This is a genomic window from Micromonospora vulcania, assembly GCF_042658605.1.
Lineage (GTDB): Bacteria > Actinomycetota > Actinomycetes > Mycobacteriales > Micromonosporaceae > Micromonospora > Micromonospora vulcania.
In genome coordinates this window covers 1-55,018 of the sequence record NZ_JBHSQS010000009.1, presented here as the reverse complement: position 1 = coordinate 55,018, position 55,018 = coordinate 1, and the positions used below count along the sequence as shown (strand labels likewise).

Genomic DNA, 55,018 nt, shown 5'->3' with positions numbered 1-55,018 from the left:
GGTCGGCGACGAGCGGGCCGTACTTCAGGTCGAAGGCCGGGCGCTCGGAGCGGATCCGGGGCATCCGGTCGAAGTTGCGCAGCGGTGGCGGGCAGCTGGTGGCCCATTCCAGCGAGTTGCCGAACCCCCACGGGTCGTCCACCGTCACCAGCGCCCCGTACCGCCAGGACTTCCAGGCGTTGTAGATGAAGAACAGGGTGGACAGGCCGAGGATGAAGGCGAAGATCGTCGAGACCGTGTTCAGCGTCGTGAAGCCGTCGCTCGGCAGATAGTCGGCGTACCGGCGGGGCATCCCCTCGTTGCCCAGCCAGTGGTGCACCAGAAAGGTGCCGTGGAAGCCGATGAACATGGTCCAGAAGTGCATCTTGCCGAGCCGCTCGTCGAGCAGCCGCCCGGTCATCTTCGGCCACCAGAAGTAGTAGCCGCCGAACAACGCGAAGACCACGGTGCCGAACACCACGTAGTGGAAGTGCGCCACCACGAAGTAGCTGTCGTGGGTGTGCCAGTCGACCGGCGGGCTGGCCAGCAACACTCCGGTCAGCCCGCCGAGCAGGAAGGTGACCAGGAAGCCGATGGCGAACAGCATGGGCGTCTCGAAGGTGAGTTGCCCCTTCCACATGGTGCCGATCCAGTTGAAGAACTTCACTCCGGTGGGCACCGCGATCAGGTAACTCAGGATGCTGAAGAACGGCAGCAGCACCTGGCCGGTGGCGAACATGTGGTGCGCCCAGACCGTCATGGACAGCACGGTGATCGCGATGGTGGCCAGCACGATCCCGGTGTAGCCGAAGAGCGGTTTGCGGGAGAAGACCGGGATGATCTCGGTGATGATGCCGAAGAACGGCAGCGCGATGATGTACACCTCGGGATGGCCGAAGAACCAGAACAGGTGCTGCCAGAGCATCGGGCCGCCGGTGGCCGCGTCGTACACGTGCGCGTTGAGCAGCCGGTCGGCCGAGAGCGCCAGCAGCGCGGCGGCCAGCAGCGGGAACACCAGGATCACCAGCACGCTGGTGAAGAGCATGTTCCAGGTGAAGATCGGCATCCGGAACATGGTCATCCCGGGCGCGCGCAGGGTGAGGATCGTGGTGATCAGGTTGACCGCGCCGAGGATGGTGCCCAGCCCGGAGACGACCAGGCCGACCACCCACATGTTCGCGCCCACCCCGGGGGAGTTCTCGACGCTGCTCAGCGGGTTGTACGCCGTCCAGCCGAAGTCCGCCGAGCCCCCCGGGGTGAGGAACCCGCCGACCACCATCAGCCCGCCGAACAGGTAGAGCCAGTAGGCGAGCGCGTTGAGCCGGGGGAATGACACGTCCGGCGCGCCGATCTGGATCGGCACGATGAAGTTGGCGAAGCCGAACGCCGCGGGCGTGGCGAACAACAGCAGCATCACCGCGCCGTGCGAGGTGAACAGCTGGTTGTACTGCTCCGAGGAGAGGAACTGCAGGCCCGGGCGGGCCAGCTCACCCCGCATCAGCATCGCCTGTAGCCCGGCCACCATGAAGAACCCGAAGGAGGTCAGCAGATACAGCAGGCCGATCTGCTTGTGGTCGGTCGTGGCGAGAAACTTGATCAACGAGTTGCCGGGGACCGGCGCGCGTACAGCTCCGGGGAAGCCCCCGAAGCGGGCCGGTGCCAGGATCGCCGGGCCCCGATCTCGACCGGGTTCCGTGGTTACCCGCTTGGGCATGGCTGCTCACCCCGTCGTGACGGCAGAAAGGACGGGCGTGCCTACCCGCACCTCTAACCATGAAACCAGGCGAGAGAGGTAATTTCGGTCAGATCGCCGGTACCGGTGCAACCGCCTCGAACGCTCAGGTCGCCGGCAGCATCGCCCAGACGGCCTTACCCCGGCCGGCCGGCACGCTGCCCCAGCGCTGCGCGAGCTCCCGGACCAGCAGCAGTCCGCGCCCACCCTCGGCGCTCGGATCCGGCCCGGCCACCCGGGCCGCCGCCCGACTGCCGTCCACCACGGCCAGGTGCAGGTACGGCCGGCGCAGGGTCACCGTCACCTGCATCGGGGTACCGGCATGCCGGACCACGTTGCCGACCAGTTCGCTGAGCACCACCGAGGCGGGGCCGGCAGCGTCCGGCAGGTTCCACCGCGCGCACGCGTCGACGACCAGTTCCCGGGCCCGCCGACACGCCTCCGCCACCGGCTCCAGCCGGGCCCGCAGGCGGGGCGCGGTGGCGGCACCGGCCAGCCGGGTCGCCTCGGCACAGTCCCGGGACACCGGGACCACCCGGTACGCGGACGCCTCGGCCAGCCAGCGCGCGGCGCCCGGCGGCGGGGCGCAGAGCAGCACCGGCACGGCCGGCCACTCCTCGGCCCGGCGGGCCGTCGCGGCGAAGACGGACAGCGCCAGCCGGTCCCGGACGGTGACGCCGCCGAGGTCGACCACCAGGGCCTCCGGCTCGTTGGCCAGCGCACCGTCCAGCGCGTGGTGCACCGATCGCATGGTGGCCAGGTCCAGCGGGCCGGTGAGCCGGACGACCGCCACCGGTGCCGCGTTGCGCACCTCGCAGGTGATCCGGCTGGACATGGGGCCCTCGATTCACTGGTCGGTCGGGATCTGCCAACTACCCGACGCCCATCCCGATCAAACCGGGGGTGTCGGGGGTTACCGGCGAGGTCGGGCGGTGAGCAGGCCCAGGGCGATCATGCCGACGCCGAGACCGAGGTGCAGCCAGCCGTCGGCGTCGTTGACCGGCAGCACGTTCGCCCCCGTGTCGTGGTCCACCGCCAGCCCGTAGAGCCAGAGGACCAGGTAGACGGCACCTCCGCCGACGAGGAACGTCCGAGCGCCGGTGACCGTCCGGGCCAGTGCCAGGCCGGCCACCCCGAACAGCAGGTGCACCAGGTTGTGCAGCACCGACACCTGGAACACGCCGAACAGGTACGCGTGGGACCCGTGGCCGGCGAACCGCAGGTCGGCCGCGCCGCTGGTGACCCCCGGTACGAAGCCCAGCACGCCGATCAGCAGAAACAGCACCGCCACGGTCCCGGCCGCGCGGCGGACCGGCGGCCGGCCGTCGGCCGGGTTGGCTCGGGCCCGGGAGTGCGCCATCGGTCCGACCATCACCGACTCCTCGCTGCGCGGCGGGCAGAAGCGCAGCGGGCTACCCCCTGCGGTCCTCGGCAAACCCGCCGGCGGTCGCCCGCAGGCGGCGGTCAGACCGGCTGCAGGCGCGGCTCGCCGGTCGGCTGGCATACCCGGTCGTACAGCTCGACGTAGCGTTGGGCCATCACCGCCGGGGTGAACCGCTGCGCGGCCACCGTCCGGCACTCGTCGGTGTCGAGCAGCTCGGCGGCCAGCACCAGATCGTCCAACTCCTCCTCGTCGTCGGTGAGCAGCCCGGTCCGGCCCTGCTCGATCAACTCCGGCAGGCAGCCCCGGGCGGTCGCCACCACCGGCGTACCCAGGGCGAGCGACTCGACCACCGCCGTGCCGCCCGGCTCCTCCCAGCGCAGCGGGAACAGCGACGCACGAGCGCTGGCGAGCAGGTCGTCGCGCTCCTGCCCGGCCACGGTGCCGACCCAGCGGACCAGCTCACCGTCGACGTGCGGCGCGACCTCGTCGAGGAAGAACCGCACGTCCGGGTTCTGCCGGGCCTCGTCGCCGGCCGCAACCAGGTCGGCCGGGCGATGGTACGGCCCGACCGGCCCGGCCAGCACCAGCGGAACACCGACCCGGTGGGCGAGCCGGACGCCCACGTCCTGCCCCTTACCCGGGTTGATCCGGCCGAGGATGAGCAGGTGCTCGCCCTTCTCCGGCCGTGCGCGACGGTCGGCGTCCACGGCGAGCGGAGTGGACAGGTGCACGTGCCCGACCGAGTGCTCCTGCAGCGCACGGGGGGCGCGGGCGAGCTGTGCCGCGGAGACGCCGTTGACCCGGACCCGGTCGCCGCCGTCCAGCGCCCCGTAGAGCGCCGGGTGCTTGGCCAGGTCCCAGTGCAGGGTGTGCAGGGTCGGCGGGCCGCTGGGACCCATCGCGGCGAGGGTGGCCAGCCCGACCGCCTCCACGTGGTCGTGCACGAGGTCGATGTCGTCGCGGGCGTGCAGCTCGCGGACCACCCCGGCCAGGTGCGCCTGCGCGATACCGCAGACCTGGTTGTACGGGCGCTGCAGCGCGGCGAACTGCCCGTCGGGGAAGACCGAGACCCGCTCGTCGGCCGCGAGGGTGCTGCTGCCCACCGAGGCGAGCACCACCCGTACGCCGAGTTGCCGCAGCTCCGGCACCAGCGTGGCGATCACGTTCTCGATGCCGCCGTAGCCGGGCGGCGGCACGGACAGCCACGGCCCGGCGTTCATCAGCACGGTGAGGTTCATCGGACCGGGCCCTCCCTCACGCTCATGCCGCGGTGACCCGTCGGCGGGGTACGCGGTGTCGCAGCTCGGCCAGCGGCGGACGCTCCTCGATGGACACGTCGCTGACCACGATCTCGCGGTCGAGGTTGGGCAGCGTGTCCGAGCCGCCACGGCGGAACTGGGTCAGCAGTTCGGCGGGCGCCATGCCGGGGGTCGCCCAGCCCCGCCGCTGCAACCGGGACCAGGCGGTCAACATGATCTGCGCGGACATCCGCCCGAGCGCCGCCGTGTCCTGGTGCCGGTGCTTGCGCTCACCGAGGTCGACCTGCGCCAAGGCGTCCAGGCCGACCAGGTCCAGCAGGTCGATCATCATGGCCGTCTCGACGCCGTACCCGGAGACGAACGGCACCTGGGCCAGCACCTCGCGCCGGCCGGCGTACTCACCGGCGAGCGGCTGCACGAAGCCGGCCAGTTCGGGCCAGAAGAGGTTGAGCAGCGGGCGGGCCATCAGCTCGGTCACCCGGCCGCCGCCGTCCTGCTCGACGCTGGCGGTGCCCACCAGGGGGCGGTGGTAGAAGCCCTTCACGAAGTCCACCGACGGGTCGGTCAGCAGCGGGCCGAGCAGCCCGCTCACGAAGTGCGGCCGGAACTCCCGCAGGTCGGCGTCGATGAACGCCACCACGTCGCCCTCGGCGGCGGCCAGGCCGGCCCACAGCGCGTCCCCCTTGCCGGTCAGCCGGGGCAGCCCCCGGGTCATCGCGTCCTGGCTGACCACCTCCGCGCCGGCGGCCCGAGCCACCTGGGCGGTGCGGTCGGTCGACCGTGAGTCGACGACGATGAGTTCGTCGACCAGGGCGACCCGATCCATCAGATGCTCGCGGATGGTCGACACGATCGCGCCTACGGTGGCTTCCTCGTTCCGGGCCGGCAGCACCACGCTGACCCGGCTCTGTCCCTTGGCGCGAAGCAGCCGGCGAGCCGGCCAGTCCGCCGCCGACGTGGTCCGGTACGTGGCCCACGCCTCCACCACCGGTGACACGCTCGATGTCGTCTCTCGCACGAGCACCCCTCCCGAATTGTGGGCGGAAAGAACCACGATTGGTTGTTCCCATTCCCCACTGCGCGCTAACCGCTTCCAGGGCAACAGCTTGATCACAGGGTGACGCCGACCTGTTCCCTGGGGATGAACGTTTGATTGCGCGTACGCCAGGGGACTGCTCCCATCAGAGCAGATAACGTCCACGAAGGGGCTGTCGAATGCATAGGTGCCGGGTGGGACTGGTGGGCGCCGGCGGGGTGGCACAGCGGCACGCCCAGGTGCTCGCCGGGTTCGATGACGTCGAGTTGCTCGGTGTGACCGACGTGCTGCCGGCAGCGGCGACGGCGCTGGCCACCCGGCACGGCGGGCACGCGTACGCCGACGTCGCCGAGCTGCTGGCCGCCGGCCCGGACGCGGTGTACGTCTGCGTGCCACCGTTCGCGCACGGCCCGGCCGAGGAGGCGGTGATCGACGCCGGGTTGCCGATGTTCGTGGAGAAGCCGGTCGCGGTCGACCTGGTCACCGCCGAGCGGATCGCCGGCCTGGTCGCCCAGCGTGGGCTGCGGACCGCCGTCGGGCACCACTGGCGCTACCTGAGCGTGCTCGACGAGGTCCGTGACCTGCTCGCCGACCGTCCGGTCCGGATGGTCAGCGGCGCCTGGCTGGACAAGGTGCCGCCGGTGCCCTGGTGGTCGCGGCGGGACCGCTCCGGGGGCCCGGTCGTCGAGCAGGCCGCACACGTGCTGGACCTGATCCGGGCGTTGGTCGGCGAGGTCACCGAGGTCACCGCGTACGGCAACGGCACACCGCCCCCGGTGGACGGTGCCGACATCGACTCGGTGACCACCGCCACGCTGCGTTTCGCCGACGGCGCGGTCGGCACCCTCAGCGCGGCCTGCGTGCTCGGCTGGAAGCACCGGGCCGGGCTGGAGATCCTCGCCGACGGGCTGGCCCTGTCGATCAGCGAGGACGGCCTGCTCGTCCGCGACGCCGACGGCGAACGGCACGTCTCGGTCGACTCGGAGGCCGCCCGGGTGGCGGTGGACCGGACCTTCGTCGACGCGGTACGCGGCATCGGCGACGACGTGCGCGTCCCGTACGCCGAGGCGCTGGGCACGCAGCGGCTGGCCCTCGCGGTGGCCGACTCGGCGCGCACCGGGCAGACCGTACGACTCGCCGCCCCGACCGTGTCGCCCGTCCTGACCAGCGGGGTGACCGTCGATGCGTGACCGGGTCGTGGTGGTCGCCGGCCCCGGCCGGGTGGAGCTGGTGCAGCAGCCCGCCGCGCCGCTGCGCCCCGGCACCTTCCGGGTCGAGACGCTGTTCAGCGGCGTCTCCGCCGGCACCGAGCTGAGCTACGTCAAGGGCACCAACCCCTACCTGAACGTGACCTGGAACGCCGACCTGGGGCTGTTCCAACCGGGCGAGGCGAGCACCCCGTACCCGGTGGACCGGTTGGGTTACATGCAGGTCGGCCGCGTGGTCGAGAGCGCCACCACGGCGGTCGCGGTGGGGCAGATCGGCGCGATGACCTACGGGCACCGCACCGGCTGGCTGGCCGACCCGGTCGCCGAGCGGTTCGTCCCGCTGCCCGACGACCTGGACCCGCTGCTCGGCATCTACGTCGCGCACATGGGCCCGATCTGCGCCAACGGCCTGCTGCACGCCGCCGCCGACCTGCACGGCCCGGACGTGCGTTCGCTCGGCGACGGGGTGCGCGGCCGCCGGGTCGCGGTGGTCGGCGCGGGAGTGGTGGCGCTGCTGACCGCCCTGTTCGCCCGGCGGCACGGCGCCGCCTCGGTGGTGGTGCTCGACCCCACCCCGCAGCGCCGCGAGGTCGCCGAGGCGCTCGGCCTGGAGACCCTCGACCCGGCCGGCGACGACCCGGCGGTGGTGCTCAAGACCCGCTGGGCACACACCGCCGGCGACCGGGGCGCCGACGTGGTCTTCCAGTGCCGGGGGCAGGCGTGGGCGTTGCAGCTCGCCCTGCGGCTGCTGCGACCCCAGGGCACGGTGATCGACCTCGCCTTCTATCAGGGCGGCGCGGACGCGGTCCGGTTCGGCGAGGAGTTCCACCACAACGGTCTGTCCCTGCGCTGCGCGCAGATCGGCCGGGTGCCGCGCGGGCTCGCACCCACCTGGGACCGGGAACGGCTCTCCGCGGAGACCGTCGACCTGCTGCGGGCGTACGGGGACGTGCTGCGCAAGCACGTGGTGTCGGCGGTGGTGCCGTTCGACGAGGCACCCGCGCTGCTCACCGACCTGGCCGAGCGTCGCCGCCAGGAACTCCAGGTGGTGCTGTCCGGCTGACCCGGGCAAGGGGGATGCCGCCGCCGGCTACCGTTCCCCGCATGAGCACCTCCGATCCCCGGCCGGTCGGCCTGGCCGCCCTGCTGCCCTACCTGCGTGAGCACCGCGGCACCCTGGCCGTGGTCGGGGTGCTGTCGCTGGCCGGGGCGGGGGCCTCGCTGGCCCAGCCGCTGCTCACCCGGTCGGTGCTGGACCGGGTCAGCGCCGCCGGCGAGGTGAGCGCTCTGGTGGCGGTGCTGGTGGTCCTGGTGGTGCTCGGCGCGGCGATCGGCGGCCTGCGCGACTACCTGCTGCAACGTACCGCCGAGGGCCTCGTCCTGGGCACCCGGCGACGGCTGGCCGGGCACCTGCTGCGGTTGCCGATCGCCGAGTACGACGCCCGGCGCACCGGTGACCTGCTCTCCCGGGTCGGCTCGGACACCACCCTGCTGCGGGCGGTGGTCACCTCCGGGCTCTTCGAGACGGTCACCGGCGCGGTGATGGTGCTCGGCGCGGGCACGGCGATGGTGCTGCTCGACCCGCTGCTGTTCGGCGTCACCCTGCTCGGGGTGGGGCTCGGGCTGGGCTTCGCGGCCACCTTCGCCCGGCGGGTCCGGGCGCTGGCCCGTGCCGCCCAGGAACGGATCGGCGAGATGACCTCGGCCGTCGAGCGGGCCATCTCGGCGGCCCGGACCATCCGGGCCAGCCGCGCCGAGACCCGCGAGGCGGACGCCGTCACCGGCAGCGCCCGCGAGGCGTACGCGGCGGGGCTGCGGGTCGCCCGGGTGCAGGCGGTGGTCGGACCGGTCGGCTCGGTCACCGTGCAGGGCGCCTTCCTGCTGGTGCTCGGCATCGGCGGGGCCCGGGTGGCCGCCGGCGCGATCACCGTCGGTGACCTGGTCGCCTTCGTCATGTACCTGTTCTTCCTGGCCCTGCCGCTGGCCCAGGTGCTGCGGGCGTACACCCAGTTGCAGACCGGCCTGGGCGCGCTGCAGCGGATCGAGGAGATCCTCACCGTGCCCGCGGAGGGCGCGACGGACCGGCCGGCGGCGACCTCCGCCACGGCGGCCCCGCGCCGCGGTGTTCCGATGATCGAGTTCGACCGGGTCGGGTTCGGCTACCCGGGCGGCTCGGCGGTGCTGCACGAGGTCAGCTTCGCGGTGCCGGCCGGTACCCGGACCGCCCTGGTCGGCCCCTCCGGCGCCGGCAAGTCGACGCTGCTGGCCCTGGTCGAGCGCTTCTACGAGGTGACCGCCGGCACGGTCCGGCTGGACGGCACCGACGTGCGGGACCTGCCCCGCGACGCGCTGCGGTCCCGGCTCGGCTACGTCGAGCAGGAGGCGCCGGTGCTGGCCGGCACCCTGCGGGAAAACTTGTTGATCACTACGCCGGACGCCACCGACGAGCGCCTGCACGGGGTGCTCGACCAGGTCAACCTGGGCCACCTGGCACACCGAACCCCGCAAGGGCTGGACGTCCAGGTGGGGGAGGGCGGGGTGCTGCTCTCCGGCGGTGAGCGCCAGCGGCTGGCCATCGCGCGGGCGCTGCTGGCCGGCCCGCCGGTGCTGCTGCTCGACGAGCCGACCAGCAACCTGGACGCGCGCAACGAGGCCGCGCTGCGCCGCGCGATCGACGCGGTGGCCGTCCGCCGGACGCTGTTGATCGTGGCGCACCGCCTCGCCACGGTGGTCGACGCCGACCAGATCGTCGTCCTCGACGGCGGCCGGGTGGTGGCCGTGGGCACCCACGCCGAGCTGACCGAGACCGACCCGCTCTACCGGGAGTTGGCCACCCACCAGCTGCTGGTTGGCTGACCCCGGGGCGTCCCGGTCGACATGCCGACCGACGCCCCGCCGGCCGGGCCGCAGAAGCCAGCCCGAATCGCGTACCGTTGCCGCTCATGGGTGTGTCGCAACGGTTCAAGAGCAAGTTCCGGCGGTTCCTCCAGCGTCCGGGCTCGACTGTCGATCTTGCTCCGCTGGAGAAGCTGCTGCCGGCGATCGAGGCGCGCGAGGATGGCCTCGCCGCGCTGGACGACGCCGAGTTGACCGAGGCCGCGGGTGCCGCCGCCGACTACGAGGCGATCTGCGCCGTCGGCCGGGAGGCCGCCCGCCGTGGCCTCGACCAGCGGCCGTACGACGTGCAGCTGCTCGGCGCGATGTCGCTGCTCTCCGGCAAGGTCGCCGAGATGGCCACCGGTGAGGGCAAGACCCTGACCGCGACGATCGCCGCGTACGGGCACGTTCGGCTCGGAAACGGGCCGGTGCACGTGCTCACCGTCAACGACTACCTGGCCCGGCGCGACGCCGAGTGGATGGAGCCGGTCTACACCCTGCTCGGCCTGACCGTCGGCTGGGTCAACGAGGCGTCCAGCCCGCAGGAGCGGCGCGACGCGTACGGCTGCGACGTCACCTACGTCTCGGTCAGCGAGGCGGGCTTCGACTACCTGCGCGACCAGTTGGTCACCGACGTGGACGACCGGGTGCAGCCGCCGCTGGCCACCGCCATCGTCGACGAGGCCGACTCGATCCTGATCGACGAGGCCCGGGTGCCGATGGTCCTCGCCGGCGCGGTGCCCGGCGAGCAGGACCCGGTGCACACCGCCGCCGCGCTGATGCGCGGGCTGCGCAAGGGGCGGCACTACACGGTCGCCGAGGAGGGCCGCAGCGTCGCGTTCACCGCCGCCGGCCTGGCCGCCGTCGAGGCCAAGCTCGGCATCGACCTGTACGACGAGGAGCACGTCGCCCAGCTCTCCGCGGTCAACGTGGCGCTGCACGCGCACGCCCTGCTGCACCGGGACGTGGACTACATCGTCCGGGACGGCTCGGTCGAGCTGATCGACGAGATGCGGGGCCGGGTGGCCCAGCGCCGCCGCTGGCCGGACGGCCTGCAGGCGGCGGTCGAGGCCAAGGAGGGCCTGGACGCCACCGCCGAGGGCGAGGTGCTGGGCACCATCGCCGTGCAGGCGTTCATCGCGCTCTACCCGAAGGTGTGCGGCATGACCGCGACCGCGGTGCTGGTGGGTGACCAGCTGCGGGAGTTCTTCGGTCTCGAGGTCGCGGTGATCCCGCCGAACACCCCGTGCGTCCGGGACGACGAGTCGGACCGCATCTACGCCACCCGGGCCGAGAAGGACGAGGCGCTGATCGACGAGATCCGGCGCTGCCACGAGGCGGGGCGGCCGGTGCTGGTCGGCACGCTGGACGTCAAGGAGTCCGAGGGGCTGGCCGCCGGGCTGAACGCCGCCGGGGTGCCCTGCGTGGTGCTGAACGCCAAGAACGACGACGAGGAAGCGGCGATCATCGCCGAGGCCGGCGCGTACGGCGCGGTCACCGTCTCCACCCAGATGGCCGGCCGGGGCGTCGACATCCGTCTCGGTGGCAGTGACCAGAGTGACCAGGAGCGGGTGGCCGAGCTGGGTGGTCTCTACGTGATCGGCAGTGGCCGGCACGACAGCCGCCGCGTCGACGACCAGCTGCGTGGTCGGGCCGGCCGGCAGGGCGACCCGGGCGGCTCGGTCTTCTTCGTCAGCCTGGAGGACGACCTGGTCGTCCGGCACGCCGCCGACTCGGTGCCGGCGTCGCCGCGGATGAACGCCGACGGCCTCGTCACCGACGAGCAGGTCGACTACGCGGTGGAGCACGCCCAGCGGGTCGCCGAGGGCGTCAACCACGAGATCCACCGCAACACCTGGCGCTACAGCGTCGTGATCGAGCAGCAGCGCAAGGCCCTCGCCGAGCGCCGCGAGCGGCTGTTGACCACCGACATCGCCGCGCTGATGCTGCTCGACCAGGTGCCCGAGAAGGCCGGCGAGATGGACGAGGACCTGCTCGCCCGCGCGGCCCGGTCGATCGCGCTGTTCCACCTGGACCGGCTCTGGGCGGAGCACCTGGCCGAGCTGTCCGAGGTCCGCGAGGGCGTGCACCTGCGCGCGCTGGGCCGCCTCGACCCGCTGGACGAGTTCCACCGGTCCGCCGTGCCAGCGTTCAACAACCTGGTTCCGGAGATCGAGGCCCGGACCATCGCCACCTTCACCGAGACCAAAATCGATGAGGACTGGGAGCCCGAGGACGGCACCCTGGTCCGGCCGACCGCCACCTGGACGTACCTGGTGCACGACAACCCGTTCGGCTCGGAACTCGACCGGCTCATCGCGTCGATCGGTCGGCGGCTCAGCGGCGCCGGTCGCTGACGCGCCGAACTACGGCCTCCGGGGCTCCTGTCGCACGTCCGCGTGTGGCAGGAGCCCCGATTTCGGCCGTTTCGACCCGGGTCCCCGAGGGTAGTAGGGCGGGTCCGTCAAATCGGGAGAGAGCAGACGATGGCAGAGGCGATGACGCCGGCGCGTACGGGGGCCGCGGACCAGTGAATCTTGATACGCGGGAGCCGGTGGTGCAGAGCCTCGGCGTGCTGGAGACTGCCGCGCTGTTGCGCGAGCTGACCGCCGGGCTGATCGCGCTGACCGATTTCGACGAGGCGCTGCTGGCGCTGGTCCGGGTCACCCGGGACGCCGTCGCCGGGGTGCGGTGGTGCGGTTTCACCGCCCTGCGCGCCGGTGAGCCGGCCGGGGTGGCCGCCTCCGACGAACGGATGGCCGGCCTGGACGACCTTCGGCACGGGCCGGACTCGCCGGCGATGAGCGCGATCCGGCGCCGGGAGATGGTCCTCGCCGCCGATCTGTCCGACGAACCGCGCTGGCCGGCCTGGACGGTACGGGCCCGCGACCTCGGCGTACGCGGGGTGATCTCGGCGCCGGTGGACATCGACGACCAGGTGATCGGGGCGATCAACCTGTACGCCGCCGCACCGGACCTGCTCGCCCCGCAGCACCAGCTCACCGCGATGCTGCTCGCCGAGCACGCCGGTCTGCTGCTGGCCGCCGTCCGGAACCGGGGGCGGCAGGTCGCGCTCAGCGGCGAGCGGGACGCCTCGCTGCTGCAGGACGGGGTGGTGGGCCAGGCCGTGGGCGTGATCATGACGCAGCGTGGGTGCACGCCGGCCGAGGCGCTCGACGTGCTGCGTACCGCCGCGTCCTCGCTGGCCATTCCGCTGCGCGAGGTGGCCGAGCGGCTGGTCCGGACGGTCTCCCGGCAACGCGACAACTGACCTGGCTCGGGGTGATCGACTCGATTCGCCGAGTCGATCACGCCGTGGCCGCCGTTTCTGTCGGTGGGTGGCGAGTCGGGCGGTGTCGTTTCGCCGCGACCGGGCTCGGGTAGCACTCTGGTCTTGCGACGTGTGCCGACCTGGGGGAGGACCGATGCAGAGCCGGCTGCGGGTGCAGGGGCACCCGATCCAACCGATGCTGGTGACGTTCCCCTTCGGGCTCTTCGTCAGCGCGACCGTCTTCGACCTCACCGACGTCGCCGGCGGGCCGGTCTTCCTGGGCGAGGTCGGCTACTGGACCGGTGTCGCGGCGCTGTTCGCCGCCGCGCTGACCGTGGTGGCCGGCATGGTCGACCTGTGGGACGTACCCGGTGACCGGACCCGCCGGACCGCGATCGCCTTCAACCTGGTGAACGCGGCGATGGCCGGCATGTTCCTGGTGGCCTGCCTGGTCCGGGCGCACTCCCCGGAGCGCGGCGCGACGGCCGCGATCCTGGTCACCGAGCTCGTCGCGCTGGCCGTGGGCGGAGTCGGCGTACGCCTGGGCGCCCGGCTGATGCGCCAGTTCGACTCCGGCCGGGCCGACGCCGGCAGCCTGGACGCGTTCGCCGCGTCCCCGGTCGACATCGTCCGCCCCCGTCCCTGAGCACGCCCCGGGCCACGGCCGCCCCCGACACAATTCGGTTGCCGGCCGCTGCGCCGGACGGCGAGGCTGGCCGCCATGAGCGCCGAGCGGAACGTGGCCGATCTGATCGCGGAAGGTTCTGCCGCGCCGGTGGACGGCTGGGGTTTCGGCTGGCTGGCCGGCCGGGCCACCGAGGAACGACCACCCTGGGGATACGCCCGGCTGGTCGCCGATCGGATGACGCGCGCCGACACGGCGCTGGACGTGGACACCGGCGGCGGCGAGGTGCTCGCCGAGGTGCCCCGGCCGCCCCGGCTGCTGACGGCGACCGAGGGCTGGCCGCCGAACGTCGAGGTCGCCCGCCGCACCCTGCGTCGGGTCGGCGCGACGGTGGTGGCGGTCGCCCCGGACGCGCCGCTGCCGTTCCGGGACGCCTCGTTCGACCTGGTGGTCAGCCGGCACCCGGTGCGTACCGACTGGGCGGAGACCGCGCGGGTGCTGCGCCCGGGTGGGACGTTCCTGTCCCAGCAGATCGGGCCGGGCACCATGCGCGAGCTGAGCGAGGCGATCCTCGGGCCGTTGCCGCCGCCGGCCCAGCGGCACCCGGAGCGGGCCGTCGCCGCCGCGCGGGCCGTCGGGCTGAACGTGATCGACCTACGCAGGGCCACGCTGCGGGCCGTCTTCACCGACGTCGGCGCGGTGGTGTGGTTCCTGCGCAAGGTGATCTGGACCGTGCCCGGCTTCACCGTGGACCGCTACCGCCCGCAGTTGCACGCCCTGCACCGCCGCATCACCACCGAAGGCCCCTTCGTGGCCCACGCCCAACGCTTCCTCATCGAAGCCACCCACCCCTGACCTCAGTGTTCGACGGGGGTCAGTGGGGGTGGGCGTGGTGGTGGGCGGCCAGGACGTCGGCGCCGAAGTCGCTGGCGGGGCGGCGCAGCACGGTGTGCGCGTGGTTGCCGTCCTCGGTGGTGTTGTCGTACTCGATCAGCAGGTCGTCGCCCTGCACCCGGTAGTAGTGCCGTTGGCCGGGGCGGGTCGGGCCGGCCCAGGCGAAGTGCAGGTGACCGCCGTCGAGCCGGCCCGCCTCGCGTACGGCCAGCTCCGGCGGCAGCCGGTCCAGGTAGAGGGCGACGATCTGGTCGAGCAGCGCGCGGCCGGTGGGACCCAGCCGGTCCGCCGGTACGCCGAGCGGCTCCAGCGGGCCGTCGACCCGCGCGCGGGTGGCGCTGATGATGTCCGCGGGCGCCTCGTCGGCGATGATCGCGGCGGCCCGTCCGGCCGGGCCCAGCGCGTCGAGCAGGGCGTGGGCCAGGTCCTCCTCGATGCCCAGTGGCCGCGAGACGGGGCGGCCGGCGTACCGGACCGTCGCCGGGTTGGCGCCGAAGAAGATCGGCGCGGGGGAGACCTGGTCGTCCACCACGGTCATGGTGACCGACAGGTGGTGCCCCTCCACCCGCCACGCCCAACGGTCGTCGCGCGCCGGGTCGCCGAACACGGCCACCCAGTAGTCACCGCTGTGCCGGCCCCGCCGCCAGCCCTCGGCCCGGTCCAGCACCTCCTCCAGCGCGACGATCGCCATCGCCTGCGCGTACGCCGAGGGGCTCAGCGCGGTGGCCAGCAGCCGGTGCGCGGCCTTGCGCCCGGCAATGTCCAGATCGGCGAGGCAGGCGCCGGGCCGTGGCCGGGGCCGGTACTCCAGCCAGCGGCGCGCGGGCTCGTCGTCGAACGGGTGGACGGCACGGTCGTGGGCGGCCGGATCGAGCGCGGCCAGCAGCGCGGTGCCGGCGGCGCGCATCTGCTCGGGCAGGGGATCTTCCACCGCCCCTGTATACCGGCCCGCCGGGGTCGCCGTCAGCCGGCGCGCAGCAGCTCCGCCATCTCCGGCAGGTCGAAGAACTGTGCGGTCTGCGCCGCCGACGGGTCGCCGTGCGCCGGGTCCGCGCCGGCGGCGAGCAGCGCGCGGACGGCCTCGGCGCTGCTGCGAAAGACCGCGGCGGCCAGCGCGTCCTGACCCCGGTCGTTGGTCCGCGAATGGTCCGCGCCGCGGGCCAGCAGGGCGGCCACGGTGTCCGGCCGGGCGTGGTACGCGGCCAGGATCAGCAGCGTGTCGCCCTTGTCGTTGGTGAGGTTGACCGGCAGGCCGTCGTCGACGTACGCGGCGAGCTCCTGGGTGGAGCCCGCACGGGCGAGGTCGAACATCCGGTGCGCGAATGCCAGCGTCTCGGCGTCGAGTTCCTCGGTCACCGCTCCAGGCTAGTCGCCGCGGCCCTGGTCGGTTGCTCGGCCGGCGCGCGGGTGGACCCGCCGATCCTGCGCTGAGCGGCCGTGTCCCGACAGGTGGAATTACCTACTAAACCTATAGGCTTTACCGGCTAGAGTACGGGGGCACCCCACCGAACGACCCGCGAGGACCAGCCATGAACCACCGCCGCCCGGAGCCGGATCTGCTCGCCATCGCCGCCCGGTGGGCCGACCCGGCCGACTGGCCCGTGGCACTGCGCTTCGACCCTGCCGAGCGCTGGTACGCCCGGCTCGCCGCGGACGCCGACCACGAGGTGTGGGCGCTGAGCTGGCTGCCCGGACAGGGCACCGACCTGCACGATCACGGCGGCTCCGCCGGGGCGTTCCGGGTGGTCGCCGGCGCGCTCACCGAGGAGACGGTCGTCGGAGGCGCGTTGCGTCCCCGCCTGCTGTCCGCTGGCGCCGGCCGCCGGTTCGGCCGTCAGCACGTGCACGTGGTGACCAACCGGGGTGCGGAGCCGGCGGTCAGCGTGCACGTCTACCGGCCGGCGCTGCTCCGGATGACCCGCTACCACCTCGTCGACGGGCAACTGCGGATTGCCGAGGTCGCCGAGGCCGGCCGGTCCTGGTGAGCGCCGACCGGCACGATCAATTCTCTGTCACCGGAAGGATCCGATAATGCAGGTAACCGCCGAGCACTGTCCGGCCCCCGTGCCGCCGCCGGGCTCCCGTGGCATCGACGAGATCCTCGCCGCCGCGCGCGCACGGCTGGACCGGCTCGACCCGGAACGGGCGCACCTTGCGTACCGGGCCGGCGCGTTGCTGGTCGACATCCGACCGGCCGCCCAGCGGGCCGCGCACGGCATCGTGCCGGGCTCGCTCGCGGTCGAGCGCAACGTGCTGGAGTGGCGCTTCGACCCGCGCTGTCCGGCCCGGCTCCCGCAGGCGGTCGACTACGACGTGCCGGTGGTGATCCTCTGCCAGGAGGGCTACACCTCGTCGTTGGCCGCCGCCGCACTGCAGGACATCGGCCTGCACCGGGCGACCGACGTGGCGGGTGGCTTCGCCGCCTGGCGGATCGCCGGCCTGCCGGCCCTCGGCCCGACCCCGATGCACCGCGCGACCCCTCTCGCGTCTCCGGTCACCGCCGGCCAGGCGCGCCGCTGACCCCCACGCCGCACCGGGCGTGGCGGTGTACCGCCATCTCAGGAGGCACCATGTCCGTCGTCGCCATCCCCACGCGCACCTACCCGACGGGTCACCCGGGCCGGGCCGCCGCCGTCCGTCCGCGCACCGGCCCGACCCTGACCATCACCCTCGACCTCGCGCCGGGGCCGATGAGCCCCCGGCTGGCCCGGTTGGTGCAACTGCTCGGTGAGCTGGCCGAGTCGGGGGAGGGGCGGCTGCGCACCGTCGACGACGTCCCGCCGGGGCCGCGTCGGGTCCCGCGCCCCACCATCGGCGAGCCGTCCGCCGAGGAGGGGGAGGCCGACGAGGTACGCATCCTGGCCGGCTCGCGGGTGGTCCGCCGGGGCGACGAGGTGGTCGCGCTGACCCGCATCGAGTACGAGCTGCTGCTGTTCCTGGCCGAGCGGCCCCGGCGGGTCTTCACCCGCCTGCAGCTGCTGTCCAACGTCTGGGGTTACGAGCACGCGGTGGCCCGGACGGTGGACGTGCACGTACGCCGGCTGCGCGCCAAGCTGCCCGGCGCAGAGGTGATCACCACCGTCTACGGGGTGGGATACCGGCTGGGCGACGAGGCGCGGATCAGCGTGGACCGCGGCAACTGAACCGGGCGGGGACCCCCGTATCGGGTCATCTGGGCGACTCTGCTGTAATCATCTGGCTTCGCACGCAGAGCGAGCACTCGGCTCCGATGTGTTCGTCAATTGTCACATTCATGCAACGCAGCCGCCTCTTGACCCTCGCGCGGGCGCCGGGAAACATCGATGAAGCGGCGTCCCGGGCCGTGGGGATATATACCCGGACCAGCCAAGGAGGACCATGTCGGTCAGCCCCGCCTCGTCGCGCGCCGGATGGCATACGTCCCAACCCCCGGTCCCGGGTCGACCCCCGGGCGGCCAGCGTCGCCCGGCCAACACTGCCGCACCCGTGCTCACCGTGACGCTGTCCATCCCGCTCGCCTGCGAGGAGTCGCTGACCCCGGCGGCTCGCCGGCTGCTCGATGCGGCCCGTGAGCTGCTGGAGCGGGGCGAAGGCATGATCACCAGCGTCGTACCGACCGAACGCCGGCCCGACCCGGTGCCGGCCAACCGGGCGGCGAGCCGAGCGCTCAGCCCGACCATCCCGGCCCTGCACATCCTCGCCTCGTCCCGCTCGGTGCTGCGCGACGACGATCCGCTGCCGCTGACCCGGCTGGAATTCGACCTGCTGCTGCACCTGGTCGCGCACCCGCGTCGGGTGTTCACCCGGCTGCAACTGCTCAACGCCGTGTGGGGCTACGAGCATGCCGGCGTGCGTACCGTCGACGTGCACGTCCGCCGGCTGCGCGGCAAGGTCGGGGTGGACGTCCCGTTGGTCACCACCGTCTACGGCGTCGGCTACCGGCTCGCCGACGACGCCCAGGTGACCGTCGACCGCACCGGCTGACCGACGCCACCGGCGCGAGGATCCGCCGGCGGGATCGCGCTCGATCCTGGATCTAGTGGGCATCAGCGCGAGGAAGACCACTGCAACCAGGAAGTAGCACGATCTTGCGCGTGACCGCCCGTCGTGCGGGGACGGCGCGCGGTGGGGGCAGGATGGTGCGGTGCGCATCCGTCCCATCTCGCCCGATCTCCTCGTCACCGAGCTGACCGGCCGGCTGGCCGACGCCGCGGCGCAGGCCGCGACCGCCGCCGGGCCGGCGCGGCTGCGGGTGGCGGTGGACGGCGCCGCCGCCGCCGACCCGGACGCGCTGGCCGCCGCGCTGGTCGACCCGCTGCGCGCCCGGGGCCGCCCGGTGCTGCACGTACGCGCCACCGACTTCCTGCGGTCCGCGTCGCTGCGTTTCGAACTCGGCCGGACCAATCCCGACTCCTACTACGAGAGCTGGGTCGACGAGGCCGGGCTACGCCGGGAGGTGCTCGACCCGGCCGGTCCCGGTGGAAGCGGGCGGTTGCTCCCGTCGCTCTGGGACGCCGCCGCCGACCGGGCCAGCCGCGCCCACTACGTCGACCTGCCACCGGGTGGCGTTGTCCTGGTCAGCGGCGCGCTGCTGCTCGGCGGCGGGCTGCCCTTCGACGTGACCGTCCACCTGGAGCTGTCCCCGGCGGCGCTGCGCCGGCGTACCGGGCCGCCGCTGGAGTGGACCTTGCCGGCCTTCGACCGGTACGCCGAGGAGGTCGTCCCGGCCAGCTTCGCCGACGTGGTGGTACGCGCCGACGACCCCCGCCGCCCCGCGCTCGTGGAGCTCGGTGCCGAGGGCTGAAAATGGCCGGTTTGGTGGACTCCCCGGACGGGTACTCGCCCGGCTCACAGAGCGCGGGTGAACGCCCGTGTACCGGATGTCACCGCGACCGGGTCAGCCGCCGACGGCGTCCCGGTCTACCTTGAGGCCCAGGAAGGCAGGCAGCGATGCTCGTCCACGACAAGGTCGGTACGGGTCGTACCCAGACGGAGATCGACCAGATTCGGCTCTCCCTCCAGGCGCGCTACGACGAACTGTCCGCGGAGTACGAGCAGGCCGTGCTGCAGAGCCAGGTGTTGCGGCTGGTGGAGGTCGGCGACACCGCCGGCGACGACCAGGCCGACAGCGGCACCAAGACGGCCGAGCGGGACACCGCGCAGTCCCTGCTGCGGACCATCCTCGACCGCCGTACCCAGTACGAGCACGCGCTGGGCCGGCTCGCGGAGGGCACCTACGGCTGGTGCGAGGGCTGCTCGGCAGCCATCCCGGTGGAGCGGCTGGAGATCTTCCCGTCCGCGACCACCTGTGTGACCTGCAAGCAGACTCGCGAGCGGCGGGCGGCCTGAGCGACGTCAGCGGTTGCCGGTCGGTCCGGGACGCGATGGACTTGCGCCATGGGTGACATCCTCGTGGGCACCGCGTCCTGGACCGACCGCACGCTGCTGGACTCGGGTTGGTACCCGCAGACCGCGGACACGCCGGAGAAGCGGCTCGCGTACTACGCCCGGCAGTTTCCGCTGGTCGAGGTGGACGCCACCTACTATTCGCCGCCCGCCGAGGCGACCGCCCGGCTGTGGGCCGAGCGCACTCCGGCCGGCTTCACCTTCAACATCAAGGCGTTCAGCCTACTCACCGGGCATCCCACCCGGGTCGGCGCGCTCTACAAGGACCTGCGGCCGGAGACCGACAAGAAGAACGTCTACCCCGACGACCTGCCCGCGCAGGCGTACGAGGAGGTGTGGACGCGCTTCTTGTCCGCGTTGGACCCGCTGGTCGAGGCGGGCAAGCTGGGCGCGTTGCTGTTCCAGTTCCCGCCGTGGTTCACCATCAAGCGGGACAACAAGCAGTACCTGCTGGAGGTGGCGAAGCGCTGCGCGCCGCTGCGGCCGGTCTACGAGTTCCGGCACGCCTCCTGGTTCGACGGCGACAACGCCGACGAGACGCTGAGCTTCCTGCGGGAGCACAGACTGGCGTACGTCTGCGTGGACATGCCGCAGGGGCACCGCTCGTCGCTGCCCCCGGTGCTGGCCGCCACCGCGGACCTCGCGGTGATGCGCTTTCACGGCCACAGCGACAAGTGGACCAGCAAGGACATCCACGAGAAGTTCGGCTACCACTACTCCAAGCGGGAGCTGGCCGACTGGGCGCCGAAGCTGCGCGAGCTGGCCGGCGACGCCGAGCGGACCCACGTCCTGATGAACAACTGCTATCGCGATTACGCGCAGACCAACGGACAACAGTTGGCGGCACTTCTTGCTAAGGACGCGTAGGGGCGGACAGCCTTGTTTCACCTAGGTAGTATCGGTCCATGTCGGATGGACCCGTGCGCATCACCGGCCCACTCCTTGCCGTCCTCGACGCCTTCCTCGCCGCACCGGACCACGAGCTGCACGGCTGGGCGATCATGAAGACGACCAAGCGGTCGGGCCCGACGATCTACAAGATGCTGGAACGGCTCGCCGAGTCGCGGTGGGTGACCTCCCGCTGGGGGGAGAGCACCGAGCCGGGCAAGCCACGCCGTCGCTACTACCGCCTCACCCCGCACGGGGTGCAGAGTGCCCGCACGCTGATCGCCGCGCGGCAGCCGGCGGCCGCACCGCCGGGGCGGCTCGCCCAGACCTACGGCCGGTGGGCGACATGACCGGGTGGGATGTCGCCGCGAGCTTCGCCGCGGTCCAGCGGTGGGCCGCCCGGCGGATGGTTCGCTGGGCCGCGTACCGCTGGACCGCGGACCCAGACATCGCTGCGGGGTACGCCGAGGAGTGGGCCGCGATCGTGCAGGAGCGGCCGGGCAAGATCCTGCAGCTCGGCACCGCCGGTCGGTTCGCCGTCGGGGCTGTCCTGCGGGCCGTCGCACGGTCCGCGAACAGGATGGCCCGCCGGTCGGTCGTCGTCCGGCGTCCCTCGCGGGGCCTCGTCGGCGGCCTGGCGCAGTGGATGGCGATGCTGACGGTGATCGCCTTCGGATACGCGCAGAGGGCGTCCACCTTCCATCTCGTACTGCTCGTGATCCTGCCGGTCATCGTGCTGAAGATCGGCCTGCCGCTGCTCCGGAAGCGGCGCGCCAGGAAGGCGGACGAAGTCGGCGCTCAGCGGAACCGGCGGATCCCCTAGCTCACCCGATCGGGGTGAGGTCGCCTCACCCGGCCGAGCGGCAGGGTGGACGGGTGCGCGCGGCTCCGGACACGGCCCGCGCGCCCGACCGACACGGAGGTGACGGGGATGACGGTTCGACTGGTGGCTGATCGACGGCGTGGCGCCGTCCTGCACGTGGTCGGCACGGCCGACGACGCCCGCCGCGCGGCGCAGGGTGGTCCGAGCCCGGTGCGGGCCCGACGAGGTCCGGTGGGCCCGCCGCGCCGCGACGACGAGCGACGATGGGAAACCCCGGAGCGGGGGTCGACCGATGGCTGACCAGCTGATCTCGGTGTTCGACTCCTCGCTGGACAAGACCAACGTGATCCTCAAGGACATCGAGGCCGCGTACGGCTGGCCGAAGGAACGGCGCAACCAGTCGTACGCGGCGCTGCGCACGGTCCTGCACCTGCTGCGTGACCGGCTGGCGGTGAACGAGAGCGTGGAGTTCGCCCAGCAGTTGCCGGTGCTGGTCCGGGGGATCTACTTCGACGGCTGGAACCCGTCGGACGTCCCGATCAAGCTGAACCGGGACGACTTCCTCTACGAGGTCCGCCAGGGTTTCCCGTACGACGTCCAGGGCGGGCCGGAGCGGGTGGCCCAGGTGGTGCTGGACACCCTGCGCCGGCACGTGACCCAGGGCGAGTGGCAGGACGTGAAGGCCACCATGCCCAAGGACCTGGCCCAGATGCTGCCCTGACCCGCGCGCCCGCCCGGTCGCCGCCGGGCGGGCGGGAACGCCAGAGATCTTGGACAGTTACCGTCGTCGGCTGACGGTAACTGTCCAAGATTTCCTCACGTCAGGTCGCCGCGAGTGAAGTGCCGGTGTCGTCCCGATCCGGCGTCTACGGTGTGGGTTAGAGAAGATCGCGCGTGGGGTACCACCCGCTGCACGACGGACCCCGGCGTACGGCGGGGCGGCACATCCGAGGGAGTACCGATGGCACTCAACGATGACGACATGCAGACCACGGGCGGCGGCGGCCTCGAGGGCCCGGCTGACGGCGGTGCGACCCCGGGTCACCAGGATGGTGGCGCCGACGGTGGCGCGGAGGGTCCCGCTGACGGCGGTGCGACCCCGGGTCACCAGGATGGTGGCGCCGACGGTGGCGCGGAGGGTCCGGCCGACGGCGGTGCGACCCCGGGTCACCAGGATGGTGGCGCCGACGGTGGCGCGGAGGGTCCGGCCGACGGCGGTGCGACCCCGGGTCACCAGGACGGTGGCGCCGACGGCAGCGCCCGGTAGCGGTGCCCTCGTGACGCAATTCGACCCGCCGGGCGGCCACGGCCGCCCGGCGGTTCCGTCCCCGAGCGCCGCCGCGGCGCTGGCCCGCTGCGTCTGCGTCGAACCGGCCAAGTTCGCCGCCGCGCACTGGGGCCACACCCCGCTGCTGTCCCGTGCCGCCGAACTGCCCGACCCGGCCGGCTTCACCGACCTGTTCAGCCCCACCGACGCCGACGAACTGCTCAGCCGGCGCGGTCTGCGTACCCCATTCCTGCGGGTCGCCAAGGACGGCCAGTTGGTGCCGGCGGCGCGCTGGACCGGCGGTGGCGGCGCCGGTGCCGAGATCGGCGACCAGGTGCTCGACGAGCGGATCCTGGAGCAGTACGCCGACGGGGCCACCCTGGTGCTCCAGGGCCTGCACCGGATCTGGCCGCCGCTGGTCGACTTCGCCCGCGACCTGGGTCTCGCGCTGAGCCAACCGCTGCAGATCAACGCCTACCTCACCCCGGCGGGCAGTCAGGGCTTCGCCACCCACTACGACACCCACGACGTGTTCGTGCTCCAGGTCGACGGTCGCAAGCACTGGCGGATCCACCCGCCGGTGCTGCCCGACCCGCTGGAGAAGCAGACCTGGGGTGGTCGCGCCGACGAGGTCACCGCCACCGCGCAGGGCCCGGCCGCGCTGGACGTGGTGCTCGCCCCCGGTGACGCTCTCTACCTGCCGCGCGGCTGGCTGCACAGCGCGCAGGCGCAGGACGCCAGTTCGCTGCACCTGACCGTGGGCATCCGCGCGCTGACCCGGTACGCCCTGGTCGAGGAGCTGCTCGCGCTTGCCGCCGAGGACCAGCGGCTGCGCGCCGGCCTGCCGTTCGGCACCGACGTGGCCGACCCGGACGCCATCGAGCCGGAGCTGACCGAGACGGTGGAGGCGCTGCGGGACTGGCTGCTGCGCGCCGACCCGAGCGCCGTGGCGGCGCGGCTGCGGCAGCGCGCGTGGCCGGCGGCCCGGCCGGCGCCGATCCGGCCGCTCGCCCAGGCCGGCGCGTTGGCCGCACTGGACGCCGACTCCCGGCTCACCCTGCGCCCCGGGCTGCGCTGGCAGCTCGTACCGCACGACGGGGACAAGGTGGCGCTGCGGCTGTTCGATCGGACCATCACGCTGCCGGCCGACTGCGAGCCGGCGGTCCGTGCCCTGCTCAGCGGCACCGAAACCCGGGTCGGTGACCTGCCCGGCCTGCCGGACGACGCCGACCGGGTCACCCTGGCCCGCCGGCTGCTGCGCGAGGCCGTCCTGGTCCCGGCCTAGCGGCGGTGATCAAGAGGTTTGCGTCAGAAAGCGCCCCGCCGGTGCCGCAAACCTCTTGATCACCGGACCAACGACGGTCAGCGGGTGAGCACCAGCAGCAGCGCGGTGGCGAGCAGGCCGGCGCCGAGCACCACGGTGATCGGCCGGGGGCCGAGCATCGCGTGCCGGCGGTCGGCCAGAACCCGCGCCGGCACCAGGCCGATCAACGGCCCGAGCAGGGTCACCACCAGGGCCAGCACCGGCATCCCGACCGCCAGGTCGCCGCCGTACCCGACGCCGAGTGCCCGGGCGCCGGCTCCCAGCGCGTACGCCAGCACGGCCCCGCCCACCCCGCAGAGCGCCAACAGCGGATTCACCGAGCCCGGCAGCTCGCCCGGCTGCCCGGCACGCTCCAGCAGGTCCCGGGCCCGCCCGAGCAGCAGGACCGGATCGGTGGCCCCGTTGCCGTTCGCCGGTGCGGGCGGGCCACCGAGGCGGCGCGCACCGGAACCGAGGCGCAGCCGTAGCTGCTGCCACAGGTGCGCCACTTCGGCGTCCACCAGTTCCTGCTGCTCGCGGGCGGCGACCAGCTCCTCCTCGGCCCGCTGGACCTGATCGGTGGCGTCCGCGACGGCCCGGTCGGCGGCGGCACACTGCCGGTCGTACCAGGTGTGCGCCTCGGCGCGCTGCTCGCGGACCCGGGCAGTCACCTCGGCCAACCGCCGCAGGTGCGCCGCGTACGTGTCACTGGCCACGGGTTCGTTCATCGGGACGGTCCATAGGGGATGATCACCTGACCGGTGCGGTGCACCGCCCGGTCGAAGAAGAGTCCCCGCCACGGTCGGGGATACCAGTCCGGGCCGCCGGTGCCCGGGTAGAGCGAGGCGCCCAGTTCACCGCCGTGCGCGTCCAACGCCACCCAGGCCCCGATCTGGTCGGTACGCGCGGCCGGCCCGCCCAGATCCGCGCGCATCCGGGCCACCCCCCGCCACCAGGCCAGCACGTGGGTACGCCGTTCCGGCCCGTCGTGCAGGATCCGGCGCAGCTGCTCCAGGCCGGTCCGCCGGCCCGCCCGCGCGGCGAGCGTGCCGGCCGCCGCGTCCACCGCGAACAGCAGCAGGTAGTGCGGGCTGCCCGGGCCGCTGAGCCCGTCGGCCGTCTCGGCCATCAACTCGCCGACCGTCTCGTCGTCGTACCAGGCGGCGTCGTCGGCCAGGTCGTCGTAGAGGGTGCGGGCGATCGGGTCGGCGTCCGGGTCGAGGCAGGCGATGGAGTAGCGGGCCGTGCCCGGCGGGTGTTGGCGGGCCAGCGACCGGGCCGCCGCGTCCAGTACCGCGCACGCCTCGTCCACCCGGGTGCCCAGCACCGCGAGGTTGCGGCCGGGGGCGCGCGGCAGCCGTAGCGCGGCCGAGCGGGACTGTACGTCGATGATCTCGCCGAGCAGCGCCACCGGGCCGCGCGGCGCGTTCCCGTCCGGCGGCGCGGCGAGCGCCCGGAAGTCCGGGGCCTCGGTCAGCCGGGGGATCGCGTCGCCGTCGAAGAGTCGGGCCGGCGCGGCGTCGGCCGGGCGCATCCGCCACAACCGGTTCTGCAGCCCGCTCCAGGTCTCCCAGTCGCTGGCCGACGGGATCCGGGCGACCTCGTTGCCCTCCGCCATGCCCGACTCGGCGTTGACCACCGCGTGCCAGCGGGGCAGCGACTGCGCCGCGTCGTTGCGCTCGGCGAGGATCCGCAACGCCTTGGGCAGCGCGATGCGCAGGGTGAACTGGGCGACCAGCGCCGGGCGGCCCCACAGCGCCTCGATGCCCCGTACGTCCTGGGAGGCGAGCACGAGGTGGATGCCCTGCGACCGGCCCCGCCGGGCCAGGTCCTCCAGCAGGTCGGCCGCCTCCCGGGCGACCACGTCCCGCCCGGCCAGCAGCATCTGGAACTCGTCGACCACCGCGACGATGCGGGGCCAGTGCCCGGTCGGGTCGACCGCGCGCAGCTCGGCCAGCTTGGTCACCTCGTGCTTCTTGGCCGCGTCGGCCCGTCGGCGCAGCTCCTCGGTGAGGAAGCGCAGCAGCGCCAGCCCGAACTCCCGGTCGGTGTTGACGTTGATGCCGACCAGGCGCATGTGCGGCAGCCAACTCGGGTCGCGCCGGCCCTGCGCGAACCGGGCGAAGGACACCCCCTCCTTGAAGTCCAGCAGGTAGAACTCCAGCTCGGCGGGGGAGTAGCGGGATGCCAGCGCGCCGATCCAGGCGAAGATCAGGTTGGTCTTGCCGGTGCCGGACGGCCCACCGATCAACGCGTGCGGCGGATAGTCGCCGAGCGTCAGCCGTACCGGCCGGCCGTGCGGCCCTTCGCCGATCGGGGCGGTCAGCCCGCCGCTGGAATCCTCGCGCCACATCAGCTCCGGCGGCGGCAGCAGATCCTCGAACGGGGTCGGCGGTGGGCCGGCGTTCACCTGGGCCGCAATCTCCCGGCAGGTCTCGGTGACCAGCGCCGCCGGTGGCGGTGGGTCCAGCCGGACCGGCAGGCCGGACGGGCCACCGATGAGGGCACTCGACGCCTCGGCCACCACCCGGGTCACCGTCGGGTCCTCCGGCAGCGGTACGCCGCGGACCACCAGGTGCACCCCGCAGGCGGCGCCGGCCCGCACCACCCGGTCCAACTGCCCGCGCTCGTGCCGGTTCAGCTCGTCGCCGCCGAGCAGCACCGCCACCCGCCACGGCTCGGGGCGGCGGCCGGTCGCCGCGGCCAGCTCCCGCAGCGACCCGTACTCGCCGGCCAGCACGGTCTCGTTGATCCGGCGGATCTGCTCGACCAGGTCGTCGAGCAGCGGGCCCAGCCCGCCCGGGCCGACGAAGGTGAGCAGCCCGGCCGTGCCCAGCGGGGCGAACCCGGCGAGGCCGCCGCCGAGGTGCTCCGGGTCGTACCCGATCAGTCGTACCGCCCCTGGGTCGGCGCGGCCGACGGCCCGCAGCAGCAGTGCGGACACCACCGCGTCGCTGCCGCCGCGGTCGGCGCCGGCCAGGTGGACGTGCCCGGCGTCGAGTAGCGGCACGAGTGCGGGCACCGGTTCGACGCCGTCGATCCGGACCGTGCCGACGCGCAGTGACCCGGGCGGCTCGGCCCGGCGGGTGGGCGTGGGCGTCCACCCCGGCCAGTCGGCGCCCGCGCAGCCGGGTGCCTCCCGGCGGGCGGCGTCCGCCGCGTGCCGGGCCAGCTCGGTGATCCGGGTGGCGTGCCGGCCGTCGATCTCGGCCAGCCGACGGTCCCGCTGGGCGCCCACCCGCTCCGGTACGGCGGAGGCCGCCCGCCGTACCCGGGCCAGCCGCTCCCGACCGGCGGTCAGCTCGGCCTGTGCGGCGGAGAGCCGGGTACGGGTGGCGCCCAGCGCCTCGGCGAGGGTGTCCCGGACCCGGGTGGCCAGTTGGCCGCGCCGGTCAGCCATCGGAGCCCCGGCGTCGTGGCGGTGCTGGGGCGTCGCGCCACGGGCTGCCCGTTCGCGGCGGCAGCGCGCCGGCGCGCTGTTGCGTCGTGCCGGCGGACGGTTGGGCCGCCGAGCCCGGCCGCTGGGGTGGGCCGGGCCGCTGCGGCGGGCGCTGCGGGGTCGTGTCGCGCCGCTGGGTCGTGGCGCTCGGCTCGGCGCTGCCGACGGGCTGCGGGCCGGTGCTCGCGGGCAGGTCCCGGCCGAGCCGGGCGAGCAGCAGCCCGGTCGCCACGCCGGCCGTCACCGCGGAGTCCGCGGCGTGCGGTGGCTCGCCGGAGCCGCGCGGCGGGGGCATCCGGCACACCCGGGTCAGCAGCGTCTCCAGCACCGGCGGCGGCAGCCCGGGCAGCAGGTCCCGGACCCGCCCGTCCAGCTCCCCGCGCAGCCGTCCGAGGTCGGTGGCGCGTGGTGGATGCCCCAGCAGCTCACCGGCCAGCTCGCGCAGCAGCGGCGGTGCCAGCGCCGCCATGCCCAACCCCACGTCGGCCGGTGCCCGGCGCAGCTCGGTACGCAGCCGGTCCCGATCGCCGGCGCGTACGCCGCGTACCACCCGGCGCAGCAGCTCCTGGGAGTCGTCCACCCGCTCGTCGGGCTCGTCGGCGCCGCCGTCCCGCCCGCCGGTCAACTCCGTTACCCGTACCGACCACCAGCGGCGCAGCCGGACCTGCTCGGCCGGCTCCGGCGCCAGGGCGGTCGGGCCGGCCGTCGGTGGCGCGTCGTGCCGCGGTTCGCGTTGCTGCGGGCGGGGCGGTGCTGCGCCGTCCGCGGCCAGACCGATCGCGACCAGGTACGCCGACAGCTGCTCCTGCGCCACCCGTAGCGCATAGCCGGCGGTTTCGGCGTGCTCGGTGGCGGCGGACAGCTCGGGCACCCCCATCGGGTTGGCCGACTCCTGGCGTACCCACCGCAGCCGCTCCGCGGCCAGGCCGAACTTCTCCAGCGCCTGCCCGAGCAGGCCCACCGGGAACTCCTCGCTGGCGGCACGGATCTGCCCACCGACGTCCTCGATGATGGACATGCCGGCCTACAGGGTGGCGACGTAGAGCTGCGCCTGCTCCACCGCGACAAGTGTCGCGGCGAGACATTCCTCCAGCTCCTGGCTGGCCTGGGTCAGTGACGCCTGGGCCGCCTCGACCGTCTCGTGCCCGCTGCCCTCCAACGCGCCGGCCAGGGTCTGCTGCGCCTCGGACAGCTTCTCACCGGCCGCCTGCACGGCTGTCTGCCCGTCCCCGATCTGTTGGAGGGCGACATCGATGGCAGCCTTCAGCTCGGCGACGCTCGCCACGGCGGAACCTCCTGGGGGCGGGGAGGTCTTAATTAGAGCCTATCGGCGTCCGTCGGAGAACATCCGCCCTGTCGGTGTTCCTGCCCGGGTGTCCGGAAGCCTCCCCGAAGTGCCGGGAGTCCGTTCTGTGGGAGTCCCGACGCGAAGACTTCTCAATTGTTGGCGGGTGCCTCGCGCAGCCAGCGCGGCCCGTACACCTCGGCGCCCAGGGCGGTGACCCGCTCGCGCAGCTCCCGGTCGGCGGTGACCACGAGCCGGCGGCGCTCGGGGGCGGCGGCCACCAACTCGACGATGGAGTCGTCCCCGGAGCCGGCGGCGGAGACCACCCGGACCCCGGGAGTGCCCGGCACGTCCCGTGCGGCTCCCTCCAGCACCAGTACGACCTCGACCGGGGCGGTCAGCCTGGCCGGCAGCCCGGCGGCGCCCACCGGCGCCAGCGAGTCACGCAGCCGGGCGGCGGCCCCGGCCCGGTCCCGCCACCACCCGTCGGGGCGGGAGCCCACGACGTTCGCGCCGTCCACGATCAGTAACGGGGTCTCATCCATGCGGTCAGCCTGCCACCGTTCGCCGGTGCCGGCCGTACGCCACTCCCAGGGCCGCCGGGCCCCGTGCGGCGTTTGTCGGGCCGGGCGCCGGGTAGCCCCTGGCGACCGTGCCGCGCCCAACTGCGGAGGACAGACATGATGGGACCCGGTGACATCGGCTCCGACCCGTGGGATGAATTCCTGGCCCGGTACTTCGGCCGGGGTGAGGGAGGACGCCGACCCGCGCACCGGGTCGACATCACCCGGCTGATGACAGCCGACGCCCGGGAGATGCTCGCCGACGCGGCCCGACGGGCGGCGCAGCGGCACAGCAGCGACCTGGACACCGACCATCTGCTCTGGGCGGCGCTGCAGCGCGAACCCCTGCGCGACCTGGTACGCCGGGCCGGCGCGGATCCGGACACCCTGCTCAACGCGCTGGGTGGGCGCGGTGACGGCGCACCCCGCGGCGAGGTGCCGCCCAACCTGTCGCTGACGCCGGCGGCGAAGCGGGCGCTGCTCGACGCGCACCAGTTGTCCCGGGCGATGGGCGCCAACTACATCGGCCCCGAACACATCCTGATGGCGCTGCCGCTCAACCCGGAGTCGCCGGCCGGACGGATGCTGGCCGCCGGCCGGATCCAACCCGAGTCGCTACAGGCCGCCAACGCCGAGCGGGGGCCGATGACCGGGCCGAAGCCGGACCGCGGCACGCCCACCCTGGACCAGTACGGGCAGGACCTCACCGATCTGGCCCGCAACGACCAGATCGACCCGGTGATCGGTCGGGCCGACGAGATCGAGCAGGCCGTGGAGATCCTGTCCCGGCGGACCAAGAACAACCCGGTGCTGATCGGCGAGGCGGGCGTGGGCAAGACCGCCATCGTCGAGGGTCTGGCCGAGCGGATCTGCGACGGGGACGTGCCGCAGACCCTGCTCGGCAAGCGGGTCGTCCAGCTCGACCTGGCCGGCCTGGTCGCCGGTACCCGCTACCGGGGTGACTTCGAGGAACGGCTGAAGAAGGTGATCGACGAGATCCGGGCGCACCGGGACGAGCTGATCATCTTCATGGACGAGATCCACACCCTGGTCGGGGCCGGTGGGGCCGGCAGCGAGGGTGGGATGGACGCGTCCAACATGCTCAAGCCCGCGCTGGCCCGCGGCGAGCTGCGGGTGATCGGCGCGACCACGCTGGACGAGTACCGCAAGAGCATCGAGAAGGACGCCGCGCTGGCCCGGCGCTTCCAGCCGGTGCTGGTGCCCGAGCCGAGCGTCGACGACACGATCGCCATCCTGCGCGGTCTGCGGGACCGGTACGAGGCGCACCACCAGGTGCGCTTCACCGACGAGGCGTTGGTCGCCGCCGCCGAGCTGTCCGACCGGTACGTCACCGACCGGTTCCTACCGGACAAGGCCATCGACCTGATCGACCAGGCCGGCGCCCGGGTCCGGCTGCGTACCCGTACGCCGGCCTCGGACGTGCGGGAGTTGGAGCAGGAGCTCGACTCGGTACGCCGGGACAAGGAGCAGGCCGTCGCCGACGAGCAGTACGAGCGGGCCTCGGCGCTGCGGGACCGGATCTCCGAGCTGGAGGAGGAGATGCGCCGGGCGAACGGGGACGACGGCTCGTCGTCGTCCTCGCAGGTGCCCGAGGTGGGTCCGCAGGAGATCGCGGAAGTGGTCTCGCGGGCCACCGGCATCCCGGTCAGCCAGCTCACCGAGGAGGAACGGGACCGGCTGCTGCGCCTGGAGGGGCACCTGCACCAGAAGGTGGTCGGCCAGGACGACGCGGTCAGCGCGGTCGCCGAGGCGGTCCGCCGGTCCCGGGCCGGGTTGGCCGATCCGGAGCGGCCGATGGGCAGCTTCCTGTTCCTCGGGCCGACCGGCGTGGGCAAGACCGAGCTGGCCCGCGCCCTGGCCGAGGCGCTGTTCGGCGAGGCGGACCGGATGGTCCGGGTGGACATGAGCGAGTTCCAGGAGCGACACACGGTCAGCCGGCTGGTCGGTGCTCCGCCCGGGTACGTCGGCTACGAGGAGGCCGGCCAACTCACCGAGGCGGTCCGCCGCAGGCCGTACGCGGTGGTGCTGCTCGACGAGATCGAGAAGGCCCACCCGGACGTGTTCAACATCCTGCTCCAGGTGCTCGACGACGGCCGGCTCACCGACAGTCAGGGCCGGACGGTGAACTTCAAGAACACCGTCCTGATCATGACGAGCAACCTCGGCTCCGAGTTGATCACCGGCGCTCAGCGTGCCGTCGGGTTCGGCACCGGCGCGCCCGGCAGCGAGCAGGAGAACGACGAGCTCCGGGAGCGGCTGATGCGCCGCCTCCAGGAGAACTTCCGCCCCGAGTTCCTCAACCGGATCGACGAGGTCATCATCTTCCGCCGCCTGGAGGCCGAGCAGCTGCGCCAGATCACCGAGCTGCTGCTGGAGGAGACCCGCCGCCGGCTGCACGCCCAGGACATCCAGGTGGACTTCACCACGGCCGGCGTCGACTGGCTCGCCGAGCACGGCTACCAGCCGGAGTTCGGTGCCCGCCCGCTGCGCCGCGTGATCCAGCGGGAGGTCGACAACCACCTGTCCCGGATGCTGCTGGAGTCGGCCATCTCGCCGGGGCAGAAGGTGACCGTGGACGCCCGCGACGGGTCGCTCACCTTCGACGTGACCGCGGGCGAGCGGGGGTACACCGCCGCCACGACGTCGCACCCGCGATGAGCGGGCCGGCGCGACGACCGGCCGAGCAACCGCACGAGCCCGAGGAGTCCGGCGAATCCCAGGACTCGGACGACCATCCCGACCCGATCCCGGCGCCGCCCACCGCGAACCCCAGGAGGACGCGGGTGCCGCCGGAGGGCCTGCACCCGAAGACCGACCAGGACGACCCGGAGGCATCCGGGCCGCCGCCTGCGAAAGGAGACCTGATGGTACGAGAGACTCGGCTCGACCCCGAGGTGGAGGTGCTCTGGGAGGACTTCCACGCCGAGGTCAACGTCCCGTCCGAGCAGCTGCGGACCTGGCTGCTGACCCGGGGCTCCGGCGAGGAGTCGTTCACCTCGAACCCGGATCTCAACCTGCCCGAACCGGGCCGACAGATCCTCGCCGTGCTCAACAAACGCAAGGTCGACCTGACCCGCGAGGACATCGAGGTGATGCGGGAGGCGATCGACCGGATCCGCGACCTGACCGACGCGAAGCCACCCCGCGGCAACGCCGACGACCAGTGGCGGCACTCCCTGCTCGACCTGGGCCACGACGTCCTCATCGAACGCTGAGCCGCCACGTCGACCGTGCCGTCCCCACCCGGGGGCGGCACGGTCGCGTCGCCGGGTCAGCCCTGGTCGGGCTCCATACTGCCGATCATCAGCCCGGCCGCGTCGGCGGCGGCGTCCCGCTCACTGCGGGCCCGGTCCTCGCGGCTGAGCAGGTTGGCGTACTCGGTGACGTCGGCCGGGTCGGGCACCTCGGGCAGCCGACGCAGGAACGCCTCCACCTGGCGGGTGGCGGCGGTGTGCGCGGCAGCCGCCTCACGAAGCAGCTCGCGGTCGTCGGCGGGCGGGTAGAGATCGGTCATGTCCGCCAGATACCCGGCCGGAGGCGGTTCGCACCGCCACCGGCCGGGCATTACCGGCGGAACCCGCTCAGCTGGTCACGGTCAGCCGCCACCGCTGGTTGGTCGTGCCGGTGCAGGTCCACTGGATCAACGGAGCCCCGTCGGCCGTGGAGTTGCCGTTCACGTCCAGGCAGAGCCCGCTGTGCCGGGCCTTGAGGTCGTACACCCCGGTGGTGGCGGTGGGCACCGCCTGCCACTGCTGGCTGGTGGCCGTGCCGCAGGTCTGTTGCGTGACCGCGGCCCCGGTGGTGGTGGCACCGCCGGTCACGGCCATGCACTTGCCGCTGTGCACGGCCCGCAGCGTGACGAAACCGCCGCCGGCGTCGACCGCCTGCCACTTCTGGTTGGCGCCGCCGGTGGCCGCCCACTGGTGTACGACGGCCCCGTCGGCGGTGGACACCCCGTTGACGTCGGCGAGCTTGCCGCTGTGCTGGGCGGTGAGGGTGTACGTCTTGCCGGCGACCCCGCCGGGCGCGGTGCCCACGCCGGCCCCACCGAAGGTCATCGAGTCCAGGTCGAAGGAGTTGTCCTGGCTGGATCGGAAGACCAGGTAGAGCCGGTGGGTGCCACCGAGCGCGGCCACGTTCACCGGGGGTTGCTGCTGGTAGACGTCCCAGCCTCCGGTGTTCGGCACCGCCTGGGTGGCCAGCAGCTGCCCGGTCGGCGAGTCGGCGCGTAGCTCGACCGTGCCGCCCCCGGACGGCGAGGAGACCCGCAGGCTGAGCGTGTTGATCCCCTGCACGCTCATCGGGTCGAACATGATCCAGTCGCCGTTGCTGATGTCGCCGATCCGCTTGCCGCTCTCCGCGCCGGCCTGGTCGATCACCCGTACTCCGGACTGGCTGGTGAAGAACTCGGCCTGCTTGTGCTTGGGTTGCAGCAGTGCCCGGCCGTACCCGGTGAGCGCCGGCACGCCGTTGGCGCCCCGGTCCTGATAGCGGGCGTTGAGCACGTAGTACAGGTTCGCGCCGTCCGGGTGCCCGCCGAGCAGGTCGGTGGAGATGGTGCCCGAGCAGCCCGGGTAGTCGGTGGTGCCGTGCTCGTGGTCGTCATGCCCGAGCGCCGGGTTGACCAGCACCCGTGGGCAGTCGATGGTGCCGTCCTCCGGGTCGGTGACGGTGACCGTGTACGCCACCTGCTGACCGAAGTCGAGCATTCCGCCGCTGGGCGGCCCGGTGATCCGTACCGTCGGCGCGGTGTTGCCCACGGTGATCGGCACGTTGGCGAAGGCGCTGCGCCCGGTGTTGTCCCGCACGGTCAGCCGCGCGGTGAAGACGCCGTTGGCGGTGTAGGTGTACGTCGGGTTGGCCGCGGTGGAGTCGGTGCTGCCGTTGCCGTCGAAGTCCCAGGCGTACGTGATGGTGTTGCCCGGGTCCGGGTCGGCGGAGCCGGCGCTGGAGAACTGCACGGCCAGCGGCGCCCGCCCGTTGGTCGGGGTGCCGGTGGCTCGCGCCAGCGGGGCCCGGCCGCCGCTGACGTAGTCGATCCGGTAGAGCCCGGAGTCGTTGTTGCCGCCGCCGAAGTTGGAGCCCCACTCCAGCAGGTACAGGGCGCCGTCGGGGCCGAAGCGCAGGTCCATCGGCTTGACGAAGTTCCCGGCGGGCAGGAACGGGTTGATCTTCACGAGCGACCCGTTGGCGTCGAAGTGGATCTCCTTGAGGTAGTTGCGGGACCACTCGTAGAAGAAGTGCACCCCGTCGTAGTACGCGGGGAACTTCGTCGGCGACGGGTTGGCCGCGTTGTACCGGTAGACCGGCCCGCCCATCGGGGCCGCCCCGCCGGAGCCCATCTCCGGGAACTGCGGCGACGCGCCGTAGCCGTACCAGATCTGCGGTTGCACCAGCGGCGGCAGGGTGGTCAGGCCGGTGTTGTTGGGGGAGTTGTTGACCGGGTTGGCGCAGTTGAACTTCGCCCCCACGACCCCGGTGTCCGGGTTGTACGGCGCGTACGGCTGGTTGTCGCCGTGGCAGAACGGCCAGCCGAAGTTGCCGGCCTGCTTGATCACGTTGAGCTCGACCAGCCCCTCCGGGCCGCGCTCGGTGGTCGGGCCGCCCCGGTCCGGTCCGTAGTCGGCCAGGTTGACCCAGCCCCGCAGCGGGTCGACGGAGAACCGGAACGGGTTGCGGAAGCCCATCGCATAGATCTCCGCCCGGGTCTTCGCGGTGCCCGGCGCGAACAGGTTCCCGCTGGGCACGGTGTACGTCCCACCCGGCTCGGGGTGGATGCGCAGCAGCTTGCCGCGCAGATCGTTGGTGTTGCCGGCGGAGCGGGCGGCATCCAGGAAGCTCTTGCCGGGCCGCCAGTCCAGCGGCGCGTAGCCCTGCCAGGCCGGGTCGTAGTTCGGCGGGCTGTCGTCGCCGGTGGACAGGTAGAGGTTGCCGCCCGGGCCGAAGGCCAGGTAGCCGCCGGTGTGCCCGGGCTCGGGGAAGCTGCGGTCCCGGTACGCCGGCACGTCCAGCAGCACCTTCTCGCTGCCGGTGTCGAGGGTGTCGCCGGTGACGGTGAACCGGGACAGCCGGTTGACGTCGGTGGAGCTGGCCTGCGGTGAGTGATACAGGTAGATCCAGCCGTTGCTGGCGAAGTTCGGGTCCAGCGCCATGCCGACCAGACCGTCCTCACCACCGGTGTAGACCGGCAGCGTGCCGGCGGTGACCGTGTTGCTGGTGGACGGCTTGAAGATCTTCACCTGGCCGCCGCGCTGGACGTAGAAGACCCGTCCGTCGGCCGCCACGTCGACGGCCATCGGGTCGACGGTGTTCTGGTCCAGCGACACCTTCTCGAAGTTGCCCCAGACCGTGCCGCCGCAGTCGCCGGCGGCCACCCCGGCGGCCCACTGCACGCCACCGAGCACGTGCTGGCGGAAGAACGACTCGGTGTAGGACGCCTTGGCGTGCCCCATCGCGGTGGTCCACACCCGGGAGCTGCCCACGTTGCGGCACCACGAGATCGGGTGGTCGGCGCCCATCGCGCTGCCGCCCGGGTTGTAGGTGCGCTCGTCGGCGGTGACCAGCACGTGCACGTCGCCACGGGGGTTCCGGTCGAAGTTGTACCACTCCTCGCTGCGCTGCCACCGGTCCGGCAGCGCGACGGTCGAGGGGTGCACCTTGTCGGCGACGTGCGCGGTGCCGGCCAGCACCCCGGGGGAGTGCTCGGGCATGTGCGCGCCCGCGTTGACCAGGTCGTCCCACCAGGGGTACGAACCCTCGACGCCCATGTCGGTGGCGTTGTGGATGGCCACGATCCCGCCGCCGCCCGCGACGTAGCTCTGCAACGCCTGGCGCTGGGCGTCGGTGTCCCACACCAGGCCGGAGGTCTGGAACATCACCACCACGTCGAAGGTGGCCAGGTTGGCCGGGGTGAAGACGGCGGAGTCCTCCGAGTGCACCACCGTGAAGCCGTTCTGCGCGGCGAGTTCGTTGAACATCGCGACGCCGTCGGGAATGGAGTCGTGCCGGTAGCCGGCCGTCTCGGAGAACAGCAGGGCGCGGAACGGGGCCGCGGCCGTGGCCGGTGTGCCCGGCCCGACCAGGAGGGACAACAGCAGGGTGCACAGGGAACCCAGTACGAGGTGTCGGCGGCGCATGCCGGCTCCCTTCCTCGAAACGCGGAGATGGCCGCCCGTGGGACCGGGCGGAGGGGTCGCGACGCGCCGCCGAATGGGTTGCCCCGCGCTCGCCGATGGTGCTGCCGTCACCCTCCGCTTGGAATTGATACGTGTCAACGTCTAGTGCAGAGAATGCGAAATCACCGCAGGTGTCGTGAGATATCAGGACAGGGGCCGGTGGACCGTCGACCAATGGTGATCCGGCGGCGCGGGGGGAGCGGTGCTGTGGACTTGTCCGGGGTGCCTATCGGGCGTTCGCCGCCGCCCGGTCGAGCAGGCCCCGCAGGAACGCCAGCCCGGCGGTGGCGAGCTGGTCCTGGCTCGGGGCCAGCGGTCGCCAGATCGCCGCCGCGGTCGCGATGGTGCGGTTCTGGGCCGTGAACGACTCGATGCACAGCGGCCCGGCGTAGCCGACGTCGCGCAGCGCCTCGACGATGCCGGGCCAGTCCAGGTGGTCCTCGCCCGGCGCGCCCCGGTCGTTGGCGCAGACCTGCACGTGCGCCAGCCGGTCCCCGGCGCTGCGGATCGCGGCCGGGATGTCCCGCTCCTCGATGTTCATGTGGAACGTGTCCAGGGCGATGCCCAGCCCCGCGATGCCGTCGACGACCTCCCGGGTCTGCTCGGCGGTGTTCAGCAGGCTGGTCTCGAACCGGTTCAGCGGCTCCAGGGCGAGTGTGATCCCGTGTTCGGCCGCGTGCTCGCCCAGCGGCGTCAATCGCTCACGCAGAAGGCGTACGGTCGCCGCCCGGGCGTCGTGGTCCAGCAGCCACGTCCGACCGACCGGCGCGTAGATCGGCCCGGCCACCACGGCGGCACCGACCCGGGCCGCCGCCCGGACGCAGTGCCGCAGGTAGTCCCCGGTGCGCTCGACCACCGCAGGATCGTCGGTGACCAGGTCGCGCCCGGGCGGCATCACCGCGCAGACGGTCACGCTCAGGCCGAGCCCGGCCAGCAGGTCGGCGGTGCGGTCCGGGTCCCAGTCGCCCGGCGACTCGATCGGCAGCTCGATGGTGTCGAAGCCCCAGTCGCGGATCCGCGGGGCCAACTCGGCCAGCCGCGCGTCGGTCAGGGGCGAAACCCAGATCCAGGTGTTCGCGCCGATGGCGTGCACGCTGCGCTCCTTGTCGTCGGCGCCGGCGTGGGCCCCGGGTGCGGCCCACGCCGGCGGTGGCTCTAGTTGTTGCCGCCCCAGTTCTGCGGGAAGCCGGGCATCTGCTCGCAGCCGCACAGCGCGTAGTGCAGCGGCGGCAGCTGCGGCAGCAGGTACCGGGACAGGTTGTCCTGGGTGATCGTCGGCTGCGGCAGCACCCACTCCTTGGGGACCTGCTTGCCGGCCAGCACGTCCAGCGCCGCGATGATCGGCGTACGCCACTGGTAGGTGGGGTAGGTCGGCGCGATGGCGGTCAGCTTCTTGTCCTGCCAGAGCCGCAGGAAGTCCTGCTGGTCCTCACCGTTGATCGCCGGCACCGGCTGACCGGCGTCCTCGAAGGCCTCGGCCGCCGCGACCGAGGTGGCACCGGCGTCCATCCAGACCCCGTCGATGCTGCCGTAACGTTCCAGGTAGTCGTTGACGATGGTCTTGACCTTGGCCGCGTCGCCGTCGGTGAACTCCACCCCGACCACGTCCACGTCCGCCTTGTCGAAGATGACCTTGGCGGCCGACCAGCGGGTCTCCAGCACGTCCACGCCGGGCAGGATCCGCAGCGCGAGGATCTTGCCGTCCTTCTTGACCTTCCCGGTGAGGAACTCGGCCGCGGTGGCGCCGAAGGCGTACCCGCCGATCGGGTGGATGAAGGTCACCGGGCAGTCGGTGTTCACGCCACGGTCGAAGACGATCACCGGCAGGCCGGTCTGGCAGGCCTTCTCCACGGCCGGGGTGAGCGCGGCCGTGGTGTTCGGCGAGACGATCAGCGCGCTGCACTTCTTGCTGGCCAGCAGGCCGTCGATGTCGCTGATCTGCTTGTCGTCCTTGCCCTCGGCGTCCACCGCGGTCAGCGTCGCGATCTCCGGGTGCAGCTTCGCCTCGGCCTGCATGGTGGTCCAGCCGACCACCCGCCACGGGTTGTTCACCGCCGCGTTCGAGAAGCAGATGGTGTGCTTGCCCGCCTTCTTGTACTTCGTGGTGTCGACGAGCTGCGGGTTGAGCGCCTGCATCCACGGCTGGTCGGTTGGTCCGGTGGGCGTGGTGTCGCGTTGGGCGATCTGTCGGTCGTAGTCGGCCTGCACGAAGAAGGACGACTGCTGCCCGGTGCCGCTGCCCGCCGGCCCGTCGTCCTGGTCGTCCGGCGCGGTGGAGGTGCAGCCGGCGGCGACCAGGACGGCGGCGCCGAGCACGGCGAGTCGGTATCGCATGGGACGTCTCATGGGGCTTCTCCTCGCGACGGGTCGAGGCGCGGGCGTCAGCCGGATCGGCGGAGCCGGTGTGCGGCGTACGCGGCCGCGCCGATGATGATCAGGCCCTGCACCGCGTCACGCAGCGACTTGGCCAGGCCGAGCAGGTTGAGCAGGGTGAACACCGCTTGCAGGGTGAGCGCGCCGGCGACGGACGCACCGACGCTGCCGCGCCCCCCGCCGAGGACCGCGCCGCCGAGCACGACGGCGGCGATCGCCTGGAACTCGTAGCCCGCGCCCGCCTCGGCGGTGACGCCGGTGAAGCCGCCGAGCAGGATCCCGGCGACCACCGCCGAGAGGCCGGAGAGAACGAAGGCCGTGGTCCGTACCCGGCGGACGTCGACCCCGGACAGCGCGGCGGCCCGCGGGTTGCCGCCGGCCGCGTACACCTGGTGACCGAAGCGGCTGTGCGACAGCAGCAGCCACAGCCCGACCCCGACGGCGGCCAGGGTGAGCACCGCGTACGGCAGTTGGCCGAGCCCGGGCAGGTCGACGCCGAAGCGACCGAACTGGCGGAAGTTGTCGGCCAGCGAGCCCCGGGGCGCGCCGCCGGACCAGAGGAAGACCGCCCCGCTGAGCACCAGCAGCATGCCCAGCGTGGCGATGAACGACGGCACCCGCAGCCGCGTGGTGACCAGCCCGTTGACCAGCCCGACCAGCGCGCCCGCCGCGAGCAGCAGCGGGATCAGCCACCAGGTGTGGGCCGCCTCGCCGTCGGACAGCCGGGCGGCCACCACCACCACGGCGGTGACCAGCGCGCCGACCGACAGGTCGAACTCACCCGCGATGATCACGAAGACCTGGCCGGCGGCGAGCACCGCGAGCGGCGCGCAGCGGCGCAGGAAGGCCAGGAACGGCGCCGGCTCGACGAAGGTGGGGTTGCGCCAGGCGATCAGCAGGATCACCGCGGCCAGCACCAGCCAGATCGGCGGCACCGCGCGCAGCAGCCGCCGGGCCCGCCCGCCCGCCGGCTCCCGCAGGGGTACGGACGACGACTGCGCCCCGGGCACGGCCGGCGGCCCGGCGGTCGTGGTCATCTCAGAAGCTCCCTTCGTCGCGTCGGCGCAGGGCGTAGAGCGCCACCGCGCCGACGATGATCACGCCGCGGATCAGCGTCTTGAGGAAGGCGTTCACCTCGAACTCGTTGAACACCTGGTCGATCACGGCGAGGATCAGCACGCCGGCCAGGGTGCCGGCTACCGCGCCCCGGCCGCCGGCCAGCGCGGTGCCGCCGACCACCGCCGCGGCGATCGACTCCAGGTCGTAGCCGCCGTCCGGGCCGACCCACGGTGCGCCCGAGCGCAGTCGGCTGACCAGGAACAGCCCGGTCAGCACGGCGGTCAGGCTGCACAGCACGTGCGCGAGCACCACGGTCCGGTCGGTGCGTACGCCGGAGAGCCGGGCCACCTCGGCGTTGCCGCCGACGGCGTACAGGTGATAGCCGAACCGGGTGCGGCGCAGCACGTACCACGCCACGGCGACGACCGCGAGCAGCAGGATCACCGCGACCGGGACCGGCCCGAGCGCGTTGTAACCCAACGCCTGGAACTGCCGGGGCACCGAGCCGGTGAAGTTGGTGAACAGCGCGTTGAGCACCCCGCTCATCACCAGCGAGGTGCCCAGCGTGGCGATGAACGCGTTCACCCGCAGTCCGGTGATGATCAGCCCGTTGACCAGGCCGATCAGCGCGCCGATGACCAGCGTGACGAGGACGCCGAGGACCATCCGGTCCGGGTCGCCCTGCATCACGAACGAGGCGCCGACGGCGGTCACGCTGACCAGGTACGCGACCGAGAGGTCCAGTGATCCGCCGATCAGCACGATGGTCTGTCCGACCGCCACCAGCCCCAGCGCCACCGAGCGGACGGCCATGTTCTGCAGGTTGTCCACCGTCATGAACTGGCCGCCGTTCAGCTCGACCAGCAGCCAGGCGACCGCGAACACCCCGCCGAAGACCAGCCACACCGGCGCGCTGGAGCCGCTGCCGGTGTCCCGGGTCAGCCCGAGTGGGCGCAGCCGTCCGGGCATCGTGTCGGCGATCATGCGGTACCGCCCTCTCCACTCGCCCCGGCCGCGGCCCCGGCCCGGTCGGGCTCCCCGGTGGCCAGCAGCATGATCTCGGCCTCGCTCGCGCCGGCCGGCAGTTCTCCGGCGACCGTGCCCTGACGCAGCACCACGATCCGGTCGGCCATCCCGATCACCTCGGGCAGCTCGGACGAGATCATCAGGATCGCCGCTCCCGCGTCGGCCAGCTCGCGCATCAGCTCGTGGATGCTCGCCTTGGCACCGACGTCGATGCCCCGGGTCGGCTCGTCGAAGATCAGCACCCGTGCCCCGGTCGCCAGCCACCGGGCCAGCACCACCTTCTGCTGGTTGCCGCCGGAGAGGTAGCGCACCTCCCGGTCGGTGCCGCCGCGCAGCCGGACGCGGTCCAGCAGATCGGCCAGGGCGACCCGACGGGCCGTGCCGCGGTCCAGCGACCGGGCCGCCAACAGGGTGTTGTCGCGCACCGAGCGTTGCAGCACCAGCCCCTCGCTCTTGCGGTCCTCGGTGAGCAGGCCGATGCCGCGGCGGATGGCCTGCCGAGGTGAGCGCAGACGTCGGGCCTGCCCATCCAGGGTGAGGCTTCCGGTGGTCATCCGGGTCGCGCCGAAGAGCAGCCGAGCCAGCTCGGTACGCCCCGAACCGGCCAGCCCGGCCAATCCGACCACCTCGCCGGCGCGCAGCTCCAGGTCGATGTCGTGCAGCGGGCCGGCGCCCGCCCCGTGCACGGCGACCCGGACCGGGCCGATCCGCTCCGGCGCGGCCCGGGGCGGGTAGTAGTGGTCCAGCTCCCGGCCGACCATCAGGTGCACCAGTCGTCGGGTGTCCACCTCGGCGGTGTCCACCGTGTCCACCCGGCGGCCGTCCTTCAGCACGGTGATCCGGTCGGTGAGATCGAAGACCTCCCGCAGCCGGTGCGAGATGTAGAGCACGGTCAGCCCGTCGGCGCGCAGCCGGCGGATTCGGCCGAACAGCGCGTCCACCTCGTGTGGGCTGAGCGCGGCGGTCGGTTCGTCGAGCACCAGCACCCGGGGCTCGAAGGAGAGCGCCTTGGCGATCTCCACGAGTTGTTGCCGGGCCACCGGCAACCGACCGACCAGGCTGCGCGGGGAGATCACGTCCTCGGCGCCCAGGGTGGCCAGCAACCGGGTGGCCTCCCGGTCCATGGCGGCGCGGTCCACGCCGAACCGGCGTCGGGGTTCCCGGCCGAGGAAGATGTTCTCCGCGACCGTGCGCTCGGGGAGCAGGTTGAGTTCCTGGTGCACGATGCTCACCCCGGCGGCCAGCGCCTGCCGTGGGTGGTGAAAGTGCACCGGCTCGCCGTCCAGCTCGATCCGGCCGGCGTCGGGCTGGTGCACCCCGACCAGGACCTTCATCAGCGTGGACTTGCCGGCGCCGTTCTCGCCCAGCACCGCGTGGATCTCGCCGGGCCGGCACTCCAGGTCGACGTCGTCGAGGACCGTCACGCCGAAGAACCGCTTGCTGATGCCGTACATGCCGAGCGCGATCCGGTCGGTCGGGCGAGGGTCAGCGGTCATCCGGTCACCTCAACGGATCGACGACTGTGACATCGAACCCTAGGCATGGGATGACGAACGTGTAAAGCAGAAGTTAAGCTCGCTCCCACGGAACTTTTGCAGCTCCGACTGAAAGTCGCGGACCGTCCGGCAGAAGGTGGACGGTCGGCGGTGCGACGCCGCTCCGACCTCGGCCGCCGGGGTCGCGGTCAGACCCCGCTGGGCTGCCGCACGCCGAAGGCGGGGTTGCGCAGCAGCCAGTCCAGGTAGCCGGGATGCGGGGCCAACGAGTCGGTGTACGCCGACTTCGCCGTCTCCAGCACCAACTCGGCTCCCTGCGCGGCGGGGGAGTCCGGGTGCCAGCCCAACAGCAGCCGCCAGCGCAGCGGTACCCCGGCCAGCCGCCGGGTGACCAGCCCGGTGACCGGGCGGAACGTCGCCTGGCACAGTGCCACCGCCACGCCCGCGTCCACCAGGTCGACGCAGCCGCGCACGTCGGTCTCGTACAGCTTGCGGGGTGTGAAGCCGGCGCGGGCGCAGGCGGCGGCGAAGCAGTCACCGAAGCAGCCGTCGCCCGGCGCGGCAACCCACTGCTCGTGGCGCAGGTCCACCAGGTGCACCTCGTCGCGCTCCGCGAGCGGATGGGTCTCCGGCAGCAGCACCAGCACCGGGTCGACGGCCACCTCCCGCCAACTCAGCCCGAACTCGGCCGACGGGATGGCGTCGCCGCACACGCCGGTGAGCGCGAAGTCCAGCCGGCCACCGGCCACCAGCTGCGACAACTCGTCCACCGACCAGGAGGCGTACGTGGTGATCTGTGCGGGCGGATGCTCGGCGGCCAGCCGGTGCACCATCCGGCCCAGGATCGGGCTGTTCACCCCGCCGAACCGGTAGCACGGCGGCGCGTCGCCGGCACCGGCCAGCCGGGCCGCCTCGTCCTGCAACCCCTTCATCGCCGGCAGCAGCACCCGCGCCCGGGCCAGCACCAGCTCGCCGAGCGCGGTGGGCCGGGCCCCACGCCGGTCCCGGTCGAACAGCGGCCCGCCCAGCGTCCGCTCGATGCGCTGGAGCTGGGCGGTCAGCGCCGGCTGGGCCAGGCCGAGCGCCGACGCCGCCTTCGTCACGCTCCCCGTCTCCGCGATCGCGCAGACCACCCGTAGGTGACGCAGCTCCAGGTTCATACGGTGACGGTAGGACTACGCCGCAGTCGGCGGAAGGGCCTGAGCGGATCGGTGATTTTGAATGTCCAGGCCCATGCCGCCGTCGCCTCAGTCGCGCGGTTGCTCCGGCAGGTCCGCCAGGTACGTCGGGCGCCGGGTCACCGCGTCGAGGACCTTGTCCACCACCCCGACCGCCGGCTCCACGATCCGGTTCCACGGAGGGGTGGCCGGGGTGCCCGGGTGCGGCCGGGTCGGCGCCGCCTCCTCGGCGATCTCCAACCGGTTGCCCAGCCGGATCAGCTCCTCCTCGGTGGCCGCCCCGCGCAGCTCGGTGACCAGCGTCCCGACCCCCTCGACGTGCCGGCGGACCAGCTCGGCGACCTCGGTCAGCGTCTCCTCGGTCAGCCCCTTGAGGGTGGCCAGCAGCGCGGCGTCGGCGTCGAGTTCGGCGTCCACCCGCTCGACGGCGTCCGGCAGCGCGGCCCGTACCGCCGGCAACAGGTACTGCTCCTCGGCCGAGAGGTGTCGAGACAACGCGGCGGTGAGCACCGGCAGCCCCTCCTGCGGAGTGGTGTCCGGGCCGGTCAGCTGGTCCAGCAGCGCCAGCAGCTGCTGGTGCTCCTTGTCCACGGTGTCGGCGATGCTGCGTCCACCGGGCCGGTAGGCCGCCTCGGGCGCGGGCGGCAGCGGTGGCAGGTTGACGGTCATGGTGCCCTCCTCGACTGGCGGGCGATAACGCCGGCAGGCGGATGTGCGGTCGTCGGCGCGATACCCGAACCCCCGTACGCCGAAACCGCACCCGGATTCAACGGCCTGGGTGCGCCGGAGCGCCGTGCCGGTGCGCCGGCCCGGCGGCAAGCTCGGGCTGGTATGAAAGGGCGATGACGAGCGACGCCGCCTCCGCCCGACCGGACCCCACCGCAGAGGTCGTGGACCTCTGCCGCGACCTGCTGCGGATCGACACCACCAACACCGGGGACAACGACACCAGCGTCGGTGAGCGCCGCGCCGCCGAGTACGTGGCCGAGAAGCTCGCCGAGGTGGGCGTGGAGTCCACGCTGCTCGAGTCCGCGCCGGGCCGGGCCAACGTGGTGGCCCGCATCCCGGGCACCGACCCGAGCCGGGGCGCGCTGCTGGTGCACGGCCACCTGGACGTGGTGCCCGCCGACGCCGACGAGTGGTCGGTGCACCCGTTCTCCGGCGAGCTGCGCGACGGCTACCTGTGGGGTCGGGGCGCGATCGACATGAAGGACTTCGACGCGATGGTGCTCGCCGTGGTGCGGCACTGGCAGCGCACCGGCGTGCGCCCGCCGCGGGACATCGTGCTGGCGTACACCGCCGACGAGGAGGCCGGCAGCGACTACGGCGCGCACTTCCTGGCGCAGCAGCACCGAGGGCTCTTCGACGGCTGCACCGAGGCGATCGGCGAGGTCGGCGGCTTCTCCTACTCGGTCAACGACGACCAGCGGCTCTATCTGATCGAGACCGCCGAGAAGGGCATCGACTGGCTGCGCCTGCACGCCAAGGGTCGCCCCGGGCACGGCTCGATGGTGCACGACGACAACGCGGTCACCGCGCTCGCCGAGGCGGTCGCCCGGATCGGCCGGCACCGCTTCCCGGTGGTGGTCACCGACACCGTGCGCGCCTTCCTGGAGGAGGTCTCCGACCTGCTCGGCATCGAGCTGGACCCGGAGGACCCGGAGACGGCCATCGCCAAGCTCGGCCCGATCGCCAACCTGATCGGCGCGACCATCCGCAACACGGCCAACCCGACCCGGTTGAGCGCCGGCTACAAGGACAACGTCATCCCCGGCCGGGCCACCGCCACCATCGACTGCCGCAGCCTGCCGGGGCAGTCCGAGCTGCTGGAGCGGCAGCTGCGCGAGCTGATCGGCCCGGACATCGAGATCGAGTACATCCACCGGCAGCCGGCACTGGAGACCACCTTCGACGGCGACCTGGTCGAGGCCATGTCGGCCGCCCTGCGGGCCGAGGACCCGGGCGCGCGTGCCGTGCCGTACATGCTCTCCGGCGGCACCGACGCCAAGGCGTTCTCGAAGCTCGGCATCCGCTGCTTCGGGTTCGCGCCGCTGCAACTGCCCGCCGATCTGAACTTCTCCGCGTTGTTCCACGGCATCGACGAGCGGGTTCCGGTCGACGGACTACAGTTCGGCGTGCGGGTTCTCGACCGGTTCCTCCGCACCTGCTAGCCGTGTCCGGTAGCTGCATCCGGCGCGCAACCTCCCCATCGTGAAGGGACTGCCCCACATGACCGACCAGCACGGTGAGCTGGACGCCGCTCTCGAGCGCGTGATCGAAGCGGCCCGCCACCACCTGGCCGCCGTACGTGCCGCCGAGGGCCGCGTCGACGACGACGACGTCTGGCAGGCGTACGTGGCGTTGAACAACGCGTCCTACGCCTACGACGAGCGACTGCTCGACGCCTTCGGCGAGGTGACGCCGTGGGACGTCGACTCGATCGACCCGGACGAGGCCGACGAGCGTTTCGGCGGTGCCGAGGGGGCCGAGGCCAGCGACCCGCACCCCCGGGTGATCTCCGTACGGCAGCGGCGTGACTACCGCGTGCCGAGCGTGTCCGCGCTGCTGCGGGTGGCCGAGGCGGCCCGTCGCGAGGGCACCCCGGAGGACGACGAGCCGGCGCCGGTGGAAGGGGTCGGCGAGGCGGTGCTGGAGCTGCTGCAGAGCGGCGACGGCTCGCTCGGCGCGCTGGACGTCCCGGAGCTGGAGCCGCTCGACGGGGTGGTGATGGTCAGCGAGGTGGGCACTCCGGTCGACCTGGAGTCGTTCGAGGACGACGACGCGGTCGGCCCGTTCCAGCCGGCGGCCGACGACCGGCTGGTCGGTCGACTCGACGAGCACCCGTTCCTGGAGCTCGACGACGACCACGACCACGCGGGGCACCAGCACTGAGCACGACGCGCCCCGGGCCCGATCGAGCGTCGATCGGGCCCGGTCGCGCGTGTCGCCGGGCCGATGCGCTCGACCCGCTGGGCCTCAGTACGACAGACCTGGCTGCGGGTGGTTGACCCGTCGCCGGCGCAGCACCACCTGGCGGGTGCCGTCCCGGAACAGTCGCACCCGGGCTAACTCCCACCCGGAGAACTCCGCCTGGATCGCCAACTGCGCCGCGGCGGTCAACCGGTCAACGTTCGGCGGCAACCGTAGCGGCGCGTATTCGTAGTCCATGCCACCCATGCTGCCCAGCCCAGCGGCCGTTCGCCACCCCCTGCGGGGTGATCGACGCCGCTGTCGTGGGTGATTCGTACCGCCCTGGGCGCCGCCGCGTGCCGCGTGCCGATCGCTGCCGTCCGCGCCGCCGCGCGGGCGTGCGCCTGCTGCCGTGCGGGCGTGTGCCTACCGCCGTGCGGGTGTGCGCCCGCTGCCGTGGCGGGCCGGCGCCGGGCGTCAGTCGGTCGGGACGTTCGCGGTGAGCAGGGCCGCCAGGGCCGGCGCGGCCAGTGCGACCGCCCGGGCGCTGCCCGGGTCCACCGCCAGCCCCCACGACGCGTCCGGCCAGTCCGCGAACAGTTCGGCGCAGGGCAGCGCCACGAACGGCACGCCGTCGCCGGTGAACGCGGCGAGGGCCCGAGGCGAGGTGAACACCGGCAGCAGCGGTGCGCCGGTCGCATCGCCGACCACCGTCCAGGGGAAGTCGTCGTCCGCCGTCGGTTCACCCGCGAGGGGTACGCACACCGTGGCGCCGGCCAGCACGCCGAGGTAGCCGGGCAGCTCGCGCCGGCCGGCGGCCGCCACGAGCAACTCCACCACCGCCGGCTCGGCCGAGTCGGTCGGCGCCGGCCCACCGGCGGCCTGCCCGGTCGGCGCCGGCCCACCGGCGGCCTGCCCGGTCGGCGCCGGACCCGCGGCGGCCGGTGGCACGGGCCGGCAGGAGAGCGTGCCCGGGTCGTCGGTCAGTACCTCGGCGGCGGTACGGGCCACGAACATGCTGACCCGGTCCAACTCGTCCGGGGTGCGCGCGGTCTCGTACCACCAGGGGGCGTCGCCGGCCGGGCGGTGCCAGCCGAGCGCGGCCAGGCGTGCCTCGTCGTACGCCGGGCAGGCCACCCGGACGACCTCGCGGCGCACCAGCAGCCGGAGCGCCCGCGGACCGGCGGACAGCTCCAGGTCGGTGTCCCGGTCGCAGCGTGCGAGCGTGTCCCGCAGCCGAATGATGATCTCCGGCCAGGTCGGTGCCGTCATGCCGGCGAGCCCGGCAAACGGTCGTCGAGCCGCCCGAGCCGGCCGATGGTCTCCTCCAGACGACCCAACGCCGAGAAGTCGCCGGGCTTACCGAACAGGTCGGTCAGGCCCGCGCCGAGCTCGACGTCCAACCCCTCGGTGCGCTCCTCGACCTGCTCGGTCGCCGCGGTGCTCGCCCGCCGGTAGGCATCGAGCACCAGCTCCGCCAGCCCCTCGGTGCCCACACGCAGGGCGGTGGGCGCGAAGGTGATCCCGGTGAGCGTGCCGGTCGAGTCGACGGTCGCCGTGACCAGCCCGCTCTCGTCGGTCGCGGTGCTGGTCAGCTCGGCCAGGTCGTCGCGCAGGCCCGCGAACCGGCGTTCGATGTCGGCGATCCGTCCGGCGAGCGCGTCGAACGCGGACATCGGGTCAGCCATGAGAATCCTCCCCCGTGGACCGTGCACCCGGGGTGGTGCTCGGTGGCCGGGGAATCGTATCGTCGGTGCGCCGGACACACGGGGGAGGAACGGCATGCCGCCAGACATCGATGTCGACGTGCAGGCGGTCCGTCGACTGGAGACGGCCGCCAAGCAGGTCGCCAGCTCGCTGAGCGCGCTGGAGAGCCAGATCGCCTCGGCCGGCGACGTACCCTCGGACGCCTTCGGCCACCTGCCGTTCGCGAGCGACATGCTCCGCGACAAGTACGCCGAGCAGGTCACCGGCGGCATCGAGCTGTTCACCTCGGCGCAGGGCGCGTTCGACCGGGTCGCCACGGCGCTGTCCGACACGGTCCAGACGTACGAGCTCAACGAGCAGGACATCGACGCCGGGTTCAAGGGCATCCAGGCGGCGATGCCGGGATGAGCGGGCCGGCAGGCAGCGCCGTCCAACTCTGGAACGGTCTGAACAGCGCGCTCTCCGGGGTGGAGGACGCGGTCAACAGCGTCTGCAAGACCCTGGCCTGGCCGCTCATCCAGCTCGTCGACATGGTCGACGGCGAACCCGCCGTGCTGCGCGCGAAGGCCGCCGAGTGGGACGCGCTGGCCGCGCAGGTGCGCGACCTGGCGCAGGGGCACCGCGGCGTCCGCGAATCCGCGCAGACCGGGTGGCGCTCACCCGCCGGTGACGCGTACGGCCAGCGGCTGGCCGAGGTCGAAGAGCAGTTGCTCGGCGTCGCCGAGCAGTTCGCCGCGACCGCGGAATACCTGCGCGGCGTCGCCGACGCCCTGCAGACCGTGCACGACGTGCTCGTCGACCTGTGCGTCGAGTTCGTGAACTGGCTCATCGTCACGCTGGTCACCGCACTGCTCATGGCGCCGTTCACCGCCGGGGCGTCCTGGGCGGCGGGCATGGGGGTCGCGGTGACCCGGGGCCTGATCGTGGTCACCCGGGCGTTGAAGGTCATCAAGCCGCTGGCGGGGCACCTGCAGAAGGTCATCCGCCTGCTCCAGCGGGTCCTGATGTACCTGCGCAAGCTGCGCAACCACCTCGACAAGCTGGTCGACATGCAGAAGGCGCTGCGCAAGGGCCAGAAGTACGCCGACAAGCGGCGTCTCGCCGGCAAGGCCGACAAGTGGTACCACAAGGTCACCGACCCGGCGAAGGGCACCTACAAGCTGGGCAAGTCCGGCTCGCCGTTCGACATGAGCCAGTTGGACCGGCTCGGCGCGCTACGGCAGCACGGCCTCGTCGACGGCGCCCGGGTGGTCGGCCGGGACTGGGCGACCAACCTGCCGTGGAACGTGCCCAACACCATCGTGCACGGCGTCACCTGGGGGACCGTCGCGCTGACCACCGGCCTCTCCGTACCCGGAAGCGACCTGGTCAGCGACAAGGTCGACAAGGCGGTGCAGGGCGGCGCCGACTGGATCGACCAGAATGTCTTCGGGCAGCCGCCCGCCAACCAGCCGGCGGGCCGGTAGGCCCCGTCGAGGAGGTAAGGCGTGTCAGCAGGGGAACGGGGTCGGCTCGGTCGGTTCACCGACGCGGTGCTCGGCGGCGCGCGGGTCGCCCGTGACAAGGCCCGCGAGCTGCGCGACGAGTTCCGTACCAGCGACGAACCCGAGCGCGCCCTCGTCGCGCCGCTGGTGGCGGGGCAGGAGCTGCGCTATGTGGGGCTCGCCCCGGTCCGCACCCCGGAGACGCACAAGGCCGGCCGGCAGCTCGCCGACGGGATGGCCGACGAGTTGGCCGACGCGCTCGACCCCAAGGTGCTGTTCGGGCTGCTCAACATCGTCAACCCGGTGGTCTGGGTCGACGCGGTGATGACGCCGGTACGGCTGGCCGCGGGCGTGCTGCTGCTGCCCGGCAAGGCCGCCGCCGTCGCCGGGGGCGTGGCACAGACGACCGAGCCGGAGCCGGCCGCGCCCCGCCAGCCGGTGCAGCGCGAGCCGATCGCGCTCACCGAGGAGCAGGAGGCCTTCCGGGCGTTGTTCCGGCTCAGCCTCTACCGCCCGCTGGCCGAGCAGCTCGCCGAAATCGCCTACAAGCGCCGGTACGTCTTCAGCGGCGACCTCGCGACCCTCGCCGGCAGCCTGCTGCTCTTCCTGGAGCGCTACACGGGCACGCCGGTGGCGGTGACCGACACCCACCTCTACCTGCTGCGAATGGGGCTCCGCCCGGACGCGGACCGGCCGGACCGACGCCAGCCGCGGGTGCTGTGGAGCGTGCAGCGCAGCCGGGTGACCCGGATCGACTCCGAGCGGGGCGTGGCCGGGCTGGTGCAGTTCCCGTCCACGATCTTCTTCGACGACGGCTCCTGGATCCGCATCGTCAACCCCGCACCCCGCGACGACCAGTCCCGGTTCCTCACGGCGATCCGCGAGATCCCCGGCCAGCGTCCGACGCCGTGACCGGGCCGGCGGGTCAGCTGTCGCGCTCGGGGTAGCCGACCGGCACCGACGAGACGTCGTCCAGCGCGGTGGTGATCTCCTCGGGCAGCGTGATCCGCTCCACCTGGAGCGCGCCGAGCAGCTGCCCGACCGTCCGGGCACCGAGGATCGGCGCGGTCACCCCGGGCCGGTCGCGGATCCAGGCCAGCGCCACCTCCAGCGGCGACACGCCCAGGCCACCGGCCGCGGTCGCCACCGCCTCCACGATGCTGGAACAGCGCGGCTCCAGGTACGTCGCGACGAACCGCTCGAAATGCGGCGAGGCGGCCCGGGAGTCCGCCGGCCGGCCGTGCCGGTACTTGCCGGTGAGGACCCCCCGACCCAACGGCGACCAGGGCAACACGCCGAGGCCGAGCGCGTCGCACGCGGGCAGCACCTCCCGCTCCACGCCCCGCTCCAGCAGCGAGTACTCCACCTGGGCGGCGACCACCGGCGCACGGCCCGGCCAGGCGGTCTGCCAGGCGGCGGCCCGCGCGGTCTGCCAGCCGGAGAAGTTCGACACACCCACGTACCGGACCCGGCCGCTGGCCACCGCGTGATCCAGCGCGGCCAGGGTCTCCTCCAGGGGGGTGTCCGGGTCGTACCCGTGCACCTGGAAGAGATCGACATGGTCGGTGCCGAGCCGGCGCAGCGACGCGTCCAGGGTACGCAGCAGATGCCCACGGGAGCCGTCGCGGCGTCGGCCGCTGCCCGGGCGCAGCCCCGCCTTGGTGGCGATCAACAGCTCGTCGCGGGGGACGAGCGCGCCCAGCAGCGAGCCGATCACCGACTCGGCGTCCCCGTCGCCGTACACGTCGGCGGTGTCGATCAGGTTGCCGCCCGCGTCCAGGTAACTCTTCAGCTGGGCGGCCGCATCGTCGGCGTCGGTGTCCCGGCCCCACGTCATGGTGCCGAGCGCGAGCCGGGAAACCGCCAGCCCGCTTCGGCCGAGCGGTCGCTGTTGCATGGGTGAACCTTATTTCGAACCTGCCGCCACGGATATCCTCGCTCCCGTCATCTCTGCCGGTTCTGCCGGTTCCGCCGCCGAAGGTGCCGTGACCGGCAGGGCATCATAGGTGGCGAGCCGGTGATCGAGGCCGTTATCGGCATTGCGTAACCTGATGCGACCTGTGCCACAGATGGGGGAGGACCAGTGCGACTCGGGCTCAGCCTCGGATATCAGACAGCGTGGAGTACGCCGGCGGACCACCTGGCGCTGGCCCAGGAGGCGGACCGGCTCGGCTACTCGGTCGTGTGGGCCGCGGAGGCCTACGGCTCCGACTCGCCCAGCATGCTCGCCTGGATGGCCGGTCAGACCGAGCGGATCGACGTGGGCGCCGCGGTGATGCAGATCCCCGCGCGTACGCCGGCCGCCACCGCGATGACCGCGGCCACCATCGACGCGCTCTCCGGCGGCCGCTTCCGGCTCGGCCTGGGCGTCTCCGGCCCGCAGGTCTCCGAGGGTTGGCACGGGGTGCGCTTCGCCAAGCCCCTGGCGCGCACCCGCGAGTTCGTGGACATCGTCAAGCTGGCCATCGCCCGCAAGGAGGTGGCGTACGACGGTGAGCACTACACGCTGCCGCTGCCGGACGGCCCCGGCAAGGCGCTGCGGCTGGGCTTCCACCCGCCCCGCGAGCACATTCCGATCTACCTGGCCGCGGTCGGCCCGAAGAACCTGGAGCTGGCCGGCGAGATCGCCGACGGCTGGCTCGCCGTGTTCTACGCCCCGGAGTTCGCCGCCGAGCACCTCGCCTCGGTGAGCGCCGGGCGGGCCAAGGTCGACAAGGACCTGGCCGGCTTCGACGTGGTGCCGTCGGTGCCGGTGGTGGTCGGCGACGACGTGGCCTCCTGCGCCGAGTTGGTGCGCTGGTACGCCGCGCTCTACGTGGGCGGGATGGGCAGTCGGCAGCAGAACTTCTACAACCAGCTCGCCACCCGGATGGGTTACGGCGACGCCGCCCGCGAGGTCCAGGACCTGTACCTGGCCAAGCGGCAGCGCGACGCGGCGGCGGCGGTGCCGATGGAGTTCATCGACCGCACCTCGCTGCTCGGTCCGAAGGAGCGCATCGCCGAGCGGATGCGGGAGTACGCGGCCTCGGGCGTCACCACGCTCTCGGTGACCCTGTTCGTGGCGGACCGGGACAGTGGCGTGCAGACCCTGCGTACCGTCGCCGAGGCGCTCGACCTCTCGGGAGTCGGCGAGTGACCTGGGTCGAGGCCATCGTCCTGGGCATCGTCCAGGGACTGACCGAGTTTCTTCCGGTCAGCTCGTCGGGGCATCTGCGGATCACCTCGGCGATCTTCTTCGACCGCGACGCCGGCGCGTCGTTCACCGCGGTCACCCAGCTCGGCACCGAGGCCGCCGTGCTGATCTACTTCGCCAAGGACATCTGGCGGATCACCCGGACCTGGCTGGTCGGGCTGCGCGACAAGTCGGTGCGCGCCAGCCTCGACTACCGGATGGGCTGGTACGTCATCGTCGGCTCGATTCCGATCGGGCTGTTCGGTTTCGTGTTCAAGGACCAGATCAAGACCGCCGGCCGCAACCTGTGGGTGGTCTCCACCACGCTGATCGTGTTCGCGTTCGTGCTGGCCTTCGCCGAGTACTGGGGGCGGCAGACCCGCACCCTGGAGAACTTCCGGCTCAAGGACGGCGTGGTGATGGGCTTCGCCCAGGCCATGGCGCTGGTCCCCGGCGTGTCCCGCTCCGGCGGAACGCTCACCGCCGGGCTGCTGCTCAACCTGACCCGGGAGGCGGCGGCGCGGTACTCGTTCCTGCTGGCCATCCCCGCGGTGGTGATGTCCGGGGTGTTCAGCCTTGGCGACGTCTTCGAACCGTCCGCCCCGGGCACGTCCGCGCCGTCCGTGGCACAGATGGTCGTGGCGACCGTGATCGCCTTCGGCATCGGGTACGCGGCCATCGCCTGGCTGCTGCGCTACGTCGCCCACCACACCCTGTACGTCTTCGTGCTGTACCGGGTCGCGCTGGGCACCCTGGTCCTGGCCCTGTTGTTGACCAACCAGATCAGCGCCACCTGACCGACCCGCGTTTCGGTCTCGTCGTGGTGTGGACATGCCGCTGGCCGGCACCCCTGAGGGGGTGCCGGCCAGCTTTGTGTGTGGCTCTCAGTGCTGTGGTCAGCTGTTCCAGTGCTGGGCGACGAGGTCGGCGGCCTGCTGTTCCCACTGGGCGTAGGCGTCGGGGTAGGCCGAGACCTGCACGGTCTGCGCGGCCTGGGTCAGCGGCATGTCCTGCCAGCCGTCGACCTGCTTGAGGCCCTTGAGGAACGCGGTGGTGGCGTAGGCGGGGTCGGTGATCTGCTCCGGCGTACCCCAACCCGAGCTGGGGCGCTGCTGGAACAGGCCCAGCGAGTCGTGATCGTTGGCGTCGCCGAGGTGGCCCAGGTTCTCCAGCTTGGATTCCTGCAGGCTGGTGGCGATGGAGATGACCGCGGCCCGCTCAGGCAGACCGGCCTTCTTCGTGGCCGCGATGATGGCCTTGGCGTCGTCGGTCTGCTCACCGTTGAGGGTGATGCGGGACTGCTCACCCTGGGTGCCGTGCGGGATCAGCTTGCTCATGTCGGGCTTGTCGGCCTGCACGACGGCGACGGGCTTGGCGTCGATGGTCGGGGCGGCGGCGTGCGCGGCGATCGGACCGGCGGAGATGCCACCGGCGAACGCGAGACCAGCAACGGACAGCATGCTCTTACGAATGATCGTGGTCATGGGGGTAGCTCCTTCGGGGGTAGAGACACCCGCCGCCACCGGGGATCGGCGTGCGGGTGTGTGCACCTCGTCCGGCGCATCAAGAAGGGGAAAGTCTTGGGGTCGGCGGCCTGCGAGCGGGGGGCTCGTACCGCCGGGGTTCGGTCGGCGGCCTGCGAGCGGGGGAGCTCGTGGCGCCGGGTCCAGGTGTAACGACCGGGGGCCGGGGATCATTCCGGGGCCGGCCCATCCGCTCCGCTAGCAGCCTGTCCGCCGAGGCCGGGGCCGGGGGCGGGTCGCTCGGGGGCGGCTGGTGGTGCTGCGATCGTCAGGGTATGTAACGCCGCCCGGCCGGCCCCGATTCCAGCCCACGAGTGCACCCGACCACGGGACACACCACCCCATACCGGGCACCTGACCAGCAGGCCGCCCACCGAGCCCGGGTCAACCGGACGGCGGGGCATGATCGACAGGAGGTTACTGATCTCGCGGCATCCGGAGCCGGTGGCACACCCCCGCGACATCACTGATCTCCTGTCGATCACGCGGCAGCAGCCGGCGCACAGAGGCGGCCACCGCACGCAGAAGGCCGCAAAGCACGCATAACGCCCCCGGAAAGCTCCAGGATGCGGTGACCCCAACCCTCCCTGCCCCCTTCCCCGCCCCCAGCCCCGTCGATCTAGGGCATATCGGTGCTAGTTGATCTACGAGAGCGATGATATGCCCTAGATCGACG

The 55,018-nt window shown here is 72.8% G+C and carries 55 protein-coding genes (1 of these 55 cut by a window edge); 29 read left to right on the top strand and 26 right to left on the bottom strand.

Annotated elements, in window-relative coordinates; all coding sequences use genetic code 11:
* The 5 genes from ctaD to ACFQGL_RS16705 all read right to left on the bottom strand — a co-directional run.
* On the bottom strand, positions 1-1,693 hold the 5' portion of the coding sequence (gene ctaD / locus ACFQGL_RS16725; protein WP_377512693.1) for an aa3-type cytochrome oxidase subunit I. The gene continues 299 nt to the left of window position 1, outside the view; the window shows 1,693 of its 1,992 coding nt (coding positions 1-1,693); it begins with the start codon at positions 1,691-1,693; its stop codon lies off the left edge, out of view.
* Positions 1,694-1,817: 124 nt separating this feature from the next.
* Positions 1,818-2,546, bottom strand: a complete 729-nt coding sequence (locus tag ACFQGL_RS16720) for an STAS domain-containing protein (protein ID WP_377512690.1) — start codon at positions 2,544-2,546, stop codon at positions 1,818-1,820.
* Between the two features lie 78 nt (positions 2,547-2,624).
* Entirely contained in the window at positions 2,625-3,083 is a 459-nt protein-coding gene (locus tag ACFQGL_RS16715) for a DUF4383 domain-containing protein (protein WP_377512687.1), read from the bottom strand.
* Positions 3,084-3,175: 92 nt separating this feature from the next.
* Positions 3,176-4,333, bottom strand: a complete 1,158-nt coding sequence (locus ACFQGL_RS16710; protein ID WP_377512684.1) for a glycosyltransferase — start codon at positions 4,331-4,333, stop codon at positions 3,176-3,178.
* 22 nt (positions 4,334-4,355) lie between these two features.
* Positions 4,356-5,339: a glucosyl-3-phosphoglycerate synthase gene (locus ACFQGL_RS16705; RefSeq protein WP_377513150.1), complete on the bottom strand. Its 984-nt coding sequence runs from the start codon at positions 5,337-5,339 to the stop codon at positions 4,356-4,358.
* A gap of 230 nt (positions 5,340-5,569) precedes the next feature.
* On the opposite strand from ACFQGL_RS16705, the gene ACFQGL_RS16700 reads away from it, so the two are divergent.
* From ACFQGL_RS16700 to ACFQGL_RS16670, 7 genes are all read left to right on the top strand, one after another.
* Positions 5,570-6,580 (top strand): Gfo/Idh/MocA family protein, encoded by a 1,011-nt coding sequence (locus ACFQGL_RS16700; protein ID WP_377512681.1) that lies wholly within the window; start codon positions 5,570-5,572, stop codon positions 6,578-6,580.
* Positions 6,573-7,661, top strand: a complete 1,089-nt coding sequence (locus tag ACFQGL_RS16695; protein WP_377512678.1) for a zinc-dependent alcohol dehydrogenase — start codon at positions 6,573-6,575, stop codon at positions 7,659-7,661. The genes ACFQGL_RS16700 and ACFQGL_RS16695 overlap by 8 nt, the downstream gene beginning before the upstream one ends.
* A 41-nt stretch (positions 7,662-7,702) precedes the next feature.
* Complete coding sequence (locus ACFQGL_RS16690) at positions 7,703-9,454, top strand: ABC transporter ATP-binding protein (RefSeq protein ID WP_377512675.1); 1,752 nt, start codon at positions 7,703-7,705, stop codon at positions 9,452-9,454.
* A gap of 86 nt (positions 9,455-9,540) precedes the next feature.
* On the top strand, positions 9,541-11,832 hold the full coding sequence (secA2, locus tag ACFQGL_RS16685) for an accessory Sec system translocase SecA2 (protein WP_377512672.1): 2,292 nt from the start codon (positions 9,541-9,543) through the stop codon (positions 11,830-11,832).
* A 173-nt stretch (positions 11,833-12,005) separates the two neighbouring features.
* A complete protein-coding gene (locus tag ACFQGL_RS16680; RefSeq protein WP_377512669.1) occupies positions 12,006-12,746 on the top strand; it encodes a GAF and ANTAR domain-containing protein in 741 nt (246 codons plus the stop codon).
* A gap of 154 nt (positions 12,747-12,900) precedes the next feature.
* The gene (locus ACFQGL_RS16675; protein WP_377512665.1) at positions 12,901-13,392 is read left to right on the top strand and encodes a DUF2231 domain-containing protein; all 492 of its coding nucleotides are present in this window, start codon (positions 12,901-12,903) and stop codon (positions 13,390-13,392) included.
* A 75-nt stretch (positions 13,393-13,467) separates the two neighbouring features.
* On the top strand, positions 13,468-14,226 hold the full coding sequence (locus ACFQGL_RS16670; protein WP_377512662.1) for a class I SAM-dependent methyltransferase: 759 nt from the start codon (positions 13,468-13,470) through the stop codon (positions 14,224-14,226).
* A gap of 19 nt (positions 14,227-14,245) precedes the next feature.
* Here ACFQGL_RS16670 and ACFQGL_RS16665 read toward each other — a convergent pair whose 3' ends face one another.
* Positions 14,246-15,196 carry a DUF3500 domain-containing protein gene (locus tag ACFQGL_RS16665; protein WP_377512659.1) on the bottom strand — a complete coding sequence of 317 codons (951 nt, stop codon included), beginning with the start codon at positions 15,194-15,196 and terminating at the stop codon, positions 14,246-14,248.
* A 32-nt stretch (positions 15,197-15,228) separates the two neighbouring features.
* Positions 15,229-15,621, bottom strand: a complete 393-nt coding sequence (locus ACFQGL_RS16660) for an ankyrin repeat domain-containing protein (RefSeq protein WP_377512656.1) — start codon at positions 15,619-15,621, stop codon at positions 15,229-15,231.
* A gap of 173 nt (positions 15,622-15,794) precedes the next feature.
* Here ACFQGL_RS16660 and ACFQGL_RS16655 point away from each other — a divergent pair, with 173 nt between their 5' ends.
* The 13 genes from ACFQGL_RS16655 (at position 15,795) to ACFQGL_RS16595 (ending at position 23,913) form a co-directional block, all read left to right on the top strand.
* Positions 15,795-16,250 carry a cysteine dioxygenase gene (locus tag ACFQGL_RS16655; RefSeq protein ID WP_377512653.1) on the top strand — a complete coding sequence of 152 codons (456 nt, stop codon included), beginning with the start codon at positions 15,795-15,797 and terminating at the stop codon, positions 16,248-16,250.
* Between the two features lie 46 nt (positions 16,251-16,296).
* A complete protein-coding gene (locus ACFQGL_RS16650; protein WP_377512651.1) occupies positions 16,297-16,785 on the top strand; it encodes a rhodanese-like domain-containing protein in 489 nt (162 codons plus the stop codon).
* Between the two features lie 50 nt (positions 16,786-16,835).
* Positions 16,836-17,408 (top strand): winged helix-turn-helix domain-containing protein, encoded by a 573-nt coding sequence (locus ACFQGL_RS16645; protein ID WP_377512648.1) that lies wholly within the window; start codon positions 16,836-16,838, stop codon positions 17,406-17,408.
* 214 nt (positions 17,409-17,622) lie between these two features.
* Positions 17,623-18,228: a winged helix-turn-helix domain-containing protein gene (locus ACFQGL_RS16640; protein ID WP_377512645.1), complete on the top strand. Its 606-nt coding sequence runs from the start codon at positions 17,623-17,625 to the stop codon at positions 18,226-18,228.
* 160 nt (positions 18,229-18,388) lie between these two features.
* Complete coding sequence (locus ACFQGL_RS16635) at positions 18,389-19,048, top strand: nucleoside/nucleotide kinase family protein (protein WP_377512642.1); 660 nt, start codon at positions 18,389-18,391, stop codon at positions 19,046-19,048.
* 146 nt (positions 19,049-19,194) lie between these two features.
* Entirely contained in the window at positions 19,195-19,593 is a 399-nt protein-coding gene (locus ACFQGL_RS16630; RefSeq protein WP_377512640.1) for a TraR/DksA family transcriptional regulator, read from the top strand.
* A gap of 48 nt (positions 19,594-19,641) precedes the next feature.
* Entirely contained in the window at positions 19,642-20,517 is an 876-nt protein-coding gene (locus ACFQGL_RS16625) for a DUF72 domain-containing protein (RefSeq protein ID WP_377512637.1), read from the top strand.
* Between the two features lie 38 nt (positions 20,518-20,555).
* The gene (locus ACFQGL_RS16620; RefSeq protein ID WP_377512634.1) at positions 20,556-20,888 is read left to right on the top strand and encodes a PadR family transcriptional regulator; all 333 of its coding nucleotides are present in this window, start codon (positions 20,556-20,558) and stop codon (positions 20,886-20,888) included.
* Entirely contained in the window at positions 20,885-21,361 is a 477-nt protein-coding gene (locus ACFQGL_RS16615) for a hypothetical protein (RefSeq protein ID WP_377512632.1), read from the top strand. Before ACFQGL_RS16620 ends, ACFQGL_RS16615 begins: the two co-directional genes overlap by 4 nt.
* 108 nt (positions 21,362-21,469) lie before the next feature.
* Positions 21,470-21,661, top strand: coding sequence for a hypothetical protein (locus tag ACFQGL_RS16610; protein ID WP_377512628.1), 192 nt, complete (start codon positions 21,470-21,472; stop codon positions 21,659-21,661).
* Positions 21,654-22,082 (top strand): DUF2267 domain-containing protein, encoded by a 429-nt coding sequence (locus tag ACFQGL_RS16605; RefSeq protein WP_377512625.1) that lies wholly within the window; start codon positions 21,654-21,656, stop codon positions 22,080-22,082. Before ACFQGL_RS16610 ends, ACFQGL_RS16605 begins: the two co-directional genes overlap by 8 nt.
* 240 nt (positions 22,083-22,322) lie before the next feature.
* Complete coding sequence (locus tag ACFQGL_RS16600; RefSeq protein ID WP_334629546.1) at positions 22,323-22,628, top strand: hypothetical protein; 306 nt, start codon at positions 22,323-22,325, stop codon at positions 22,626-22,628.
* Positions 22,629-22,638: 10 nt separating this feature from the next.
* Entirely contained in the window at positions 22,639-23,913 is a 1,275-nt protein-coding gene (locus ACFQGL_RS16595) for a cupin domain-containing protein (RefSeq protein WP_377512622.1), read from the top strand.
* Positions 23,914-23,990: 77 nt separating this feature from the next.
* Here ACFQGL_RS16595 and ACFQGL_RS16590 read toward each other — a convergent pair whose 3' ends face one another.
* The 5 genes from ACFQGL_RS16590 to ACFQGL_RS16570 form a co-directional block, all read right to left on the bottom strand.
* Positions 23,991-24,659 carry a hypothetical protein gene (locus ACFQGL_RS16590; RefSeq protein WP_377512619.1) on the bottom strand — a complete coding sequence of 223 codons (669 nt, stop codon included), beginning with the start codon at positions 24,657-24,659 and terminating at the stop codon, positions 23,991-23,993.
* Entirely contained in the window at positions 24,656-27,331 is a 2,676-nt protein-coding gene (locus tag ACFQGL_RS16585; protein ID WP_377512616.1) for an FtsK/SpoIIIE domain-containing protein, read from the bottom strand. The genes ACFQGL_RS16590 and ACFQGL_RS16585 overlap by 4 nt, the downstream gene beginning before the upstream one ends.
* Positions 27,324-28,388: a hypothetical protein gene (locus tag ACFQGL_RS16580; protein ID WP_377512613.1), complete on the bottom strand. Its 1,065-nt coding sequence runs from the start codon at positions 28,386-28,388 to the stop codon at positions 27,324-27,326. Before ACFQGL_RS16580 ends, ACFQGL_RS16585 begins: the two co-directional genes overlap by 8 nt.
* 6 nt (positions 28,389-28,394) lie before the next feature.
* Positions 28,395-28,655, bottom strand: a complete 261-nt coding sequence (locus ACFQGL_RS16575; protein WP_130400840.1) for a hypothetical protein — start codon at positions 28,653-28,655, stop codon at positions 28,395-28,397.
* Positions 28,656-28,807: 152 nt separating this feature from the next.
* Positions 28,808-29,200: a PIN domain-containing protein gene (locus ACFQGL_RS16570; RefSeq protein WP_377512610.1), complete on the bottom strand. Its 393-nt coding sequence runs from the start codon at positions 29,198-29,200 to the stop codon at positions 28,808-28,810.
* Between the two features lie 135 nt (positions 29,201-29,335).
* On the opposite strand from ACFQGL_RS16570, the gene ACFQGL_RS16565 reads away from it, so the two are divergent.
* Both ACFQGL_RS16565 and ACFQGL_RS16560 read left to right on the top strand, forming a co-directional pair.
* Positions 29,336-31,897, top strand: coding sequence for an ATP-dependent Clp protease ATP-binding subunit (locus ACFQGL_RS16565; RefSeq protein ID WP_377512607.1), 2,562 nt, complete (start codon positions 29,336-29,338; stop codon positions 31,895-31,897).
* A 206-nt stretch (positions 31,898-32,103) separates the two neighbouring features.
* Complete coding sequence (locus tag ACFQGL_RS16560) at positions 32,104-32,454, top strand: DUF3140 domain-containing protein (RefSeq protein ID WP_377512604.1); 351 nt, start codon at positions 32,104-32,106, stop codon at positions 32,452-32,454.
* A 56-nt stretch (positions 32,455-32,510) separates the two neighbouring features.
* Here ACFQGL_RS16560 and ACFQGL_RS16555 read toward each other — a convergent pair whose 3' ends face one another.
* The 9 genes from ACFQGL_RS16555 to ACFQGL_RS16515 form a co-directional block, all read right to left on the bottom strand.
* Positions 32,511-32,753, bottom strand: a complete 243-nt coding sequence (locus ACFQGL_RS16555; protein ID WP_377512601.1) for a hypothetical protein — start codon at positions 32,751-32,753, stop codon at positions 32,511-32,513.
* Between the two features lie 67 nt (positions 32,754-32,820).
* Positions 32,821-36,375: a ThuA domain-containing protein gene (locus tag ACFQGL_RS16550; RefSeq protein WP_377512599.1), complete on the bottom strand. Its 3,555-nt coding sequence runs from the start codon at positions 36,373-36,375 to the stop codon at positions 32,821-32,823.
* A 265-nt stretch (positions 36,376-36,640) separates the two neighbouring features.
* A complete protein-coding gene (locus ACFQGL_RS16545; RefSeq protein WP_377512596.1) occupies positions 36,641-37,507 on the bottom strand; it encodes a sugar phosphate isomerase/epimerase family protein in 867 nt (288 codons plus the stop codon).
* 62 nt (positions 37,508-37,569) lie between these two features.
* Positions 37,570-38,760, bottom strand: coding sequence for an ABC transporter substrate-binding protein (locus tag ACFQGL_RS16540; RefSeq protein WP_377512593.1), 1,191 nt, complete (start codon positions 38,758-38,760; stop codon positions 37,570-37,572).
* A 35-nt stretch (positions 38,761-38,795) separates the two neighbouring features.
* The gene (locus ACFQGL_RS16535; protein WP_377512590.1) at positions 38,796-39,824 is read right to left on the bottom strand and encodes an ABC transporter permease; all 1,029 of its coding nucleotides are present in this window, start codon (positions 39,822-39,824) and stop codon (positions 38,796-38,798) included.
* A 1-nt stretch (position 39,825) separates the two neighbouring features.
* A complete protein-coding gene (locus ACFQGL_RS16530) occupies positions 39,826-40,830 on the bottom strand; it encodes an ABC transporter permease (RefSeq protein ID WP_377512587.1) in 1,005 nt (334 codons plus the stop codon).
* Entirely contained in the window at positions 40,827-42,368 is a 1,542-nt protein-coding gene (locus tag ACFQGL_RS16525; RefSeq protein ID WP_377512584.1) for a sugar ABC transporter ATP-binding protein, read from the bottom strand. The genes ACFQGL_RS16530 and ACFQGL_RS16525 overlap by 4 nt, the downstream gene beginning before the upstream one ends.
* A gap of 188 nt (positions 42,369-42,556) precedes the next feature.
* A complete protein-coding gene (locus ACFQGL_RS16520) occupies positions 42,557-43,528 on the bottom strand; it encodes a LysR family transcriptional regulator (protein ID WP_377512581.1) in 972 nt (323 codons plus the stop codon).
* Positions 43,529-43,615: 87 nt separating this feature from the next.
* Positions 43,616-44,215, bottom strand: coding sequence for a hemerythrin domain-containing protein (locus ACFQGL_RS16515; RefSeq protein WP_377512578.1), 600 nt, complete (start codon positions 44,213-44,215; stop codon positions 43,616-43,618).
* 173 nt (positions 44,216-44,388) lie between these two features.
* Between ACFQGL_RS16515 and ACFQGL_RS16510 the strand changes: the two genes are divergently transcribed.
* Together ACFQGL_RS16510 and ACFQGL_RS16505 are read left to right on the top strand one after the other, a co-directional pair.
* Positions 44,389-45,717: a M20/M25/M40 family metallo-hydrolase gene (locus ACFQGL_RS16510; RefSeq protein WP_377512575.1), complete on the top strand. Its 1,329-nt coding sequence runs from the start codon at positions 44,389-44,391 to the stop codon at positions 45,715-45,717.
* Between the two features lie 58 nt (positions 45,718-45,775).
* Positions 45,776-46,438, top strand: coding sequence for a hypothetical protein (locus tag ACFQGL_RS16505; protein WP_377513148.1), 663 nt, complete (start codon positions 45,776-45,778; stop codon positions 46,436-46,438).
* A gap of 84 nt (positions 46,439-46,522) precedes the next feature.
* On the opposite strand, the gene ACFQGL_RS16500 is transcribed toward ACFQGL_RS16505, so the two are convergent.
* The 3 genes from ACFQGL_RS16500 to ACFQGL_RS16490 form a co-directional block, all read right to left on the bottom strand.
* A complete protein-coding gene (locus ACFQGL_RS16500) occupies positions 46,523-46,714 on the bottom strand; it encodes a DUF5703 family protein (RefSeq protein ID WP_252414786.1) in 192 nt (63 codons plus the stop codon).
* 219 nt (positions 46,715-46,933) lie between these two features.
* A complete protein-coding gene (locus ACFQGL_RS16495) occupies positions 46,934-47,728 on the bottom strand; it encodes an SseB family protein (protein WP_377512572.1) in 795 nt (264 codons plus the stop codon).
* Positions 47,725-48,144 carry a YbaB/EbfC family nucleoid-associated protein gene (locus ACFQGL_RS16490; protein ID WP_377512569.1) on the bottom strand — a complete coding sequence of 140 codons (420 nt, stop codon included), beginning with the start codon at positions 48,142-48,144 and terminating at the stop codon, positions 47,725-47,727. The genes ACFQGL_RS16495 and ACFQGL_RS16490 overlap by 4 nt, the downstream gene beginning before the upstream one ends.
* A gap of 94 nt (positions 48,145-48,238) precedes the next feature.
* Between ACFQGL_RS16490 and ACFQGL_RS16485 the strand changes: the two genes are divergently transcribed.
* From ACFQGL_RS16485 to ACFQGL_RS16475, 3 genes are read left to right on the top strand one after another with little or no spacing between them, the layout of a single operon-like run.
* On the top strand, positions 48,239-48,571 hold the full coding sequence (locus tag ACFQGL_RS16485) for a hypothetical protein (protein ID WP_377512566.1): 333 nt from the start codon (positions 48,239-48,241) through the stop codon (positions 48,569-48,571).
* Positions 48,568-49,629: a WXG100 family type VII secretion target gene (locus tag ACFQGL_RS16480; protein ID WP_377512563.1), complete on the top strand. Its 1,062-nt coding sequence runs from the start codon at positions 48,568-48,570 to the stop codon at positions 49,627-49,629. Before ACFQGL_RS16485 ends, ACFQGL_RS16480 begins: the two co-directional genes overlap by 4 nt.
* Positions 49,630-49,650: 21 nt before the next feature.
* The gene (locus ACFQGL_RS16475) at positions 49,651-50,559 is read left to right on the top strand and encodes a hypothetical protein (RefSeq protein ID WP_377512560.1); all 909 of its coding nucleotides are present in this window, start codon (positions 49,651-49,653) and stop codon (positions 50,557-50,559) included.
* A gap of 13 nt (positions 50,560-50,572) precedes the next feature.
* On the opposite strand, the gene ACFQGL_RS16470 is transcribed toward ACFQGL_RS16475, so the two are convergent.
* Positions 50,573-51,544, bottom strand: a complete 972-nt coding sequence (locus ACFQGL_RS16470; RefSeq protein WP_377512557.1) for an aldo/keto reductase — start codon at positions 51,542-51,544, stop codon at positions 50,573-50,575.
* A gap of 186 nt (positions 51,545-51,730) precedes the next feature.
* Here ACFQGL_RS16470 and ACFQGL_RS16465 point away from each other — a divergent pair, with 186 nt between their 5' ends.
* Positions 51,731-52,783 carry an LLM class F420-dependent oxidoreductase gene (locus tag ACFQGL_RS16465; protein ID WP_377512554.1) on the top strand — a complete coding sequence of 351 codons (1,053 nt, stop codon included), beginning with the start codon at positions 51,731-51,733 and terminating at the stop codon, positions 52,781-52,783.
* Positions 52,780-53,616 carry an undecaprenyl-diphosphate phosphatase gene (locus ACFQGL_RS16460; protein WP_377512552.1) on the top strand — a complete coding sequence of 279 codons (837 nt, stop codon included), beginning with the start codon at positions 52,780-52,782 and terminating at the stop codon, positions 53,614-53,616. Before ACFQGL_RS16465 ends, ACFQGL_RS16460 begins: the two co-directional genes overlap by 4 nt.
* Positions 53,617-53,715: 99 nt before the next feature.
* Here the strand turns inward: ACFQGL_RS16460 and ACFQGL_RS16455 are convergent, their stop codons facing one another.
* Entirely contained in the window at positions 53,716-54,303 is a 588-nt protein-coding gene (locus tag ACFQGL_RS16455) for a hypothetical protein (protein ID WP_377512550.1), read from the bottom strand.
* Between the last annotated feature and the right edge of the window lie 715 nt (positions 54,304-55,018).

Excerpts from the sequence above, each read along its gene's own strand:
- ACFQGL_RS16720 (WP_377512690.1), bottom strand. The coding sequence starts at position 2,546 with ATGTCCAGCCGGATCACCTGCGAGGTGCGCAACGCGGCACCGGTGGCG.
- ACFQGL_RS16590 (WP_377512619.1), bottom strand. The coding sequence starts at position 24,659 with ATGAACGAACCCGTGGCCAGTGACACGTACGCGGCGCACCTGCGGCGG.
- ACFQGL_RS16555 (WP_377512601.1), bottom strand. The coding sequence starts at position 32,753 with ATGACCGATCTCTACCCGCCCGCCGACGACCGCGAGCTGCTTCGTGAG.
- ACFQGL_RS16455 (WP_377512550.1), bottom strand. The coding sequence starts at position 54,303 with ATGACCACGATCATTCGTAAGAGCATGCTGTCCGTTGCTGGTCTCGCG.
- ACFQGL_RS16640 (WP_377512645.1), top strand. The coding sequence starts at position 17,623 with ATGTCGGTCAGCCCCGCCTCGTCGCGCGCCGGATGGCATACGTCCCAA.
- ACFQGL_RS16580 (WP_377512613.1), bottom strand. The coding sequence starts at position 28,388 with ATGTCCATCATCGAGGACGTCGGTGGGCAGATCCGTGCCGCCAGCGAG.
- ACFQGL_RS16715 (WP_377512687.1), bottom strand. The coding sequence starts at position 3,083 with ATGGTCGGACCGATGGCGCACTCCCGGGCCCGAGCCAACCCGGCCGAC.
- ACFQGL_RS16615 (WP_377512632.1), top strand. The coding sequence starts at position 20,885 with ATGACCGGGTGGGATGTCGCCGCGAGCTTCGCCGCGGTCCAGCGGTGG.
- ACFQGL_RS16675 (WP_377512665.1), top strand. The coding sequence starts at position 12,901 with ATGCAGAGCCGGCTGCGGGTGCAGGGGCACCCGATCCAACCGATGCTG.
- ACFQGL_RS16600 (WP_334629546.1), top strand. The coding sequence starts at position 22,323 with ATGGCACTCAACGATGACGACATGCAGACCACGGGCGGCGGCGGCCTC.
- ACFQGL_RS16645 (WP_377512648.1), top strand. The coding sequence starts at position 16,836 with ATGTCCGTCGTCGCCATCCCCACGCGCACCTACCCGACGGGTCACCCG.
- ACFQGL_RS16485 (WP_377512566.1), top strand. The coding sequence starts at position 48,239 with ATGCCGCCAGACATCGATGTCGACGTGCAGGCGGTCCGTCGACTGGAG.
- ACFQGL_RS16710 (WP_377512684.1), bottom strand. The coding sequence starts at position 4,333 with ATGAACCTCACCGTGCTGATGAACGCCGGGCCGTGGCTGTCCGTGCCG.
- ACFQGL_RS16565 (WP_377512607.1), top strand. The coding sequence starts at position 29,336 with ATGATGGGACCCGGTGACATCGGCTCCGACCCGTGGGATGAATTCCTG.
- ACFQGL_RS16605 (WP_377512625.1), top strand. The coding sequence starts at position 21,654 with ATGGCTGACCAGCTGATCTCGGTGTTCGACTCCTCGCTGGACAAGACC.
- ACFQGL_RS16480 (WP_377512563.1), top strand. The coding sequence starts at position 48,568 with ATGAGCGGGCCGGCAGGCAGCGCCGTCCAACTCTGGAACGGTCTGAAC.
- ACFQGL_RS16695 (WP_377512678.1), top strand. The coding sequence starts at position 6,573 with ATGCGTGACCGGGTCGTGGTGGTCGCCGGCCCCGGCCGGGTGGAGCTG.
- ACFQGL_RS16500 (WP_252414786.1), bottom strand. The coding sequence starts at position 46,714 with ATGGACTACGAATACGCGCCGCTACGGTTGCCGCCGAACGTTGACCGG.
- ACFQGL_RS16620 (WP_377512634.1), top strand. The coding sequence starts at position 20,556 with ATGTCGGATGGACCCGTGCGCATCACCGGCCCACTCCTTGCCGTCCTC.
- ACFQGL_RS16670 (WP_377512662.1), top strand. The coding sequence starts at position 13,468 with ATGAGCGCCGAGCGGAACGTGGCCGATCTGATCGCGGAAGGTTCTGCC.
- ACFQGL_RS16650 (WP_377512651.1), top strand. The coding sequence starts at position 16,297 with ATGCAGGTAACCGCCGAGCACTGTCCGGCCCCCGTGCCGCCGCCGGGC.
- ACFQGL_RS16515 (WP_377512578.1), bottom strand. The coding sequence starts at position 44,215 with ATGACCGTCAACCTGCCACCGCTGCCGCCCGCGCCCGAGGCGGCCTAC.
- ACFQGL_RS16655 (WP_377512653.1), top strand. The coding sequence starts at position 15,795 with ATGAACCACCGCCGCCCGGAGCCGGATCTGCTCGCCATCGCCGCCCGG.
- ACFQGL_RS16490 (WP_377512569.1), bottom strand. The coding sequence starts at position 48,144 with ATGGCTGACCCGATGTCCGCGTTCGACGCGCTCGCCGGACGGATCGCC.
- secA2 (WP_377512672.1), top strand. The coding sequence starts at position 9,541 with ATGGGTGTGTCGCAACGGTTCAAGAGCAAGTTCCGGCGGTTCCTCCAG.
- ACFQGL_RS16700 (WP_377512681.1), top strand. The coding sequence starts at position 5,570 with ATGCATAGGTGCCGGGTGGGACTGGTGGGCGCCGGCGGGGTGGCACAG.
- ACFQGL_RS16690 (WP_377512675.1), top strand. The coding sequence starts at position 7,703 with ATGAGCACCTCCGATCCCCGGCCGGTCGGCCTGGCCGCCCTGCTGCCC.
- ACFQGL_RS16585 (WP_377512616.1), bottom strand. The coding sequence starts at position 27,331 with ATGGCTGACCGGCGCGGCCAACTGGCCACCCGGGTCCGGGACACCCTC.
- ACFQGL_RS16625 (WP_377512637.1), top strand. The coding sequence starts at position 19,642 with ATGGGTGACATCCTCGTGGGCACCGCGTCCTGGACCGACCGCACGCTG.
- ACFQGL_RS16495 (WP_377512572.1), bottom strand. The coding sequence starts at position 47,728 with ATGACGGCACCGACCTGGCCGGAGATCATCATTCGGCTGCGGGACACG.
- ACFQGL_RS16550 (WP_377512599.1), bottom strand. The coding sequence starts at position 36,375 with ATGCGCCGCCGACACCTCGTACTGGGTTCCCTGTGCACCCTGCTGTTG.
- ACFQGL_RS16540 (WP_377512593.1), bottom strand. The coding sequence starts at position 38,760 with ATGAGACGTCCCATGCGATACCGACTCGCCGTGCTCGGCGCCGCCGTC.
- ACFQGL_RS16560 (WP_377512604.1), top strand. The coding sequence starts at position 32,104 with ATGGTACGAGAGACTCGGCTCGACCCCGAGGTGGAGGTGCTCTGGGAG.
- ACFQGL_RS16570 (WP_377512610.1), bottom strand. The coding sequence starts at position 29,200 with ATGGATGAGACCCCGTTACTGATCGTGGACGGCGCGAACGTCGTGGGC.
- ACFQGL_RS16520 (WP_377512581.1), bottom strand. The coding sequence starts at position 43,528 with ATGAACCTGGAGCTGCGTCACCTACGGGTGGTCTGCGCGATCGCGGAG.
- ACFQGL_RS16630 (WP_377512640.1), top strand. The coding sequence starts at position 19,195 with ATGCTCGTCCACGACAAGGTCGGTACGGGTCGTACCCAGACGGAGATC.
- ACFQGL_RS16530 (WP_377512587.1), bottom strand. The coding sequence starts at position 40,830 with ATGATCGCCGACACGATGCCCGGACGGCTGCGCCCACTCGGGCTGACC.
- ACFQGL_RS16470 (WP_377512557.1), bottom strand. The coding sequence starts at position 51,544 with ATGCAACAGCGACCGCTCGGCCGAAGCGGGCTGGCGGTTTCCCGGCTC.
- ACFQGL_RS16610 (WP_377512628.1), top strand. The coding sequence starts at position 21,470 with ATGACGGTTCGACTGGTGGCTGATCGACGGCGTGGCGCCGTCCTGCAC.
- ACFQGL_RS16525 (WP_377512584.1), bottom strand. The coding sequence starts at position 42,368 with ATGACCGCTGACCCTCGCCCGACCGACCGGATCGCGCTCGGCATGTAC.
- ACFQGL_RS16510 (WP_377512575.1), top strand. The coding sequence starts at position 44,389 with ATGACGAGCGACGCCGCCTCCGCCCGACCGGACCCCACCGCAGAGGTC.
- ACFQGL_RS16535 (WP_377512590.1), bottom strand. The coding sequence starts at position 39,824 with ATGACCACGACCGCCGGGCCGCCGGCCGTGCCCGGGGCGCAGTCGTCG.
- ACFQGL_RS16505 (WP_377513148.1), top strand. The coding sequence starts at position 45,776 with ATGACCGACCAGCACGGTGAGCTGGACGCCGCTCTCGAGCGCGTGATC.